We start from the raw sequence: 51,147 nt of genomic DNA on the forward strand, positions 1-51,147 counted from the left end.
CAGAAACGTCGATCCGGGACTCGGATAGCCCGGCGCGCAGACAGAGATGGCGGACCAGTGCGGCCAGCGACACCGCGCCGAGCCGCCCCGTCAGCCAATGGCCTAGCCGCCAGTTCTGCCCGTCCGTCCAGACGTCGGTCAGCGCCGGAAAGAACGGATAGGGCCGCGCGTCCCAGGTCCAGGCGGCGCATTCGGGGACCTGCACCATCCGGCCGCCGTAGACTGAGGAAACAGGGTTGTTCGCCGCGGTGCCCCACCAGAGATACGTCGCCTCGAGATAGGCGCGCTGGATGGCGTCGTCGCGCCAGCCCCGCGAGAAATGCGGCGTGAAGCTCTCGGACGACTTCGGGTCGAAGAAGACGTTCGGCTGGTTCGTGCCCCGGTCGATGGCGGGACAGCCGAGCTCGGTGAACCAGACGGGTTTCGACTGCGGCGCCCATGCCGTCGGCGTCCCGCTCTCCACGCCGCCGGGACGGTTGTAGTGCGCGTTCGACCACCAGGCGCGCAAATCCTTGTAGCGGAAGACCCACGGCTTGCTGGCGGCGCCGTCCGTGATCGGCGTGCGCACTTGCACCGACCGGTCCGCCGCACTGGCATAGAACCAGTCGAAACCTTCGCCGCCCGCGATGTTCCCCTGCAGGTAGGCGCGGTCGTAGATCGCGGGCCAGCCCTCGGCCGCGTCGAGATGCTCGAAGCCGTCCCGCCAGTCGGAGAGCGGCATGTAATTGTCGATCCCGACGAAATCGATCTCCGGATCGGCCCAGAGCGAGTCGAGATGGAAGAACACGTCGCCGCTGCCATCGCCCGGCTGGTGCCCGAAATACTCCGACCAGTCCGCCGCATAGCCGATCCTGGTGCTCGCTCCGAGGATCGAGCGGACATCCGCGAGCAGGTCCCGATAGGCCTGCACCGCCGGATAGGTGCTGGCGCCCGAGCGGATCGTCGTCAGCCCCGGCATCTCGGTCCCGATCAGGAAGGCATCGACCCCGCCCGCCGCCGCGCAGAGATGGGCGTAGTGCAGCACCATGCGGCGCAGGCCCCAGTCGCCGGGAGAGCCGGTCCACGAAACCGTTTGACCCGAGACGCTGAAGCTCGCGGGCGTGGCTGCGCCGAACAGCGCCGCGACCTGGCTTGCCGCCGTGGCGGTCTTGTCCACGGTCCCGGCGTAGCCCGCCGCGGGCGAACAGGTGATCCGGCCGCGCCAGGGGAAGGCAGGCTGGCCCGTCTCTGCGGCGTTGTCCGAATACGGGTTCGGCAGGCTGTTGCCGGGCGGCACGTCCATCAGGATGAACGGGTAGAAGGTCACGCGCAGCCCGCGCGCCTTCATCTCCTGGACCGCCTGCACCACCGCGAAGTCGGACGGCGTGCCGCCATAGACCGGGCGATCCTCTGCATCCCGGCTGACGAGGAAGGCGCTGGCGCGGCTGACGCCGTTGACCGACCAGCTGGCGGGCGTGGTCGACTTGGCCGACACCTCGACGCCCGGCCGGACCTTGCAGGAGCCCGCGCGCAGATCGTCGCCGAACCAGGCGACGACGAGGCTGACGCTCTCGACCGCAGGGGCCATGGCCTGCAGCCGGTCCAGCGCCTCCTGCATGTCGGTGGAGTCGGCCAGCGCGTTCAGGTTCTCCGGCACCGTCGCGCCGCCATCGGTCTTGCGGATGGCCTGCGTGGCGTAGGTGAACTCGCCCGAGGCGGGGATCATGGTGACGGCGCGGGTCAGCCCCTCGGCGGTGTCGGGATCGGCGAGTGGCCGGAACACCTCGAAGGAGAGCTGCGGCAGGCGGTTGCCGTAGGTGGAGAGCGCCAGCTCCTCGAAGACGACATAAGCGGTGCCGCGATAGGCGGGTGTGCTGGCCGCGCCCATCCTGGCCGCGATGAACGGATCCGCCGTCTGCGCCTCGTCGCCCGGATACCAGCGCCATGTGACGCCGGAGAGGTCCATCGGCTTGCCGTCGGCCCAGATGCGGCCGATGCCGGTGATCGGCCCCTCGCAGAGCGCCACGGCGAAGCTGGCATAGTAGAGGTACTCGGTCGTCTTGACCTTGCCGCCCCCGCCGCCCTTGCCGCCGCCCTGCGTGGTGGTCCTGGTCTCCTCGCGGAAATCCGTCGCCCAGATGATGTTGCCGCCCATCCGCATCCGGCCATGGAGCCGCGGGATCACCGCGCCTTCGGTGGCCGAGGTGATGCGCAAGGTGTCGAGCCGCGCGCCCTCGATGCGCTGCGTCGGCGCCAGCGACGAGATGATCCAGCTGTCGACGACAGAGCCGATGCTGGAGCCGATGAACCCGCCGATGGTCGCGGCGCTGACCCCGAGGATCGCGCCGCCGATCGAACCGCCAATGGCGGCGCCGGCCGCGCCGAGAACGAGGGTGGCCATGTCGGGGGTCTCAGCGTTGCGGAAACAGGAAGGCGAAGGCGATGCGCCGCCGCCAGGATGGGGTGAGCGGCTCCTCGATCACGCCGAGCCGCTCGTAGGCATGGAGGAAGATGTCGGGCCCGGTCACGATCCCGACATGCTTTGCGATGGCGCGCGGCTTCATGCGGAACAGCACCAGCGCACCGGGGCCTGCCTCGGCGGGCGACACCTCGATCATCATCCGCCGCGCGCCTTCGGCCAGCACCTCGCGCGGACCGGTCTCGCCCCAGTCGCGGCTGTAGGCAGGGATCGGGAACGGCTCGGGGCCGACAACCTCGCGCCAGACGCCCCGCGCCAGCCCGAGGCAGTCGCAGCCGACGCCCCGCAGGCTGGCCTGGTCGTGGTAGGGCGTGCCGAGCCAGGACCGTGCGATGGCGATGACGCGGGTGGGATCGGCGGTGGTCACAGCACGGACCCCTCGTGCCCGCCATCCTTGGTGGCGTAGCGAAGCACGGCATCCTGGCCGGGGACGTGCGGGAAGCCGCGGAAGTTGACGGTGTTGGCGAACTTGGCGCCGCAGGTCTCGATGCGCTTGTCGCAGCCCGCACGGATGGTGAAGGCGTCGCCCTCGGCGATCGCGCGCACCGGCGCCTCGAGCAGGGTCAGCACGGCGATGCCGTCCGTCACGTCATGGCCGAGCACCTCGGTGCGCCGCCCGGCATTCGCGCCGCTCGTCCAGTCCAGCGTGCCGAAGGTGAACCAGCCGGAGGCGAAGCCGCCGAGGCCCGAGGCGGTGAAGGCACGGTCGCGCAGGAGATCGATGACCGCGCCCGTGCCCTTGAACGCCGGATCCTCCAGATCGACGCCGCAGCGCGCATCGCCGAGCGCGGCGTCGCAGGTCGCCTGGAAGGTCCGCCCGACCGTCTGGCCCAGCACATGGGCCAGCGAGCGGACTTCGGCGACGAAGGCCAGCCGCCCACGCCGGATCTGGCCGATGGCCCCGCGCCGCATCAGGACGCGCTGGCTCGTGTCGGCCCAGTTCACCCGCCAGACCTCGACCTCAGCATTGTCCCAGCGGCCATCGAGAATGTCGGTCTCGGTGATCCGGTCGGATGTCAGCACGCCCTCGGCGTCCTGCGCATCGACGGACAGGTCCGAGCCCGACCGCACTTCGGAGGCCGTGAGCCCGCTATCGGACTCGAAGTCGGTGCCGTCGAAGCTGAGTGTCCGGTCGTGGTCGGTGAAACCGAAGGCAACACCATCCGCGCGAGCGATCCGCCAGCACCAGGCGAGCGTCGTCGTGCCCTCGTCGAGATGGGCCTGCAGGGCGGGATCAAGGGTCTTCATCGGCGTAGTTCCAGCAGCGGAATGGAAGTGATCGAGCCGAGACGGTCGAGATCGAGCGTGACGTCGAGCACGTCGGTGTCGAAACGGACGGGCACGTCGAATTCGAAGCCCGCGGTGATGGCGACGCCGGAACCTGGCGCAGTACCGAAGGTGACGACGCCAATGGCGGTGTCGACCGACCAGCCGGAGGGCTGCTCGACCCCGCCGAGCGCAACGCGCACGGTGCCCGCCACCGGCTTGGCGATGGCGCGCGACCAGGATTGCGCCCCCGAGGCGTAGCGCTTGACCAGCTGGAAGGCGCTCGTCGTGCCGTCGCCGGTGCCGATCGCCTGGTCGGTCGGCGCTGGTGTGCCCGAAGGCAGACAGGACTTGTGATCGCCCCAGTCCTTGAAGCGGAAGCCGTGGAGGCGACCGTTCCGCGCCTCGAAGAAGGCGACGACGGCGGCGAGATCGTCCGCGCGGCGGATGCCGTAGGCCACGTCGTAGCGGCGGCGCGAGTTCGCCCAGCTGGCGTTGCGCTCTTCGTCGCCCGAGGCGAGCTCGACGATCTGGGTGCGCCGCTCCGGCCCGCCCCGCGCGCCGCGGCTGATGTTGTCCGGAAACCGGACCTCGTGGAACGCCATGGTTCAAAGCCCCCTGCGCCCGAGCGAAACGGCGCGAGCGATGTCGGCGGCAACCTGCGTGCGGGATTGCCGGAAGCTCTCGGCGTCGCGCGCCATGATGGTGACGTTGACGCCGCCGCCGGCGCCGTAGGCCTGCGCCTCGCGCCGCGACAGCACCCGTTCGCCGCGTTGCAGGATCGCGGGCACCTCGTCATGGCGAAGTCCGGCCATCCCGCCAGAATGCATCCGGGGCGCGGCGGCGAAGGCCATGGCCGGGACCATGCGGGACGGCCCGGCCGATCCGACCATCCCGCCCGCATGCAGGACGTTGGCGAAGATGCCGCCCGCACCGGAGAACACGCCGGAGAGTGCATTGGCGATCGGCCCGAGGATGAACCGCCGCGCCGCGAGCTGGGCGAGATCGGCCAGCAGCGAGGTGACCAGATCGCGGAAGTTCAGCTTGCCGGTCTTCACGAACTCCCCGACCGCGTTCTCGGCCGACTGGAAAGCGCCGACGAGGCTCTGGCCAATGTCGCCACCGATGTCGCGGGCCTTGCTGGCGTAATCCGACAGCGCGGCGGTGACGGCCTGCCAGCCGGTGACGGCAGCCTCTGTCGCGGGCTCCGCCGCAGCGGCGGCAGCCCCGGCCGCCGCACCGGCACCCGTCGCGGCGCGCCCGGCTTCACCAAGCGCCGTCTCCAGCCGTTCGGCCGCGCCGGTGGCCTCGGTCAGCGCATCGGCACTGGCCTCGTCGGTGCCGCGCACCGCATCGCGCAGGGCCTGCCAGCTTTCCAGTGGCGCGCGGGCTCCTTCGGCGAGATCGCGCGCCGCGCCAATGTAGAGGTTCGCAGACTCGAGCGCCCTGTTCGCCGCATCGGTCAGACCGAGATCGGGCGCGGTCAGCGGGTTGTCCTCGAAGGCCCTGTCGAACGCCGCCTGCGCCGCCGTCGTGGCAGCACTGGCCGCCCCTTCGAAGCGGTTCTCGATCTCGCCGAGATCGAGGTCGGGCACCAGCGTGATGCGGCGCTCCGACCCCAGCGCTTCCAGCCCCTGGTTGATGCCGCCAATGAAGCCGTTGATGCGCGAGACCACGCCGTTCAGCATCGCCTCGACGCCGTCGACCAGGCTGTTGGCCGCCTGGAACGCCAGATCGCCGATGGCAGCAGGCAGCAGGCCCCAGATCGCCTTGATCGCCTCGTAGGCGCCCTCGAACGTGTTCGCGGCGGTGTTGCCGAAGCCCACGACGCTTTCGATGGCGCTCTGCATGCCGGAGGCGGCGTCCGCCTTCAGGTCGAAGAACATCGCCGTGGCGGCTGCACCCGCCGCAGCGGCGCCCATGCGGATCCGCCCCCAGACCTCGACCGCGAGGTCCTTCAGTAGCGACATCGCCTCGCCAAAGCCGCCCGCGCCGGACACGAGGCGGGTGAACTGATAGACGAGCTCGCCCGCGCCGACGATCAGCGCGCCTATGCCGGTGCGGATCAGCGCCCCGCGCAGGACGACCAACGCCGTGGCGAGGCCCCGCACGGAGAGCGCCGCCGCAGCCATGCCGGCGACCCAGCGACCGGCGAGGAAAGCTGCGAAGGTGGCGGCATAGGTGGTCAGGCGGCCGATGTTGTCGAAGAGCCCGCGGATCGCGATGCCCAGCGGCCCGGTGCGGCTGGCGACCGCCGCCATCGCGTTGGCGACGGCTTCCAACGCCGGAGCCGCGGCAACGGCCAGCTGGTTCGACAGCCCGCGCCAGATCAGCCCGAGCCGGGAGATGGCATCGTTCGTCCGCTCGATCTGGTCGGCGTCCTGTTCGGAGACGACCACTCCGAACGCGAGGACGTCCTCGGTCGCCTGGCGCAGCGTCGCGGTGTCGATCCGCGACATGGCGATTGAGCCTTCTTCGCCGAAAAGCTGGCCCGCGACAGCCGCGCGTTCGGCGGCGGGCACGAAGCTCTCGATGGCGGCGTTGATCGCACCCACGCGCTGGTCCAGCGGCAGGGCGATCAGCTCGTTGGCGGAAAGGCCCAGCCGGTCGAGCGCGTCGGCGGCTGGACCGGTCCCGGCGGCCGCCTGGCTGAGACGGCGCGTCAGATCCTTGGTGGCCTGCTCGATGCCGGACATCGACACACCGGCCAGCTCGCCCGCGCGCTCCAGCGTCTGGATCGAGGCGACGGTGGTGCCGAGCGACTGGGCGAGCTTGGCCTGTGCATCGACCGTCTGCAGGCCGGACCGGATCATCGCCACGCCCGCGGCTGCAGCGGCTGCCACGGCGGCAGCGGCCGCGACCCGCACCCGCCGCGAGAAGGCCGCGAGCCGGGCGTTGGCCGCCTCCATCTCCCGGCTCAGCCGTCCGAAGCCGCGCGACCCGGCTTCGCCGACACCTTCCAGCTCGGCGCGCACCTGCCGTCCACCCACGGCCGCGAGGCGGACGCTGACTCTCTTCTCAGCCATGGGACTGTTCCATCTGTTCGTTGAGTTTGGCGACCATCACCGCCTCGATGACGGGCAGCAGTTCGGCCATGGCGAGCGGCGGCACGCCGAGCGCGTCACCGAGCGCCAGCGCGGCCGACATGTCCCAGCCGATCACCGCGCCCGGCAGCACGCGCAGCTGGCCACCGAGACGGCCGACCAGGTCCCAGACCTGCCAACCCTCCGGCGTTTCCGGACGGTTCAGCCGCGCCGGGCAGTCCGGGCAGGCTTGCGCGCTGGCTCCGCAGGGTTCGCAACCCTCGCAGTATCGCTCGCCCCCGCCGAAGGACCATTTGGCGAGAGCGCGGAGGCGTTTTTTTCCTGCTCCAGCAGCAGGCCCTTCGAGACGTAGGTCAACTGGAAGGCCTCGAAGATCGGCCAGACATCGAGAGCCGCGTCTATGGCCTCGGGACTGGGATCGATCGGCTTGCCGTCAGCATCGCCCACGCCCTCCCAGGCAATCACCGCGCGCCGCGCCAGCGCTTTGGCGAAGGCGACGGCGCGCTCCTCGTCGGAAGCCTCCTCGGGCACCGCCTCGACGGCGGGGTCGCTGCGCGTCGCGACCATCAGGGCGGTCGTCAGCGGGCGCAGTTGCACCCGGACGCCGGGGGCGAGGTCATGCCAGCGCGGCGCGTTGGTCAGGTCGAGCGTCAGCATCAATACGTCTCCACGTCATTCACGAGGGTGGCGGTGCACATCCGGCCGACCACGCTGTCGCGGGCGGCCTGCCAGTCGAAGGTCGCCTGCACGCCCTGCGGCCCGGAAATCTCGATCCGAGGGCGCGGCAGGTAGACGGCGTGCACGGTGAAGGTGAAGCTCTCGCCCGAGGGCAGGACGTAGGCGAATTCCATCTCGCAGGCCTCGCCGTTGATGGCCTGCGTCACCAGCGTCTGGTCGGCGAAGCGGACCTCGATCCGTCCGGTGAGCGCCGCGATGGACGGGTCGGCACCGTCGATGCGGCCGTCCGAGCGGATCGTCTCGATCCGGTCGAGGTTGTTGGCATAGGTGATCTCGGCCGAGACCACGTTGCCGAGGGCGGTGCCGTTCCGAGTGATCGCCCCGTTGAAATGGCCGAAACGCTTCAACTCCAGCGCGGCTGGCGTTCCGGCGCTAGTGGTCGTGCCAATCGTCTCGCCCTGCGCCACCAGCCGAGCCGTCGCCGTCAGCAGACCCGAGCGCTGCATCTGCCAGGTGATCTGGTCGAGCACGCAGCCCGAGTACATGGCATAGCGCGGCACCTCGGGCATGCCGGTCTCGATCGACATGCTGGGCAGCGTCCACGACCCCGACTGGAACTCGTGGCTGTACGGGGCCTCGACGCCCGTGGTCGTCGGCGCGCCGAACGCCGCCTTCAGCCAGAAGCCGAAGGCCTCCGCGTCGAGCGGCACCACGACGTCGCCGTCAGCCGTCACCGCGTCCTTGATCGGCGCCAGCGGATCGCGGCCGTACCCCAGCAGCTCCGAGTTCAGCAGCGGCTGCTCGGCGCCGAGCGAGGTGCTGGCGAAAGGCATGCGGGTGAAGCCGCTGGCAGGCGGCGTTCCATAGGTCGTCTCGAACGCAAGCGCCATCAGCGCCCGCGCCCCCTGGGCTCGTGCCATGGTGTTCTCCTCGGGTTGTCGGGGTCAGGCCAGCTGGTCGGCCGTGGAATAGTGCAGCACCACCGGGATCACGGCGGCCTTCAGGCTGGCCGCGCCCTCGACCGGCAGATCGACCGGGCGCGGGGCTTCGGCCTCGACCCAGTCGCAGAGGCCGCCCAGAGTGCGGTCGGCGGCGAGCGCAGCCCCGATACTGGCGCAGAGGGTGTCGAACGCAGCGTCACGGGTGGCGCCCTGCACAACCGCCTCGATCTCGGCCCGGTGCTGGTAGTGATAACGCAGCGGCGAGAGCGTCACCTCGGGCTCTCCCGGCTCGCCATCCCGCAGGATCAGCAGGCCATCGGCCGGCACGCGCTCGGGCAGCACCTCGCCGCGCAGGGCGGTCGCGGGCAGCGCCGAGAGCCGCGCGTGCAGCGCGGCGAGGATGGTTTCGCGGGGGGTCACGTGACAACTCGCGTCGTAGATCGAATTGACTGGGTCTTGTTCATTGCCAACCTCCAGAGACTGGGCACAGCTCTCTGAACGCCGGAGTCGTCAAAGCTTGCCGGGCTCTGTCGTCCGGTGTCTGATTGCACTGCGCCGGGAAGGCCCAAGGGGCCGTCGGGATACAGGAGAAGCTGAAAACCAGGATTCAAACGCCGCGGTTGCGTTGCGTTAGATTAGAAAAAATGTTCTTTTCCTCTGCAACCACGCTTCAGCAACATGCAGAAGTTTTATCCCGCCCCGGCGCCGCAACAGAAAGGACAGTATTGGATGATCGAGATTGCGTTACCCCTGATCGGAGGCCTTGTTCTCCTCGTTCTCGGTGGCGAGCTTCTCGTGCGCGGCGCCGTGCAGGTCGCGACCCGGTGCGGTGTCTCGCCGCTGGTCATAGGTCTGACTCTGGTTGGCTTCGGAACCTCCACCCCGGAGCTCGTGACGTCGGTGCAGGCCGCGTTGAGCGGGTCACCCGGCATTGCCTACGGCAACATTGTCGGGTCGAATATCGCCAACATTCTGCTCATCCTTGGCGCATCGGCCGTGCTGGCCCCCATCATTGTCTCGTCCGTCGCGCTGAAGCGCGACAGCGCCGTCATGGTCGCCGTTGCCGTCGTTTTCGCGGCGACGGCCGCTCTCATGCCTTTGGGTGTCCTCATCGGTGCAATTTTCGTCGCGGCGCTCGCAGTCTACGTGTTCATGGCCTTTCGGCAGGAGCGGCAATCTGCGTCTGGTGACCACGGAGCCGTCTACGACAAGACGATCGCTGCCCAGGAAGTGGACGCCGCCCTCGTTCCCGTGGAGAAGCCGGAGCGATCGGTCATTGTCTCGTTGCTTGTCGCGCTCGGTGGATTGGGCCTCGTGGTGCTCGGGGGCTATTTTCTGGTCGACGGCGCAGTCACGCTTGCGAGGTCTCTAGGCATCTCCGAAACAGTGATCGGCCTGACGATCGTGGCGGTCGGTACGTCCATGCCGGAATTGGTCACGTCGATCATGGCATCGATCCGCAAACAGGCCGATGTCGCTTTCGGCAATATCGTCGGCTCGAACATCTATAACATCCTTGGGATCGGCGGCATTACGGCCATGATCGCACCGACCGAGGTTCCCTTCCAGATTGTCCGCTTCGACAATCTGGTGATGATCGCGGCTTCCATACTGCTTGTCGTCTTTGCCTATACCGGCAGGCGTATCAGCCGAATGGAAGGTGGACTGATGATGCTGCTCTATGTCGGCTACGTCGCGTGGCTTTGGCCGTAGGCCACGGAACGGGGAGCGCGGTTTGACCATCGCATTCGCCAACCTTGGTTGTCCAACACGATCCGGAAACCTATCTCGATTGCAACAAACCTGAGGAGATATGCCCATGCAATGCCCAATCGATGGCTCTGAACTGGTGATGACGGATCGGCAGGGCGTCGAGATCGATTATTGCCCGAAATGCCGCGGCGTCTGGCTGGATCGCGGCGAGTTGGACAAGATCATTGAAAAGACAGCGCCGGCTGCACCGCAGCGTCCTCCTCAATCGGATCGCGGTGGTGAGTCAAGTTCCCGGTACGAGCCACGGCGCGACGACCGGAGTGATCACTACGACGAGCGCCCGAGAAAGAAGAAATCGCTGCTCGGCGAACTGTTCGATTTCTGATCAATCCAGCGGCGGCGTCGCTTTTTCCACTCACGGCGCTGGGTTTGCAGCATGGCGTCCGGGCTCGCCTCAACTTGTTATGTGCGCGCCTCCACCCAGTTCGCCACGATCAGCCCCGGCACGCCATCCAATACCCGGTCCGCGTCCCGCGCCAGATCCAGCCGCTTCGGCAGCTTCACCTGAGGCACCAGCAGGAAGATCGGCGCGGTGACCTTGCCGCGCCCGGTCTTGGAGCGCGACACAACGGCCTGGCCCTTCGTGTTCAGCCGTCCCTCCGCCACCAGCAGGCTCGGACCGGTGCGGCGATAGACGAAGCGCACGCGCAGGCCACGGCGGCGCTCCCATTCGCCGGGCGTGATCCTGCCGCCTCGGAGGGACTTGCCTGCGGCGGGCAGCGGGATGGCCAGCCAGAACCCGTTCTTCGAGCGGATCAACGGGCCGGTGTCGTGCGCGCCGACGATGACCGGGGCTTGGGACCAGACGAGCGCGGCGGCGTCGAGGCTCTCGCCCGACCTCGGGAAGTTCTGGCTCCGGATCGAGTTGGCCAGCCGTGTGCCGAGCCCCGCGCCAGTGATCTGCAACCGCCATGCGCTCTTCAGCCCGGACCCGGCCTCGCGCATGGCGGCGGTGACGGCGCGCTCCCCGGCCGCCACCTCCGCCGCCATCATCGCGACGATGTCGGGATCGATGTCGAGCTTCAGTTTCACGCGGGCCTCAGATCGACGGTCCAGACCAGCCGCTCGCGGTCGCGGGAGGGCTCGCCCTGGATGAGGAAGGCGTCCCCGTCGATCTCGATGCGGTCGCCGGGGCGCGGGGCTGGAACCTCGGTGACACGCAGGTCGATCCGCGTGGTCTCGGACCAGAGCCGCGCATCGCCGAAGTCCGATATGGCATCCGCGCGCCGGGCGACGACGCGCACCAGCACGGGCGCGCCGCCGTCGGCGATGTAGACCGCGTCCCGGCCGATGTTGGGATCGGCGAAGAGCGCGCCAACAGCGGCGGCGAAGGCGCTCATCAGAAGGCCGCGTTCAGGCGCACCCGGCCGATGGTGTCGCCCGCGCCGCTGGCCACCGCCTCGACGGCCACGCCGATGAGGGTGTTGTCGGTCGCGACCGTGGTGCAGCGCTTGTTGGTGTCGTCCCAATAGACCTTGGCGCCGACGGTCCAGGCCTGGGAGCCGACCTTGGTGATGTCGAAGATGCCGACGAGCGCGGTCTCGACGGGCTCGCCGAGGGCCGCCGCTCCGGAGGCGATGCCGAAGATGGAGCCGACGAGCAGGCCATCGCCGGAGGCGACGGCATAGGGCGCGGTCAGGGTGATGGTGTTGCCGGGCTGGACGTAGGTTTTCATGGGGGTGATCCTCGTGGAAAGACGAAGGGCGGCCCGTCAGGACCGCCCGCATGTCAGGGTTCGGGGATGGGTGCGTTACGCGCCCGGGTTCTTGTAGAGGCCGCGCCAGTCGATGGCCTTGGCGCCGAAATCGAGGCGGCACTTGATCTCGACGCCGTCGACGTCGAAGCCGTTGCGCGTCTCGATGTAGGCGCCCTGCTGACCCTCGAGATAGGCGTACTCGATGGTGTCGATCTGGTTCGGGCTGGCCGCCAGATACCAGGCGGTCTCGCTGGCGGCGTCGAGGCGCGGCTCGCTGATCGGCGCCAGTGTGCGGATCGACTGCGGCACCACGCTGGACGTCGCGGCGGGCACGAGGTTCTGGGCGACAAGCTGCTCGGCCTTCAGTTCCAGCGAGGCGGGCACGATCAGGAAGGCGGGGCGGACGTTCAGCACCGTCTTCTTGTCGAGGCCGGTCTGCTTCGCCATCGCCGCGCGCGCCGCACCGACGCTGCTCACATCGAGCGCCGCGCCGGTGCCCGCGAGGTTCTTGTGGGTGGTGTGGAACAGCGCGTTGCCGTCCGCCATCGCCGGGTTGGCGGTGATGATCCCCCAGACCACGTCCGACTCGAGCTGCGCGATGGAGTTGCCGTACATCGCCGGGATCCGGGTGAAGGCGTCGAGATCGTCGTTGATCAGCGTCTGGCGGGTGATCGCGACCACCCGGCCATAGGTCTTGACCTTGTAGCTCTCCTTGCTCTCGCCCAGCGTCCCGCGCTTGAACTCGCCGCTTTCGCCGACCTCGAGCAGCTGCGGCGCCTCGCCGAGCTGCACGCGGTGCATCGCCTTGAAGTCGGTCGCCAGCACCTGGCGGCAGAACAGCATGAAGGTGCGGGGATAGGCCTCGTAGGCCTGCCGCAGCGTCTTGTTGGTGACGGCCGACAGGATCTCGGGGAAGTCGGAGGTCGAGTGCAGGGCGCGCGTCGCAACCTCGTCGCGCGACAGGCCGCGCGTGTTGACCCCGGCATTGCCGAGGCTTTCGCGGGCCAGTTCCAGCAGCGTCATGCCGCGGTACTGGCGCGCAGCGTCCTCCAGCTGGAACAGCGTCGGGCTGTAGCGGTGCAGGAGCGCGTTCGCCACCGCGTCGCGGCGGGTGATGCGCTCGTCACGGCCGCCGAGCGGCACCGAAACGTGCGGGAAGGTTCGGGTCTCGTCCGACTTGGCGGCGACCTGGTCGAGGATCAGGCGGCGGGACTCGTCGACGCTGACGCCGCGTTTCACCAGATCCTCGGCGAAGCCGCGCTCGAGGTTCAGGCGGCCCGCCAGATCGTAGATGGTGGAGACGCGGTCGCGCTCGGCCTCGCGGGCGCGGGTGGCAACCGCTTCGGTGTCGGGCGCGGGCGTTGCCTGCGTCTTCGGCTGGCTGCGGGTCTCACTTGCGTGGACCTTCGGTTCGCTGGCGGCGACCTTCGGGTCGGGCGCAGCCGCTTTCGGCTCGGTCATGGCGGTGTCCTCGGTTTCGACCGGCTCGGTCGGCTGGGTGGTGGCGGGGGTTGCGGCGTCGCTCGCCGGGGTCTGGGTCTTGTCCGTCATCGGGATCGGTCCTTTCGTTGTGGAAGGGGCGTCCCGGCGGTGGAGGACGCAGTCGTGAAGGGGGTGCTGGGCGCGGAAACCGGCGGCGGGGTCGGCGCCGACCGCGACGGCGGAGACCTCGAAGGGCGTCCAGTCCACCGCGCGCCAGAGTTCGCGGGAGGCCTCGGGTTTCGAGACCTCGAAGCGGTGGACCTGGTAGCCGATCGATACGGCGCGGATGTGCCCGGCCTGGATGTCGCGCCAGATCGGCTCGACATCCGCACGCTCGCTGATCCGCACCAGCGCGATGCCGCGCCCGTTCTCGATCCGGGCGGAACCCGGCACGACCGAGCCGATCACCGCGTCGAGCGTGTCGAGCTCGTGCACCTTCAGGAACGGCGCGCCCGCGTTCAGCCGGTCGAGGCGGACATGGGCGGGATCGAGGCTCAGTTCCTCGTCATAGGGCTCGCCGAAGAAGGTGGCGCGGCGGACGCGGGCCCCGGCCGACCAGACCACCTCGACGGTGCGGCTGTCGGCATCGGCCGTGTTCGGCGCAAGCTCCGCCGACCGGCGCATGGCCGGCAGTTCGATCATCGTGTCCATGAGGTCAGTCCTGTTGGTCGGCCTGCGCCGGGTCATTGTTCGCGTCTGCGGCCGGTTCGTCGTCGGCAGGATCGTTGCTCTGCGCGCTGCCGGTTTTGGTGACGCGCCGCGGGTCGCTGTCGAGCACCAGCCCGAGCGCGTCGAGCTTGGCGTTGGTCGCGGCGATCTCGGCCAGCACCGCGTCGGGGTTCCGGCCCTGTTTCGCGATCACCTCGGCCAAGGTCATGGTGCCCGAGCGGATCGACAGGAGGTTCGCCATCGCGTCCTTCTGCGGGTCGACCGCCTCGAACTTCGGCGGCGACCATTCGACCGGCACGATGGGCGACGGGATCTGCCCCGCCGCCCATGCGGCCTCGGTGAACCAGCGCCAGACCGGGGCGCAGAACATCGGGATGAACAGCTGCCACTGCACGGCGTCGATCTGGCGGCGGAACTCCACGAGCCCCGCCCGGATCGAGGAATAGTTCACCTGGCTGAGGTCCCCGGTCAGCAGCTCGTAGGGCACCCGGAACCCGGCCGAGATCGTGTGCAGGCTCGCCCGCTTGTATTCGCCGTAGCCGCCGGTGGCCGAGGGCTGGTTGAAGCGGATGTCCTTGCCGCCCCGCGCATAGGCGATCAGCCCCGGCTCGAACTGTTCCACCCGATTGCCGTCGGCATCGACCACGGAGGGCGCGATGCCCTGCTGCGCCTCGTCGTCGCCAAAGACGATGGCGGTGACGCAGGCCTCGGTCTTCTTGCGGACCAGTTCGGCCACCTCGTAATCGTCGAGATCGCGCAAGGACCGGATCACCGGCGCGCCCCAGGGAACGCCGCGCGCCTGCGTCCTTTGCTTCTCGTAGACATGGGCGATCTCGCTCGCCGGGATCGGGCGGCTCTGCAGGCCGTTCTGCAAGGCGCCATAGGCGTCGCCCGGGTGCTCCGCGTGGAGCCAGTAGGCCCGGCGTTTGCCGACCGGGTCGAACTCGATCCCCTGCACCAGCCGCCCTGCGCCGAGGACGCCGGACTTGGTCGCGTCGAGGAAGTCGGCCTCGAGCACCTGCAATTGCAGCGGCACCGGCAGACCGTCGCTCGCACGCCGCAGGCGGCGGCGCACCAGCACCTCGCCCGCCTCGACCATCTCGCGGCAGATCAGCGTCTGCAGGCCGTAGAAGTCGAGCTGGCCATCGGCGTCGCAGTCCGCCGTCCAGCGTTCGAAGAGCGCGTCGACCTTGCGGTCGAGCGTGTCGTCTCCGCTCGCGGCGCGGGGCATGATGCCCGCGCCGATGATGTTGTTGACCAGCACCGCCACGGCCTTGGCCGCATGCGGGTTGTTGCGCACCAGGTCTCGCATCCGGTCGCGCAGCAGCGCCCCGGCGACGCCGATCTCGGTGTCGGCCGAGGATCCGGGCGCGCGCCAGCCCTCGGTGCGCCGCCCGCGTGCGGCGCCATCGTAACCGCGCGTCAGGGTCTCGAACGCCTGGCGCGCCATCACGCGGCGCGCGGCCATGCGCGGCGCCACCGTGGCGATGGCGTGATCGAACCAGGTCGCCGACATCAGCGATCCCCGCGCGAGAAGCCCGCCAGCCCGGCCACCGGCAATGGCCGCGTGCTGCCCGCGATGGCGCGCTCGATGGTGCGGATGCGCGCCAACAGATCCTCGGCCGAGCCGTAATCCACCGACTTGCCGTCATAGCTGACCCGGGTCGTGCCGCTGGCATAGGCGCGGCGCAGCGCAGAAAGTTCGGTTTCCGTCCAATCCGTCATGTTCAAAACCACCCTCCGCGCCGTCCGAGCCAGTCGGATCGGCGTTTGCCCTGCGACGTCTGCGTTTGCCTGTTGATCTGCCCCGCGGGATCCGCAGAGGCGTCGACGACCCCGAGCTGATCCTCGAGGTCGCGCCATTTCTCGTCGGGCCAGCGGTCCGCGCCCGCGATCCAGGCGGCGGCGCGGGCATAGACCCGGCAGTCCAGCGCCTCGTTGCGCTCGCGCAGCTTCTGCCATTCCAGCCGGGCGAAGCCGCGCTTGGTGCGCACCGTCACCAGCTGCTCTGCCACGAACTGCTTCAGCCATTCGTTCTCGACCCAGTGTGGCAGGTGCACCGAACCGGGCGGGAATGCCGCCCCGTCGGCCATCTCCTCGTCGGTCGGGCGCGCCAGCCGCAGGAAGCGGTAGGTCTCGGCCTTGAAGGTCGAGACCGCCACGGTCCAGAGCCGGGCCCCGCGCCGCAGGCGTTTGCCGCCCTCGGTCGCGTCGACGAAGGTTGGGCCCGACACCGGGCTCGAGCGGTTGAACCCCTCGACGCCCTTCACCGGCGACACCTGCCCAAACCCCTGCGCCCGCGACCAGGAATAGACCGCCGGGGCCTCGTAGCCGGTGTCGATGGCGAGCCGCGCGATCCGCAGATGCGCCCCCCGCTCGTGCGGCCAGGACCGATCGAGCAGCGCGGTCAGCTCCGACCAGGCGTCATGCCGGTCGGGCCCGCCCTCTATGACAACGTGATCGACGAGCCACGACTCAAGTCCGCGACCCCAGGCCCAGACATCGACCTCAATCCGGTCCTTCTGCACGTCGGCACCGGCGGTCAGGAACAGCCCGCCCGCAGGCACGGTCCCGGATGTCCAGCGCTCGCGCCGGTCGTAGAGCCGCTGCCAGTCGGGCGCTTCCCCGGTCTCGACCCATGTCTCGCCGAGGATGGTGTTCCGAAACGCCTTGATCGCTTCGTCCGACCCTTGGGCCGCGTCCCATGCTCGCACGATCCGCTCCCAGCTCAACCAACCGATCGGCGAGTAGAGCGCCGAGAGGTGATACCCGACCGTGCTCGGATCCGCGGCCGTCGCGGTCGCCCGCCATGCGCCGCCCTCCAGCATCGCCGTCTTGTGGTGCTCCGCGATTGCCTGTTCGCAGCCCTCGCAGTGATACTCGGCCGTCTCCGGGCGGCCCTTCTGCCAGCGCAGCCGGTCGAACTTCAGCCACTGCATCACTCCGCAATGCGGGCACGGCACGAAGAACCGGCGCTGGTCACTCGCCTCGTATTCGCGCTCGATCCGGCTCAGCCCACGGATGGTCGGGGTCGAGACCAGCAGCACCTTGCGCCGATGGGCGAAGGTCAGCGACCGGGCTTCGGCCAGCGTGACCGGGTCGCCTTCCTCGTCGGCGGACGCCGGATAGGCGTCGACCTCGTCGAGGAAGATGTACCGCGCGGGCGTGGAGCGCAGCCCGACCGCCGAGTTCGCCCCGGTCATGATCAGGATGCCGCCCGCGAACTCCTTCGATAGCATGGTGTTGCCCGCGTCGCGCGAGCGCGCGGGCTTCACCCGCTCCCGCAGCTCGGGGCTCTCGTCGATCAGCGGGTCGATGCGCTGGCGCGAGTTGCGTTTCGCCAGTTCCACCGTGGGCTGGACGGCCAGCATCGGACCCGGCGCCTGGTGGATGGCGAACCCGATCCAGTTGTTGCCCGCCTCGGTCGCGCCGACCTGCGCCGCCTTCATGAACACGATCCGCTGCGTGGGATCGCCGGGCGACAGACGGTCCATGATCTCGCGCATATAGGGCGTGCGCACCGTGCGATACCGCCCGGGTTCGGCCGAGGCGCGGCCCGAGAGCATCCGGTGCCGGTCCGCCCATTCCGAGACGGTCAGGTCCGGGTCGGGCCGCAGCCCGTTGCCCCAGGCGCGCAGGATCTCGCCCGCGCCGTCGAAGTCCGTCAGGCCATCGCCGCTCTCACCGGAAGTCGGGCCGGACCTCGGCGAGTTCGTCGAGGTGGGCGCGTACATGTTTTTCCAGGACCTTCTGCATCGCGGCTGGTTCCACGGTGATCTGCTGGCCCGTCGCTTCGCTGCTTGAGGCCGAGAGCTCGGCCGCCATCAGCGCCGCCGCACGCGCGGGCCAGTTCACCCACGCGTCCCGTTCCTCCCGCGCCAGGCGGAACACCAGCGCCAGCGCGCGGGCCCGCTCGATCAACTCCCCCTTCAGCTTCTGGAGCCGGATGCGCCGCTCCTGCGCCTTCAGCACCTCGTTCGCCGTCTTGGCCTGCAGGAAGGTCGGGCCGCCGCCCACCGCCGGAACAGCCAGCCCCTGTTCGCGCAGCGTGTCGCCGACGGCGGCCACGGCAGCCTCGGGGACGGGTTTCAGCTTCGGCGCGGGCGGCTTGCGGGTCTTCGACGGGTCCGTCGTCTCGGCCCGTCTGGCGTCGCTGGCCGCCGCGTTGATGCTGCCGTCGGCATAGAGGACCAGCCGCTCGGCCGTCTTCGCCTTCTGGATCGCACCGCGCGACAGCCCGACATGCGCGGCGTACTGGCGCTCGCTCATGCCCTGCATCGACGGCTCCGATTAACATTCAAGATCATGTGCTTATCGAGTTGATAAGCCTCGCCAGCGGAGCGAACGTCACTTCAAAGAAGCGATGCAACTCACCAAGGAGCCACCAAGATGACCCGCCGCGCGACTGACATTGAGACCGCTCCCGCCACCGGTTCGAGGGAGCGGTCGAACAAAGCCCTCGACGCCTTCATCGCCGCCAAGACCGAGATCGACGCGATGCTGGAGCGGCTCGCCGCCCTCAGCGCAGACCATTTCGAGACCCACCCCGACGAGATCAACTGGGGCCATGTCGGCACCCTGAACCACTATCGCGCCAAGCTGCGCGAGATCACCGACATGGCCTTCAGCGAAGGCGAACACGCCGAGTGAGACGACCCACTCCCGGTCCCGCCCGCCGACTGGCGGGCTCGGCCTCGTAGAAGGGCCCGCATTCCGCGCGCCCCGATACTGGAGACGACGATGACCAAACTTTCCGACACCCAAGCCCTGATCCTGAGCGCCGCCGCCCAGCGGCCCGAGCACATCGCCCTGCCGCTGCCCGAGAGCCTGCGCGGTGGCGCCGCGGCCAAGGTGGTCGGCGCTATGCTCGCCAAGGGCTTCCTCGAAGAGGTCGACGCCAACCTGCGCAAGGGCGACCCCGTCTGGCGCGAGACTGGCGACGGCCACGGCGTCACGCTGGTCGCCACCGACGCAGGCCTCGCCGCCATCGGCATCGAGCCCGAGGACGCGAACACCGCGCCCGTGTGCACGACGGACGCGCCGACCGAGGAGCCCGCGCCGGACACCCCCACCGAACCGAAGGCTGCGCCCAAGACGCGCACACCGCGCGAGGGCACCAAGCAGGCCACGCTGATCGCCATGCTGCGCGCGCCGGACGGCGCGAATATCGAGGAGATCATGGCCGCGACGGGCTGGCAGTCGCACACGGTGCGCGGCGCGATGGCCGGGGCGTTGAAGAAGAAACTCGGGCTCGAGGTGACCTCGGAGAAGGTCGAAGGACGCGGGCGCGTGTACAGACTCCCCGCCGCCTGACGCACCGGACCCCGAAAAGTTGATGGCCGCCGTCCCTCCGGGGCGGCGGTCGATCATTTGGCGCTCCGCATCCGGATCGCCTCGAACACCCGCCGCAGGGCGAAGGACCGTGCAATGCTCACCACGGTGAACACCGCGCCCATCTTCAGGTTCTGCGCCAGCGTCGTGTGCAGCCCGAAGATCGGAAAGATCAGGATCTGCGTCACGACCGCGACGCCGTAGCCGACGATCACGTTGGCGACGGACTCGACCAGCGACATGAGGCGCGACTGCTTCATGCTACGGCCTCATCCATCGGCCCACAGTTGAGCCGCCAGAGTTCGCAGCGCATGCGCCGCAACCAGCGGGACCACGCCGTTGCCACAGAGCCGAAGCCGGTCCACCCGGTGGGCCAGCCCATCAGCGCCTCGACGAACAGCGGGTTCAAGGTCCGGCGCGGCTCGGAGGTATCGCTCCCAGCCATCGGCGTCACCAGGACCTGGCGGCCAAGCAGGCCGTTCACCGGCGTGTTCGCCAATGTCGTCGCTCCATCCTTGTGATCCCGCGCCGTCGGCGTCATCCACATCCCCGCCGCATGGGTCAGATCGGCCGACCGCCGGTTGCCCGCGCTCGGCTTGCAGCCGTCGTTCGCCATCGGCGTCGGCCAGTCCCGCGCCATGCGGTCCAGACCCTTCTCGTCGCGCCGCTCGCCGCCCCGACTGCGGAAACTGTCGATCTGCGGTGTCGGCCAGAGCGCTGCCGTTGTCGCGAGGTTCATCCCATGCTGCCCCGCTTCCTGCGAAGGTGTCGGCTTCGTCTGCCGGTTCTCGTTGGCGCTGGCGCGAGGCGTCGGCCAGAGCCGCAGCAGTTCCGTCCGGTTGCCGCCACTCGACCGGGTGCCAGAGCAGGCGCGCGGGGTCGGCCAGCTCGTCCCCCTCGCGGATCGCGAGGATGAAGAGACGTTCGCGCTTGTGGGGCGCGCCGACTTCCGCCGCCGTGAAGAGGCCTGCCGCAAGGCGGTAGCCCATGCCGACCAGTCCTGCGGCGACTTCGGGGAAGCCGAGGCGGAGATGATGGGCGACATTCTCGAGGAAGACGAAGGGCGGCTCGACCTCGTCGACGATGCGGGCGACATGCGGCCAGAGGTGGCGCGGGTCGTCCGCGCCCCGGCGCTTGCCCGCGACAGAGAACGGCTGGCACGGATAGCCCGCAGTGACGATGTCCACCGCGCCGCGCCACGGGCGGCCGTCGAAGGTGGCAACGTCGTCCCAGACAGGCGCGCGATCCAGGGACGCGTCTTCCATCCGCGCCACGAGAGTGGCTGCGGCGTAGGTTTCCCGTTCGACATGGCCCACAGCACGATATCCGGGGATGGCGATGGTGAGCCCGAGATCGAGCCCGCCCGCTCCGGAACAGAGGGAGAGGCCGAAGAGGCATGCGTCTCCGGCTCCGGAAGCGCATCCGGAGGAAGGTAAAGCCAGGTCATGCATGTCACGCGGCGGTCTTGCGCTTTCGCGCGGGTTCGGGGGCGTCCGTGTTCGGCGCATCTGCCGTGGGGGCGGCATCGTCGCCCAGCCGCTCGGCCCTCACCTGCGCGAAGGTCCGACCGTCACCGTCGAGGATGGCATCGCGGCCGGTATCGCCCTGCCAGCGTTCGACGGCGACATCGACATAGGCCGGGCTGATTTCCATCGCGAAGACGCGCCGCCCGTTGGCCTCGCCCGCCATGATCTGTGACCCGGAGCCCGAGAACGGCTCGTAGCAGAGGCCGCCCCGCGCCACATGCTGGCGCATCGGGATCCCGAACGCGTCCAGCGGTTTCGGGGTCGGGTGATCGGGGCGCTCGTCCTTAGCGAAGGACGGCATCTCCCAGGTCGATGGCAACGTCTGCTCGGCCACCTTCGGCGGGCGGTTCGGGCGGCGCCAGCCCATGAAGCAGGGCTCGTGTTTCCAGAGGTAATGGGAGCGGGTCAGAACCCCGCGGTCCTTCACCCAGATGATCTGCTGATGAACGAAGGCCCCGGCTTTCTCCCAGCAGGCCTCGAGCATCGCCTGACGGCGCGAGGCATGCCAGCAGTACCAGGCGGCGTCCTCGGTGATCGCCTCGGCGACAGCGGCGGCGATGAACCCGTCATAGAGTTCCGCGCCCTGGCTGCTATCGTCCCAAGTCACGCCATAGGACTGCGACCAGTCTTTGTTCCGGGTCGGGTGGTTCGAGCCATCATAGTCGACCAGATATGGCGGGTCGGTGGCGAACAAGATGGCGCGCTCGCCATTCATCAGGCGGCGGACATCGTCATGGGAAGTGCTGTCGCCGCAGAGCAGCCGATGGTCGCCGAGGATCCAGAGATCGTCGGTGCGCGAGATCGGATTGCGTGGCGGTTCGGGGATCGTCACCGGCGGCACCGAGCCACCGTTGCCGCCCTGATCGTCATCCTCGCCCTCGGGCACGAAGGCCAGCAGCTTGTCCAATTCGCCGTCGGAAAAACCGACCAGCGACAGGTCATAGTCCTCGGCCAACAGGTCTTGAAGCTCTGCGGCAAGAAGGGCCTCGTCCCACGGCGATTCCGCAAGCCGGTTATCCGCCAGACGATAGGCCCGACGCTGTGCCTCGGTCAGATGCCCGAGCACGATCACCGGGGCCTCGCTCAGCCCAAGCTGCGTCGCGGCCAGCACCCGGCCATGGCCCGCGATCAGTTCTCCGTCCTCGCCGACGAGGCACGGCACGGTCCAGCCGAACTCGGCCATGCTGGCAGCGAGCTTTGCGACCTGATCGGCGCCGTGCAGCTTCGCGTTCTTCGCATAGGGCTGCAGGCGCGACAGCGGCCAGGTCTCGATCCGCTCTGGGGCAAAGCTCAGCGTCATGGGGGTGGGTTCGCCTCGAATGGGGGTGGATACCCTGGACTCCGGAAGCCAGCGGCCTGCCTGGACGCCATGAAGGGTCCAGTGGCCACGGTGGAATCCGGGTCCATGGGTTTGATTTCTTGTGGTTTTCAGCGTTGCGCGGGTGGACGCCTGACGGGGCGGCTTCCCAAAAAAACGGCCCTGTCACTGGCGATGCGCCGCGCTTCGCCCGCCAGCATACGAATATCGCCAGGAAGGAACCAAGATATCAAAGGCTTGGCAGTTCGGACCCCGACTGGTTCCCTCGCTGGACCCCGGAAGCCAGTGACGCGGCCTCTGCCTGCGCGCTCCTCTCCCGAGTATATTGAATCTGTAGCGCCCTGGACGCGATCTGTCTTGGCGTCTGGTGTCTCGCTTGAAAGTGTCTCGCCCACGCGACGGCTATTGACAGGTTCAGTGCGTCACCTTCGCCACCACGAAATCCATAGACCGCTTCGACGGCACTCGCTTGCCGTTCAGACGCCAGACGATGACGGCGATGCCATACTGCCAGCGCCTGTTGGCGGTGGCGCGGCTGATGCCCAGTTCCCAGCAGATCGGCTTCCATGGCTTGCGGTTCGCCCGGAGCCACACAAGGCGCGCGTCGGCCGGGTCCAGCCAGCGCAGCCACAGCAGCGCGTCGTCGGCTTGGGTGATGTCGCGCGGGCCTGGCTTCGGCCGTCGCATCCGGGCTTCCTGACCGACCTGATCGGCGAAGCTGTGGAAATACTCGGGCCAAGCGTTGAAGTAGCCCTGCGGCTTGACCTCGGGCAGCGACCGGAAAACATCGGCTGCGCTCTCAAGGCGCGCTTCGACCATAGCCGGGGTCCAATCACCCATTGGCCACCTCCCTTGGCTCGATACGCGGGCCGTAGAGTTTTTCGCCCAGCTGGCGGACCAGTTCCTGCTCCGGCCAGGTGAGACGCGGGTCGTCGATGGACACGGCCAGTAGCCCATGGTCATGCCAGCCGTCCTGCTTGACGCGATCTGGATCACGGCGCGTGCCACCATAGCCTCGGGGATACCACCTCACGCAACACCCCCGTTCGTTTCGATCGCCCAATGCAGGATGGCGATGGCATCCGCCTCGTTGTCATCGGCGGGGCTGAACCCGCGCGCCCGCGTGGCCGCAATCATCGCCTCCTTGTCGGCGTTGCCCTTGCCGGTGGCGTGGCGCTTGATCGTCCCAACCGGAACGCCCTCATAGGGGATGCCGCGGAGTTCAGCCCATGCCGTGAGCGTAGCCATCAGCCCGCCATAGACATGGGCAGCGTCCGTGCCGACATGGCGGCGGACTTCCTCGAACCAGATCGCGGCGATTGGGCCTGATAGCCGGTCGATCTCGGTCAGCCAGTTGGTGAAGCGCAGGTAGCGCATGCCACCGCCGTCGAAACGTCCGGGGCGAAATGACGTCGTGCCGGAGGTGATCAGGCCGTCATGGCTGCGCAAAGCCCAACCTGTCGTCGTCCCGAGGTCGAGGGCAAGGATGCAGGAGATGAAAATGCGCCCCTGCTCGGGGCGGACTTCCTGCGCGGAGATCTGTGTGTTCATCGTGAAGGCTCACAAACTGTGGGCCTTCGGCTTCGGTCGCGGTCAGATTTAGCATGCACCGAGTCTGCCCCAAAGCGAAAACGACGGCGCGCCGTTTAAGGGAAACAACCGGCGCTGTTTGGTCCCCGTCCCAACCTCTGGACCCTCAAACCCAAGGATCAATAGGGTTGGGTCACACCTTTATCATTCCAATTCAATGAGTTGATGGAGTGGCGCCCCAACCGCTGTGTCCCCAACGGGTGGTCAACTCCTTTTACATGGAATCGTATGGCCCCGACGATTTTCATCGTTCCACATGAATAGTCATCAATAGGTTGGGGAAACAGCATAAGGTTGGGGACACCGTTGTTTCTGCAGGCTTTCTTGTGTCCCCAACGCGAGATGGAAGTTGGGGCAGCGTTGGGTCTACTGCGAAGGTTGGGACGATTGGGGACAAGGGATGTCTTGACCATGCCCGTTTTTTTGACCTACAAGTAGGGAGAAAAAACGGGCATGAGGAATCGAGCATGGCAGGATGGGTTGAAACGAAGATACTGGGTGAGCCTTGGGATGTGGACCGTCGCATCGCCGAGATGGGATTGTCGATGGAGGGTTTGATCAACTCGGTCCGCGCGGCTCGCACTGCGAGTGGAAACGCGACGGCGCTGCATCCTTCGAACGCGGCAGGCACCTTTGGCTATCACGAGGGTGTCGCATCTCTCCGCCAGGAGTTCATTGGCGACGAATGGGTCATCGACCGGAAAGACGGGGTCGAGACCATCCGCAACGACCAGAAAGGGCTGAAGATCGGGTTCTGCAACGTCGATCGCGCCTGTGGCGACAAGGCGCCGAAGCCGCGCTCGGACAAGGGTGCGGCGTCCGAACGTGCCTGCGGCCCGATGCTTTTCGATCCGGAAGAACTTCGTTTCTTCGTCCGTGACGATGCCGTGGGGCTCGCGTTTTATTACCTCATGGTCGACGATATGGGACGGGCCGAACTCACTCGGCCCAAGATTTCGGGCAAGACCTTCGAAGGCGCAGTGGAGCGCATCTTCCTGCTTCCCGAAGGCGACGAAGAAGACATGCTCCTGAATCTCGACGACGACGGCATCGCGGAGGAATTCGAGCCCAAGATCGTGCGCAAGTAGGCGTCACATGTTTGAAGAATCACGATTGAAATTGGCTCGTGCGCGGCGCGGGCTAACGGCGAAAGCGCTTGCCGAACAGGCTGGCGTTAGCGTCGACACCATCAAACGTCTCGAGCAGGGCCGGAACGAGCCTGAGCCGCATACGGTGGGGAAGCTGGCAGAGGCGCTTGGATACCCGGAAGAATTCTTCTTCGGACCCAAGGTGGATGCCGTCGATCCCGGTGCTGTCAGTTTCCGCTCATTCTCGAAGATGACGGCCAAGGAGCGCGATGCCTCTCTTGGCGCCGGATCGGTGGGACTCATGCTGAGCGGATGGGTCGAGGAGCGATTTGGCTTGCCGGAGCCCGATCTGATCGATCTGTCGTACGAAAGCGACCCTGAGGTGGCAGCGTCGCACATGCGGCAGCAGTGGGCGCTTGGGCAGCAACCCATCTCTGACCTGATGGCGCTTTTGGAAGTCAAAGGAATTCGGCTGTTTTCGCTTACCGAGAACACCGCGTCGGTCAACGCCTTCTCTTTCTGGCGCGGCGGCAAGCCGTACATGTTCCTGAACAACTTCAAGACCGCCGAAAGCAGTCGTTTCGATGCCGCACATGAACTGGCTCACCTCGTCATGCACAAGCATGGCGACCCAAAGAAGGGACGAAATGTCGAGCGTGAGGCAAACGCCTTTGCTTCGGCGTTCCTGATGCCCGCCGAAGATGTCATAGCCCGCATTCCGAGGCGGGTCACAACGGATACCGTCATTCGCGCCAAAGCCCGATGGCGTGTTTCGGCAATGGCGATGGCCTATCGTCTTCATCAGCTGAAGCGACTTTCGGAGTGGCAATACAAGTCGATCTGCATCGACCTGACGAAGCGCGGCTACCGCACCGGTGAACCGAACGGCATCGGTCGCGAGAAATCAAAGGTCTGGCGCCAGGTGCTTACGATGCTTTGGCAGGAGCGCGTAACCAAGGCTGACATTGCGCGAGAACTCGGCCTCCCGCTCGGAGAAGTAGAGGGGCTTATCTGGAGCTTGACCGCCGATGATGGCGGGGGTGAGCGGCAGGAAAGAGCGCCGCTGCGAGCCGTGTAGAAAGAGGGTATCGGGATGCCCAGACGTGCGATGACTACGTCTGGGCTTTCCGATACCGCCACTCCCGACCTGCCGCGCGCCCTCCCTCGTCGCGCCGCCTATATCGCTCCCAGCCGTTGGCTTTGAGATAGGCCGAAACACGCATCTGGTCGCCACGTGTCCAACGTCCGGGTTCGAGCCCGATCGCTTCATCGAGGATCTCGCCGACCGATACGTCGCTCAGTGGTTCCGGCCGCGGGACGCTTTCGGTGCGGGAATTGCCGTAGTCCGGGTAGCCGTCGGACACTGTGCGGACCTCGTGCGTCAGCCAATTCTCGATCAGATTGTCCCAAGCGTCGGATTGGTAGCGGCGCTCTTGTTCTCCATGAGCTTCGGCAAGCAGCGCCGGATCGTCGATCCACCAAATCGCGCCTTCGCGGAAACGGTGGACGGCTTCGGCCCAGAGTTGATCCCGATCGCGAGCGATTGCGGCGATGTCGATGCTTCCACAGCGTAGCGGCCAGAAGCGGCGGTTGCCGGTTTCATCGCGCAGATAGGTGTCGGGGTTCACGGTGCCCGCGAAGACGCACTGGCGCGGCACCTCGACGGTGTAACGGCCGTAGGGCGGACGGAAGCGGTCGGTGGTGCGGGTCAGGAACGCCTTGATACGCGAGACTTCGGCGCGACCGATCGCATCGAGTTCAGCGATCTCCACGATCCAGACGCCCTGCATGTGAATGGCGGCGTCCTTGGACCCAAGCTCTGGCAGCTCGTCGGTGAACCATTCCTCGCCCGCCAGCACCTTGATTGCCGTCGATTTGCGCGCGCCCTGCGGCCCTTCGAGGATCAGCATATGATCGGCCTTCACGCCGGGCCGATAGATCCGGGCCACGGCCGAGATCAGCCAGAGTGCACCGATGGTGTGATGGAAGGCTGTCGGCGCGGCGCCGAGATAGGTGCTGGTCCAGGTCTCGATCCGGGGCGTGCTGTCCCATTTCAGGGTGTCGAGCCAGTCGCGAACCGGATGGATGCGCATGTCGCGGGCCACCGCGCCGACACCACGGCCGACAACCATCGGGGCGACGTTCAGCCCGCGCAATTGCAACCACTCGGCGGTGCGCACATCGTCGGCATCGTCCCAGGGGCGCGGAAATCGGATGGCCGGATCATCCCATGGCAACGGCTGACGAACCACGATACCTTGCGCGAACTCGTCGAAGGCCAGGAGCCCGGCAAAGACCGGATCCGAGGACAGGGCGATGATCACATTGGCCTCGTTGCGCTCGGGCGTGCCGGACAGATCCTGGCACAGCCGCCCAAACCAGGCGGGACGCGCAATCCTGCCCTGCGGATCGCCCGTCACATGCACGCGGCGGCGCAGTTCCGTCAATTGCTTGTCGAGGATCGACATGGAGATGCCGGTCGCAGTCTTGATCCGGGCGAGGATCTGGCGTTCGGGCAGCGGATCGAGCCGGGCAAGCGCAAGGCGGCCGAGAAGGCTGGAGAGCGCGGCGAGTTCGGGCGGGTTGGTCAGCGCCTCGGCGGCGGCAATCAGAGCGTCCGGATCGCCAGGTGCCGGAGCCGCCACTGTCGTCATGGCCTCAATACCGACCGGCTCGTCTGCCGAAATATCCCGGCGATAGTCGGCCGCACGCGCCCCGCGCATCAGATCGTCGTTGAAATCATCACCATGCAGCGGGACCACGATTTCGTTCGGAATGTCGGCCCGGTTCAGCCGATCCGACAGGGTCGCAGCGGCCTGACGACCTGCGTCGCCTGCATCGGCGTAGATCGTGACCCGTGTCGTGCCCGCCGGCCACTGAAACCGCGCGAAACCATCGGCAGAGAGCGCCGCCCAGACGGCGGTGCCGAACAGGGCATGCGCCGCTAGGGCGGTCTCGATGCCTTCGGCAATGCCGAGATGGCCGTCCGCAGGCATGGCGAACAGGCGCACGGCCGCATCCGCTACCGATCCCAGCATCTTCTTCCCGGCAGACGCCTTGGCGCTGCCGTCGTCGAGCAGGAAGGTCCGGTGAATACCCTGAGCGCGGGTGCCGTCTGCCAGGCGTGGCAATGCGATCAGGCCCGGCCAACCGCGTCGCGTGTCGAAATCCGGCAGATCGGGGTGGAACAACAGATCCGGGCATCCCGGATCGGCAACGCCGCGGATGCGGAGGTAGGTTTCGCCGGGCGTGCCAGCGAGCGGCTGTGCGCCGTCGATCAGTCGCGCAATCTCGCCGGTATGATCGGGCTTCGCGCGTGGCGCATTTCGGGGCGCGGGATGATCCATCCCGGCAATCCGCGCCGCCTCGTCGAAGAGCGCGCCATCGCAGAGCCCGGTTGCCTGCGCGATCAGATCGATCGGCCCTGCGCTTTCGCCGGTGGCATAGTCGAAACCCCAGCCGGCATAGGGCCCGTCAAGGTGGATGGTACAAGACCCCTCCTTGCGCGGCGGGCGGCCGGACAGGTCGGCACAGCGCAAGGAACGACGGTCGCGCGCAAGCCGCGCCTCCGGAAAGATGCCGGGGAGCCAGTCGCCAGCGGTCGCCGCCAGCCGGTCCTTTACGGCCGCCAGATCGTGGCGTGCTTTCGGCGTGCCGACATCGTTGAGATCGATCATCGCGCCCCCTCAGGCCAGAAGGACGAGCCCGCGCTCGGCGCGGGTAATGGCGGTGTAGAGCCAGCGGCGTCGGTCGATCTCGCTGCGTCCCAGCCCGTCGTCCCAGACGATCACGTTCTCCCACTGCGACCCTTGCGCCTTGTGGGCGGTGATCGCCCAGCCGAAAGTCGCCTCGGTCAGCTTGCGTTTTTCCCGCCAGTCGCGGTCATGGCGCTTGGCGTCGTAGGCGATGTGGTCCTCGAAATGCCCCTTGTAGATGCGCAGCCGCCCGGGGCGGCCGTCGCTGTCGAAGGGGGAGACCCGGCGCCCGTCCTCGTCATGCACCACGGCCGAGAAATAGAGGCTGCCCTCGTCGACAATATCCTCGAGGGTCAGGAACATGCCGTTGATCAGACCGAGCGAGTTGTCGTTCTTCAGGCAGATGATCTTTTCCGCCGCGCCAGTGGGCAAATATGTCCCGCCCAGCCCGGCCGCCGCGCGCATCGCATTGTTGATCTGCAACCGTGTCGCGTTAAGCCCGCAGATCAGCTGCCCGCCGCGCAGCGCCTGTTCCGGCGAAATGTCGCCCTTGCGCATCTTGGCGACATGGGTGTCGTAGGTGCCAAAACCGATGGGCTCGCCCATCCGCGCCATGGTGGCGAGACGGATGATCGCGCTCTCAGTCGCCTGACGGTGAATCTCGGTCAGCATCACGTCGGGCGTATCGCGGGTGAAGGCGCCTTCGCCCTTGATCGGCGGCAACTGTCCGGGATCGCCCAGAACGAGGATCGGCTTGCCAAAACTCATCAGATCGCGCGCCATCTCCTCGCCCACCATCGACACCTCGTCGAGGACGATCAGCCTTGCATCCGCGGCATCGCTCTGCGGGTTCAGGGCGAAACGGGGATGCTTCATCGCCGAGAGCGCCTGCCGCATGGCCTCGATCGCGGCCTCGGCCGTGGTGCGATCAAAGCCGGTGAGGCGCCGTGCGGCGGTCTCGGCCTCGCGGACCTTCTGCGCTGCGGCCTCGATTTCCGCTTCCGTGGCCTCGATCACGGAATAGATCAGGCTGTGGATGGTGCGCGCAGGCGTGCCCTTGCGGGTCAGCACCAGCGCCGCCTTGCCGGTGAAGGTGGCGGTAACCACACCCGGCACGCAGGTGCCGTCCTTCGCGCCGCGATGGGGCGACAGGCCAAGCTCATCGAGCGCGAACTTCAGCACCGTGCTCTTGCCCGATCCGGCATAGCCAAAGAGCCGGAACACCTGTTGCTGCTCGGTGCGATTCTCGAACCAGTCGCGGACCTCGGCTATGGCGGCGGCCTGCGCGGCCGATGGGGTAAATTCCGTCATGTCTGCCGCGCCTCCACCGCATAATCCTTCACCACCCCGCCGCGCGCGGGATCGCCCACTTCACATTGGCGCACGAAGATGCGCCGACCGTCCGGCAACTGCCGCCAATGCCCTCGACGCAGGTGCCAGCGCGGGCTGGCATGACTGCCACCGAGCCGCTCGGATGCTTTGCGAACCCGGGCCGGATCGATGGCGACCTGATGCCAGGTCCAGCCGCGCACGCCATCCCGCGCGAAGGGTTTGCGCTTGACCGGGGCGATCTGGCGTTCGCTGATGCTCGCTGCCGATGCGAGGATCGCGACCCCGCGCCAGACGATGGCTGCGGCCGCCTGACCGCTTTGTTCCGCCAGCCCTGCATCGCGGAGCGCCGGATTGATGGCGAATTCCGCGATGCCGCCATCCGCGATCCGGACATGGGCATGGATATCGGTCCAGCGTCTGGGGTTGCGCCACAGGGCGAGCCAGACCGCCTCGATGCCATCGTCGCGCTGCCGGGCATAGACGATCTGGCTGCGGATGGTCCGGCTGCGGTCGGCCAACTCAAAAATCGTCTCGGGGTGCGGCAACCGTTGCGGACCGGCCGCCAGGCGGCGGGCCAGCGCATCGACGTCGTCGGAATCGAACTGCGCCTGATCGGCGAAGCGCCAGACCGGTGCGAACTCGAACCCTTCGAGCAGGTCCGGCAGCCAGAAGCGCGCGCGATGGGCGCGGACAATCCGTTTGAGATCATAGGCGTCAGGGATCATCGCCGCTCACCCCAGCACTTGGCGGCCCATGCGCAGGGCGCGTGCCACTTGCCACCAGCCATGCCACCCCGGCAGACGACGGCCGTGGGTTCGGTCGCCGCCCGGGGCAACCATTCGCCCGCCGCCGAGGCCTGCACAACCGTGACCGCGCGATCCGACATCTCTTGCGCCAGTCGCGCTTCGAACGGCACCAGTTCCGTGTGCAATTCCATCGTGTCGCGGTTCAGCGCGGTGAAGAGCGCCGGATTGGGCAGGTCCATATAGGCCTGATAGAGCGCAATCTGGGCGGCGTAGACGGGGCGTGCGATGCTGACGCCGCGCTTGACCACATCCTTCCAGCTCGACGCGCCGAGCGCCTTGTTCTCCCAGAGCGCGGGATAATCCATCGCGACGGGGCCGGAGACGAAGCAGCCGTCGATATGCCCCTTGAACCGGCCCGCCATGGCCGCGAAGCCGAACTGGCGGCCATCGGGGCGTTCGGTGCGCAGGTCGAACCCGGCGATCCGGAACCAGCCCGCGACGATGTCCTCGGCCCGATGCCCCGCCTCGAAGATCCGCAGGATGCGCGGTTCGAATTCCTGGCCTTCGTCCTTGGGAACGGCGAGGTAGTCATACTGGATCTGGCGCAGGCAGTCGCGCCCCAGCCCCGAGGAACTGACATAGGTGCGGGGGCGCTCGGCGCGATTGCGCGCCGTCAGGGCCGCATCGATGGCGGACGTAACGGCAGTGGCGATCGGCGGACGCGGCGCATCCTGGCCATAGAGGCAACCAGAGCCATGGTTCAGGTCAATCATTGGTCGCGCTCCCAGAACCCGCCAGCCTGCGCGATGCAGGTTAGCTTGTGATGCTGGGCCTCGGTCAGCCGGGCGCGCGCGCCGAATGTCTCCAGCTTCTGACGCAGGCTCTCGCAGAACTCGACCTCGAAATCGGTGATGGCGTTCGCCGTCGCGGCAGCAAGAAGGTCAGTCCAGGGGGCGGTCTCATTGTTCAGATCGATCATGACGGCCCCCTCAGAACGGAATCGGATCGTCATGGGCCGTGCCGGTCCGCTCCTTGCGCGCGCCCTGCGCCAGCATGCTGTCGACATAGCCGGTGACGGCCGCCTCGATCAGCCGGTCGATATCGGCGGCGGTGCGGTGGAAGAAGGGCTCCATGAGCCCTAGGTCGGTCAACGCTTCGGCAAAGAGCGCCCGCGCGTCGCGGATCGCCTGTGCCTCGCGGGCAGTCTTGTCGATCATGCCATTCATCCTTTGGGCGATTGCGCTGCCCACGTCCTGACAGCGGAGCGAGCAGAAGCGGTGATAGGGATAGCGGTCGTGCTGGAGCCGGTGGACGTAGCCGAAGCCGCGGGCCTCCCGCGCACAGACGGCGCAGAGCGCTAACCCAGCAGGAAATTCGCGATCGGGTCCTCCGGCGGCCATCCCGCCCGCTGGAGCTTCTCGGTCTGCATCACGATCCAGCGCGAGATCGCGTTGCTCGCCATGGCCTCGAGGTCGCCGAGGGTGAGGCTTGCGATGGGATGGTGCAGTCTTCCTCGGGCCTCGAGCCATGTTCCGATCTCCAGCGCGGCGGCGCGCGTCACATGCGCCTGCCATTCGTCGGGGGTCATGGGCCGGTCTGCCGGCCCATCCCCTTCGGGCTCGGCGGCAGGCGTCCCAACGGAACCACCCGGCCGCCGCTTCCGCCGCACCTCAGCCATTGAGCCACGCGGGCATCGCCGGGGTGCCCGGTGCTGCGGGTCCCGGTGTTTGGGGCGCGGCAGCCGCTGCGGGTGCGTTCTGCGCCCCCCAGGCCGGAGCGGCCGTCGCATTGGGCTGCGCTGCCGCGCCCCATGCCGGCGTCGGCGCCTGCCAACCCGGCGCGGCGCTCGCGGCCTTGCGCGGCGGGGCGTTGACGGGTTCCGGCGGGACGGTTTCACCGCGCATGATGGCGGTATGCTGCGGCTCGTCCGGCAGAACGACGTTGGCGATGCGGTTCTGGTCGCGGTATTGCGGGTTCGAGGCGGGCTCCACCATGATCCGGGCGGCAAAGACGATGCCGTCGAGGTGCTTGAGGCCCGGCAGCACCCGCTTGGCCTTGGTCGCCGGGGTTTCGTCGCGAGGATCGAGCCCGAGGGCACTGTCGACCATGGCGCGAAACGTGGATTTCGAGATCTTCCAGCCGATTGACTGGCCTTTCTCGTCAAGTTTTCCGCCTGCCACGGTGAAGCTCTGCCAGAACTTGCGGCGGGCATGCGGGCCCTCGACCACGGTGAATTCGCAATCGAGCATCCGCGCATCGCTGGACTGCGAGGCCTTCAGCAGACCCGCATCCATCGGGGTCGCGCCGTTCACCCCGCCGGGGCGGATGGTCAGGCGGACCTTGGCGAAGGTGCCGTCCGGGATCAGTTCGCCAATGGGGGCCATCTGCGGCTGGGCGTCGTTCAGGTCGTAGCTCATGTCAGTTCCTTTCAAGGATCAGGAGGCGAAAGTGGGTTGATGGGGGGCGCGGCCGTCGATCCGTGCGAGCAGCGCGCCGAGGTCGGGCGGCTCGGTCAGGTCGAGACGGCCCGAACGGTCCTTGGCGGGAAGGCCCCAGGGATTGCCAGACTTGCAGACAAGGCGGCGATCGGATGCGGTCTCGTCCAGCACCCAGCCGCCTTCGGCATCGCGGGCGAAGAGCTGCATAGAAACCACCTGGTCCACGATGCCGGGCAATTCCCGCCCCGCCTTGCTGCCTTCCATCTGCGGCTGCCAGGTGACGGCGCCGAAATCGTCGGTCACCTTTTCCAGCACGCCGACGAAGATCACGGTCTTGCCGCGTGCATGCTGGAGGTGCTTCAGCGCCTGGATCACCTCTCGCCCCAGAAGCCCGTAGGCGCCCCGGACATCGGGCTTCCCGGTCCGGTCCGAGAAGGCCTCGGGCTGCTGGCGGGCATAGGCCATCGCCTGCCGCGTCAGATCGGTGATCGAGTCGACGAAGACGATGCGGCGCGCGGCGAGGAAGGCCTCGATGCCACTGTCGCGGTGCTGGGCCTGCAGCCACGCATGCCGTTCGGTCCCGTACCAGGACTGCGGATGCTGCGCGGGGTCCGGCCCGCCGATCAGCACCGCAAGATCGCGGAAATCGGTGAAGCTGCGCACCGGGATCGACGCGCCGCGCCAGTCCTGCACCGATTTCATCCCGGCCTCGAGGTCGAGGCAGACGGTTTCCTCGGCAGGTAGGGATTTCAGAAGCGTGGTCTTGCCCACGCCCGGTGGGCCGAAGATGGCGAGAGAGGTCTTGTTCTCGGCGGCCGAGAGGCGTTCGTCAGCGGTGATGATGCGGAAGGCCATGGTATTCTCCGAAGGATTGAAAGGGCGCGGCGGCGGGGGTGACCGGGTGCCGAAGGGGAACCTGCCCGGCGTTACCGCTCGGGCATCCCGCCGCCGCGCGTCACCGGTCTCGAGTCTCGAGCCGGAACACGGGTTTGCCGGTGGTCTCGGACCGGGCGGCTGCGAAGCCTTCGCGCATGGCGTCGGGCCACGCGCCGTAGCGCCGCTCGGGCACGCGGTAGGCGATCTCGAGATACTCGGTCGGATCGTCGCCGGCGGCGCGGATGCGCTCGGCCATCGCGGCGAGGCGGTCCTGATCCCACGAGACCTTCTTCGGCAGGTCGGCGATCACGACGATCCCGTCGTCCTCGACCCGCACGGTGCCGCTGGTCTTGCCCTGCGCAGACCGCTCGACTTCGGTCGCGGCGCCATAACGCTGCGCCAGTGCCGCTTCGAAACGGTCCTTCAGACGCTTGACCCGCGCGGTCTCAGACGCTGCCGCCTCCTGCAATGCCAACAGCAGGTCTGGCGGCATGTCGGCGATTTCGCCGATGGACAGCCGGTCGAGATCCTCGAACTTCGGCACGTTGTCGAAGCGTGCCTCTGTCGGCGCGTCGGTGCTGGGGAACGGCATGGCCATCAGCGCCCCTCCCGTTTCAGGGCCGCATCCACGGCGCGGTCCGTGCCGACGGCTCCGGCTTCGCGCGCCAGACGGTGGAGTTTTTCCAGCGCCGAGGATCGCTGGATGGCCGCCGAGAGTTCGGCATTCGCGGCGACGATCGCGATGGCGATATCGTCGACACTCGCGGTCTCGACGGGCAGCGGATCGGTGGCATCGCCGGGACGCCCGGCGGAGGGGATCACCTCCGGCAGATCCTCAAGGCTGCGAAAAGCCTTGCGCAGGCGCGCAAGCGGGCTGTTGGGCTCGATCATGTCGTGGTCTCCGTTGAGGGATGCGGCCGAGCTTCCGGCCAGAAGGAAGTAAAGGGACGGCGGGAGCCGATCCCCGATCCAGGCAAGCGTGGCGCGCATCAGGCGGCCTCCTCTGTCGCGATGAGTTGGGAGAACGGGATCGGCGCATGGCGCGGCTTGGTTCGCGCGATGGCCAGATAGGCGAAGCGGTCGGGGCCGACGCGGACCTGCACCAGATGCACCAGCGCGGCCTCGAAGGCGCGGTGAGCGGCACTGGCCAGCGCCCCGAGCCTGCGGCGTTCCGGTTCCGGCAAGGTGGAAATCACCGCCGTGGTATCGATCCCGAGAAACCCACGATGATACTCGAGACGGTCGCCCGGCATGGCCTGGCCGATCCAGGCGCAGAACTCGATGTCGGTGAGCGGCCGGGCCTTTGCGGGCGTGAATTCTGTGAGGGGCATGACGATCATCTCCATGTCGGTCCTCTACTCACGCCGCTTTCGAACCGTCCCACTCGGTCCCGATCCCGCGCATGGCGAGGTCGAGCCGCAGGCGGGCGATGTGACGGTAGAGGGCGGAACGGGAGGTGCCGGTGCGCTCGACGATCTCTGCGACAGCGCAGGTGCCAAGCGCCGCGCAAAGCCCGCGGGCCTCCTCGGGCAGGCCGCCCAGCACCCTGGCGAGATCGTGGATTGTGTCGGCGTCGTCCGTGGCGGAGCGGTCCTGCCCATGCCAGGCGGCCAGACCGTCTGCTTCTGCCAGCAAGCAGCCCAGAGGTTGGGTCGCGCCGGAAACGGGGGCGTCGAGCGAAAGCACCGTGCGGCCCTGCATCCTGCGCTGGCGATGATGGCGGATGGCGATGCGCGAGGACTGGTTGCGCAGGACGATGTTGGCGAAGGCGCCGATGCTGCCACGGCGCGCGTCGAAGCCGGGCAGCCGGCAGATCAGGTCGACCAGCAGGTCCTGGCGGAGATCGTCGAGATCGGCGGCAGGCAGCACCAGCTTGCGATGCAGGCGGCGCGCGGCAATGGCCGCTTCGTCGATCAGTGTGGCAAGCTCGTCGGGGGAAATCGGCGGAAACATTCGGGAGCACCTCGGAACATGTTGCTGTTGTTCCGAATGTGCCGTTCAGCGCGCTGCTGCCGGTGTGATTGCCGTGTGTTTGTTATGTGCGGATTGTGTGGGACGGCCTCAGGGCTCGATGACCACTTCGGCAGGGTCGAGGCCGATCCGATAGCCGCGCGCGCGAACCGTCGCGACCAGCGATTTCGCCTGCGCCTCGGGCATGCCGGAGGAGATAAGCGCGTTGCGCAGGTCGCGGGCGATTTCATTGGCGGGACGGCCGGTCTGCCTCTCAATATCCTGCTTTTTCAGGACTGGATCACGCTTGACGGATTGCTCGATCAGCAGACGAAACAGCGCGAACATCTGAGTCGGCAGGTCTAGCCGACGGCCGTCGAGAGTGACCGATTGCGCCGAAAGCTTCATGACAAGGCGCGGAACTGAAGATGGCGGATCGAGGACGAGGCGTTCCGTGCCATCCGACCCTGCCTTGAAAACCGCTGCAATTTCGTGGGGCTCGACTCCAACCTCCCGCAGCCTGACGGCGATTGTTGCGGAAAGGTCGTGGACGATTGCCATGATCGGCTTTGGCCCCACGACCGCCCTGATCGCCATCACCGCGCCCGGCGTAACCAGGTTGTCGGCATCGAATGACAGGACCACGGCATGCCCAGACGGGGTCTCCCCCAATAGCCAGAGGCCGTCCGCAACGCGGGCGACAGCGCCGCCAAGATTCCCGCTGGCCGCAATCCGGGCCACGAGCCTGTCGACGTCGACCGAAAAGCGGCGCAGATCGTCCTTCTGGAGGATCACGTCTTCGGACTGATCGTGCGGGCAGCAGGCCCGAAATGCATCACCCAACTGTTCGACGGGGCGCGCGTCTAGCCCGCAGTCGCACTCGGCGCAGACCGACCAGGTATCGGCCCTCCGTTCTTCGATCAGCACCTGCGCTCGCAAGAAGCGCTCAAATTCGCTTGCGGGAAATCGGCCCAACGCCCGGCCCGAGATCGCGACCCGGGCGCCACCCTCACTCAGCCGCGTCCACAACCATGCCAGCATCGCGGTCCTTCTCGAGCCCATTGCGCTGAACCAGCGTGTGGATTGCCTTTTCGAACCGCGTCCGGCGGAAGGCGAGCGTCCCTGGCGGCTTCAGCCGCACCGTGACCTGTGCCGGCCGCTTGGCGCCGGTTTCGAAGGCGACCCGGAAGGTGATCTCGCCCAACCGCCAGCCCCGGCCAAACCGCACCTCGCTGCCCCGGAAATGCGTAAGCGCACCGCCGGATGCATCCTTCGATTCCCAGCTGCGCACATGCCGCCAGCGCTGATCCTCTTCATCCCGCTCGAAGAGGTCAGCGGCGGCGGCCACGATCCGAACCTCCTTGATGGTCTCGTCATAGCGATGACGGAACGCGAAATCGGGTCCGGCATCGCTGATCGGATCGAGCGTATAGAGATCACGCGCGTCCCGCCCCGAGAAGAAGCCTGGCCGCCGCAGGATATGCCGGGCGAAAAGCTCGGCGATCTCGCCTTGCTGCGCCTTGACCACGCCGCCGACGAACAGGCGCCCCTCCACCGGGGAGTACCGCAGCACCGCATATTTGACCGCGCGAAGGGTGATGATCTCTTCCCGGTCGCCGGTGACCACCGGCGTCGTGGTGACTTGCGCGCCGTGGCTGATCACCAGGTTGATTTCGCCATCTTCCTCATAGGGCCCAAGGCGGCAATATTGACCCTGCAGGTCCTGCGAAAACAGATTGATCACTGCGGCCTTGAAAGCTTCAGTCATTTCTTCGGTCAGGTCCGCACCCACGTCCCGCTCTGGTCCGCGAAACTCTGCAGGCGATGTCGGCGCGCGCAGCGCATGGAAGTCGGCTGCAGCCTCGAAAACGCGGTGGTGCAGCAGGTAGGTGTGCAGCGCGACGTGTTTGGGATCATGGCGAATGGGCGCTGCCTCGGCGTCGTCAGGGTCAGGCTCGGGATAGAGAACCACGCCACGACGACGGGCTTCGTTCAGAATAAGCTGCATGCCCTCGCTGGTTCCAAGCTCGGCAACGCGATGCAAATCGGCGACCATTCCGGCGTTCCAGCCAGCAACGGTACCTTCGAAATGCGCCGCCAGAGCTGCCCGAATGGTTGGGGCCTCTCCCTCGAATGACACAGGCAGCTCATCCTCGCCGAAGTGCCGAACGAACAAAGTCCGCATCAGGGTCGGATCAATGGTTTTGAGAAACTTCGGATTAACAAATTTCTTGAGATCGGAACCCACGGGAATACCTCGCAAACGGCCGGCCTGTTCTGATTATGTTCTACTAGATCGATCAACCATGAGTCGAGTCCGGCCTTTCGCGTAACCGCCATTTTTCCCTGTGGGACGTTTCTCGGATCGGCTGAGTAGAGGCAGGGCAAGCCAACACGGACTTGCTCGCATGAAACGCCCCAATCCCCTGCCGCCCGACCAGATGACCGCCGCAGAGCGCCGCACCGAGTTGTGCGGGCTGCTCGCCCTCGGGCTGGTGCGATTGATGCAGCGGGAGCGGGGCGAACCTTCTGACGATACTGGAGAAATTCGCCTACACTATCCGCCCGACCGATGCCGTCATGCAACCCCGAACCCAACGGAGAAAACATGACGACGCACGATCCCATCCCCGCGCGCGTGGCCGCGCTGAAGACCATCCCGACGCCCGACCTGAAAAAGCAGTGGCGTGAGTTGTTCGACAGCGAGCCGCCGCCGTTCAACCGGCGCTACCTTGAATCCCGCCTGGCCTACCGCATCCAGGAACTCGCCTATGGCGGGTTGAAGCCCGAGACGATCCGACGGCTGGAACGGCTGGGCGAGGAACTGGACGGCGGCGACAAGAAGAAGCGCGGCATCCGCCTCGACCGCGACCGCCCCATCACTGGCACGCGGCTGCTGCGGGAATGGCAGGGCGTTGAGTACATTGTGACGGTCACCGCCGATAGCTTCGAGTGGCAGGGGCGGCCCTACAAGTCGCTATCGGCCATCGCCCGCGCCATCACCGGCACGCGCTGGAATGGCTGGGTCTTCTTCGGTCTCAAGAACCACAGGGGGCGGACATGACGAAGCTGCCCGAAAAATCAAAGGTCGTCCGCAAGCTGCGCTGCGCGGTCTACACGCGGAAATCCTCAGAGGAAGGGCTGGAGCAGGAGTTCAACAGCCTCCACGCCCAGCGGGAGGCCTGCGAGGCGTACATCGCCAGCCAGCGCTCCGAGGGCTGGGTGCTGGTCCGCGATCAGTATGACGACGGCGGCATCTCCGGTGGCACGCTGGAGCGCCCCGGATTGAAGCGGCTGCTGGAGGACATCGAGGACGGGCTGGTCGACGTGGTCGTGGTCTACAAGATCGACCGTCTCAGCCGGTCGCTCGCCGACTTCGCCAAGCTGGTCGAGGTGTTCGACCGGAACGGCGTGACGTTCGTCTCGGTCACGCAGTCGTTCAACACCACCACTTCCATGGGGCGGCTAACGCTGAACATCCTGCTGTCCTTCGCCCAGTTCGAGCGCGAGGTCACGGCCGAGCGCATCCGCGACAAGGTCGCGGCAAGCCGCAGAAAGGGTATGTGGATGGGCGGGGTGCCGCCTTACGGCTACCGTGTCGAAAACCGCAAGCTGATCATCGACGAAGAAGCCGCCGCGCATGTGCGCTGGATCTTCACCCGCTTCATCGAAATCGGATCCTGCACGGTGCTGGCCAGCGAGGTCGGCGCGCGTGGCCTCGGCACGCCACGTGGCAACCGGATCGACAAGAAGTATCTGTACCGGATGCTGTCAAACCGCGCCTACCTTGGCGAGGCGGTCCACAAGGGCGACAGCTATCCTGGCGAACACGACGCGATCGTCGACCGCGAGACTTGGGACAAGGTTCACGCCATCCTGCAGGAGAGCCCCCGCAAGAGGGCTGCCCGGACTCGCTCCGACACGCCCGCGCTGCTGAAGGGGCTTCTCTTCGGTCCCGATGGCGCCGCGTTCTCGCCGACACACACCCGAAAGGGCGGCAAACTCTACCGCTACTACGTCAGCCAGACGGTGCTGAAGCACGGCGCCGGGGCGTGTCCCATCGGCCGCGTGCCTGCGGGCGAGATCGAGGCCGCCGTCATCGACCAACTGCGTGCCGTCTTCCGCCAACCCGAGATTGTCGCGGGCACGTGGAAGGCAGCGCGGACGCAGGACGACGGAATCACCGAGGCCGACGCTCGCGCGGCACTCCTGAAGCTCGATCCGTTGTGGGACGAACTTTTCCCCGCCGAGCAGGCACGCATCGTGATGCTGTTCGTCGAGCGGGTCGAGATCGGTAGCAGCGGTCTCAACGTCCGCCTGCGCATGGACGGACTGGCGGCACTGGCGCGCGAAATCACCGCCGATGTTGGTGCTGTAGCATGACCCGCGTCCCTCCCATCCCCGACACCATGACCATCCAAGTCCCGTTCCGCATCATTAAGCGAGGCGGACGGAAGGAGATGGTGCTGCCGGAGGGCGCCGCGCAAGCACGCAAGCCGGATAACACGCTGGTCAAGGCGCTGGCACGCGCGTTCCGCTGGAAGCGGATGCTGGAGTCGGGCGAGTTCGCGTCGATTTCCGAGCTGGCCGAGAAGGAAGGGATCGCCTTCACCTACATGGCGCGGCTGATGCGGTTGTCGCTCCTTTCCCCGGAACTGGTCGATGCCGTGATCGACGGCCATCAGCCCGCGAATATTACGCTCGCCAATTTGATGGACCCGTTCCCGGCCGACTGGAAAGAGCAGCACGCGCTCTGGTCCGACGTTAACTGATTCCCGCGTGCAAAATGGCAACCGGCGCGATAGGTAATTTAAAACAAGACCTTTTCGTGAGTTTCTGCGCCGCATGTCCGACATTTCCGACCTGATCCTGACCCTTTCACCCGAAGACGGTTCCACCATCGGTAACGGGGCCATGCTGGCGCTGCTGCGCGAGCACATGCCGGACCTTGCCGAAGACGACTACATCGCCGCGCGCGATTCTCTGATCGACGAGGGCGTGCTGGGGCGTGGCAAGGGACGTGGCGGGTCGATCTTCCGCGTTACCGACGATCTGGGCGATGAGGATGACGACCTGGACGAGGATGAGGGCGACGAGGACGACGGGTTTGAACTGACCCACACCGAAGAGGCCGCGCCGCGAAAGCCGCGGGCCAAGGCCGGAAAGAAGGCTGCGCGCAGGCCGGACGGGCCGGTGCAGGTGCTGTCCTACCGCCACGGAGAGACGCGGGTGAACAACCCCGAGGTCGGGATGGTGCATGCCGGCACCGATCCGGATGGGGACAAGACGGTCTGGGCCTACGACCCGCATCTCGACCCGGTGCTGAATTTCGACTCTGCGCGGGCGGGGATCGAACGGCTCATCGACGAGGCGCTGGCCAGCGGTGATCTCGAAAAGATGCGCGACGCGCTTCAGGAACTGAAGCGGCTGCAGGCGCCTTATCTCAACTGGACGGGAAAGGCGGAGCGGACCAACGTCGCGGTCGATACCGTCTCGCTGCATGTCCACGAACGGGTGGACCCGGCGACGATCCTTGCCAATGCGGCGAAGCGGCTGAAGGGGAAGGATTCGGCCACGCAGTGGCGGCAGCCGGACCTGTTCGCGGCGCCGTTCGAGAACCTGCCGCTGCGCCAGGCGCTGGATTTCTACCACCACGAAAAGGGCTGGTCGAACCGGCTGGTGGCGGGCGACAGCCTGCTGGTCATGAATTCGCTCCTGACCAAGGAGAGCATGGGCGGCAAGGTTCAGATGATCTACATCGACCCGCCCTATGGCATCAAATACGGTTCGAATTTTCAGCCCTTCACGAACAAAAGAAAGCTGGCTGACTCGGATAAGGATGAGGACCTCAACCAAGAACCCGAGATGATCAAAGCGTTTCGAGACACTTGGGAACTCGGCATCCATTCCTACCTCACCTATCTGCGTGACCGGTTAATATTGGCAAGAGAACTGCTGAACGACAGTGGATCGGTCTTCGTTCAGATATCTGATGAGAACGTGCATTTGGTCAGGGGAGTGCTGGACGAAGTATTCGGCGTAACGAATTTTGTCTCGCAGATATCATTCTCGAAAACAGGATCTGTGACTGGCAGCCACCTTGGAAAGGTGTGCGACATCCTGTTGTTTTACGCGAAGAACAAAGATCACCTAAAGTACCGGACCCTCTATGAAAAGAAGCCGGATACGGACAGCGACTATTCTGAAGACCCGCTGAAATCGGATGGCTTCAGAACTACGACGACCTGCCCATACAATTTCATGGGAAAGAGCTGGCCGTGCGGCGCGAATGAGCATTGGAAAGTGCCGATCGAAGGACTTGATCGTGCAGCGAAAGCTGGGCGGATCATTCCGAAAACTACATCGCTTCGCTTGAAGAAATTTGCGACCGACTTTGAATACAAGGTGTTTCATTCAGTTTGGCTCGGGTTTGGCGGTGCATCCAACATGCAATACGTCGTCGAAACCAACACTCGCATTGTAGAGCGATGCATATTGATGGCGACTGATCCGAGTGATCTGGTTTTAGATATTACCTGTGGTTCCGGAACTACAGCGTTTACAGCTGAAAAATGGGGACGTCGCTGGATCACTTGCGACACCTCACGTATCGCCGTCACGCTTGCAAAGCAGCGATTGATGACTGCAAGCTTTGACTATTACATTCTAAAATACCCACACGAAGGATTGAAGGGCGGCTTTGATTATGAGACTGCAAAGCGCATAAGCCTTGGGTCGATTGGCAGTAATACGGACATCGACAAGATATATGACGAGGACCATCCCAAGATTGCCGCGGCGCTGGCCGATCTGACCAGTGCGCTGGCCGCCACCCCACCAAAGCCGCTCAAGCCGGGCCAAGGCGTGCGCAAGGGTAAGCCGGTGGACTTCGCCAAAGGCGACACCCTGCACGAATGGGAGGTGCCCTTCGACTGGCCCGACGACTGGCCCGAGGTCGCCCGCGCGTCCTTCGACGGCTTCCACGCTGTCCGGCAGGCGATGCTGCGTCGCATGGACCAGTCCATCGTCGACCATGCCGAACAGGAGACGCTTTACGACAGGCCGCGCATCGACAAATCCAAGCTGCGCATCTGCGGGCCCTTCTCGGTCGAGGCGGTGCCGGCGCCGACCGTCCTTTCGCTGGACGACAGCATCCCGCCACAGGAGGCCGACGAGACCGTCGCCCGGTCCGGCGAGACCTCGCGCCAGGCGTTGTGGCGCGACGAACTTTTGAAGACCGGCGTGCGCGGCAAGGGCGGCGCCATGCTGCGCTTCGCCGAGTTCGAGACGCTGCCGGGGTTGAAACACATCCACGCCAGCGGATCGCTGGCCGAGACGGGCGAACGCGTCGTCGTCAGCTTCGGCCCCGAGCACGCGGCGCTGGAGCAGCGGCAGGTGGAACTGGCGCTGACCGAGGCCGAGACCCTGCGCCCGTCGCCCAAATTCATCCTGTTCTGCGCCTTCACGTTCGACCCGGAGGCCGCGAAGGACATCGACGAGGTGAACTGGCCCGGCGTGACGCTTCTCAAGGCACAGATGAACACCGACCTCTTGACCGAGGATCTGAAGAAGGGCCGCAGTTCCAACCAGTCGTTCTGGCTGATGGGCCAGCCCGATGTAGACCTGCGCAGGCGCAAGGACGGGCTGTGGGAGGTTCAGGTCAACGGCTTCGACTATTTCGATCCGCGCAAGGGCGATCTGGTCTCGGGCGGCACCAAGCAGATCGCGATGTGGTCGCTTGACGTGGATTACGACAACCGCTCGCTGATGCCGCATCAGGTGTTCTTCCCCATGGCGGATGCCAAGGGCGGCTGGAACCGCCTGCGCAAGACCGTGCGGGCCGAACTGGACGAGGACCTGCTGGAGCAGTTCCACGGCACTGTCTCGCTGCCCTTCGAGGCGGGCGAGAACCGGCGGATTGCGGTCAAGATCGTGGACGACCGCGGGATCGAGTCGCTCAAGATCATGTCGCTGGAGGGATAAGCCCATGTCCCTCATCATCAATTCGCCCTTCGTCTGCCCGGCGCAGCATTGGGTCGAGGCCAAGGGCGGCAAGCTGGAGATCAAGCCAGAGCGGCGGCCGGCGAGCTACGAGGTCTTTGACGCGCGTAACAATACCAAGCGCACCGAGGTGCTGGACCTGGTGAACACGATCCGCACCCGCGTGGATCAATGGCGCGAAGACGGTTGGCCGGGCGTGACCATCGTCACCCGCAAGCTGCTGGAGCACTGGCACGACCGCGAGGCGCGGCAGCATCCGTTCTACTTCTGCCAGCTCGAGGCCATCGAGACGCTGATCTGGTGGGTCGAGGGCGCCGAAGCCTACAAGCAGGGCATCGCGATCCCCGGCGATGGCGGCGTCTGGGAGCGGCTCTGCAACAAGATGGCGACGGGCGCAGGCAAGACCACGGTGATGGCGATGATCATCACCTGGCAGGTGCTCAACGCGCTGACCTATCCGAAGCGGAACAAGGACTTCAGCCGCGCCGTGTTCATCGTGGCGCCCGGCCTGACGGTGAAGGAGCGGCTGCAGGTGCTGCTGCCCAGCGAGGGCAGCTACTACGACGAGTTCAACCTGTGCCCGTCCGAGGCGCTCCGCCAGAAGCTGAACCAGGCCGAGGTGCTGATCGAGAACTGGCACACGCTGATGCCGCTGAAGGAAGCGGACCGCTCGGTGGTGAAGAAGGGGCGCGAGTCCGACGAGGCCTTCACGCGGCGGGTGCTGGGCAAGCTGGCGGCGCACAAGGACATCATCGTCATCAACGACGAGGCGCACCACGCCTACCGCAAGCCGCCCGAGGTGAAGATCAGCAAGAAGCATGCCGAAGAGCATGGCATCGACCTTGACGAGGCGACGCGCTGGATCGAGGGGCTCGACCGCATCCACAAGACCCGGCGCATCCAGCGCTGCTTCGACCTGTCGGCCACGCCTTTCGCGCCGACTGGCAAGAAGAGCACCGATACCGCGCTGTTCGACTGGATCATCTCGGATTTCGGCTTGAACGACGCGATCGAGGCCGGGCTGGTCAAGACGCCCCGTGTCGTTGTCCGCGACGATGCGATCCCGGATGCGAAGACGCTGCGTTCGAAGCTCTACCACATCTACCGCGACCCGACCGTTTCCGAAGACCTGAACCGCAAGGCCGAAGCGCATGAGGCGCTGCCAAAGCTGGTCCAGGACGCCTATACGCTGCTCGGTGCCGACTGGCGGGAAACCCGGGCGCAATGGCAGGAGGCCGGGCATCATTCCCCGCCGGTCATGCTGACAGTTTGCAACCGCACCGAAACCGCAGCCCGCATCGAGACCTATTTCAACAAAGGCGATGCGCATTGGCCCGAGTTGCACGCACCGACCCGAACGCTCCGGGTCGATTCCAAGGTGCTGGAGAAGGCCGAGATCGGCGAGACCGCGACGTCCGACAAGGATTACGAGGCGCGGCTGAAGGCAATCATCGACGCTGCGACCATCCCTGAGACCCGCCGCCAGCAGTTCCGCGCCCTGAAGAAAGAAGAACTGCTGCGCGAGATCGTGGACAACGTCGGGAAGCGAGGAGCGGCCGGACAGGATCTGCAGAACGTCATATCGGTTGCGATGCTGTCGGAGGGGTGGGACGCCAAGAACGTCACGCACATCATGGGGCTCCGGGCCTTCACATCCCAGCTGCTCTGCGAACAGGTTGTTGGGCGCGGATTACGTCGGGTGTCCTATGACACGGACGAGAATGGCCTGTTCCTGCCCGAATACGTCAACGTCTTCGGTGTGCCGCTTTCCATTTCGGAAACAGGCGAAGGCGGGGAAGCGCCGCCGCCTCCGAAGCCGACCACCCAGATCGAAGTCCTGCCCGAGCGGGCTCATCTGGAGCTTCGCTGGCCGAACGTGCTGCGGGTTGAAACGGTCGTGAGACCGCAGCTGACCATGGACTGGGGCAAAGTAACGCCGCTCGTGCTCGACCCTGCCAGCACGCCAATCAGCGCGGAATTGGCTCCTGCGCTCGGCGGCGCGACGGATATGGGCAAGGTGACAGCGATCGACCTCGAGAAGCTGCCAGACGGCTTCCGCCTGCAACGTCTCGTCTTTCAGGCAGCACGGAAGGCCTTCGCCGAACTCAGCCACGGTTTTTCGGGTAGCCACGAGTATCTCGCGGCGCAGCTGGTCAGGATCGTCGAGGCGTTCCTCAACTCCGACCGCCTCGACATCCCGTCGCTGTTTCACTCCGACCCGCTTCGGCGGCGGATTCTGATCGCACTCAACATCGACCTTGCAGTTCAGCATGTGCTGAGCAACGTGACCGAGCAGAACACGGAGCGCCTGACGCCGGTGTTCGACGAGGAAAACCCGATCGGCGCCACCGGCCAGATGCGGACCTGGTACACCACTAAGCCGTGCTTTCCGACCGCCAAGTCGCATATCAGCCACCTGGTCGGGGATTCGTCCTGGGAGGGACATGCAGCGAACATCTTCGAGAAGCGCGAAGACGTCATCGCCTATGCCAAGAACGATCACCTCGGGTTCCAGATCTACTACATGTGGGCCGGTTCACGGCGCCGATATGTTCCGGACTTCCTCGTGCGCCTTGCCAGCGGCACCATTCTGGCGCTTGAGATCAAGGGCACCGACAGCCCCCAGAACAAGGCCAAGCGGGACGCGTTGAACGAGTGGGTGAAGGCGGTCAACGCGGCGGGCGGCTTCGGCCATTGGGCATGGGATGTCGCGTTCAAGCCCGCGGAAATTCAGGACATTGTCACGAAGCACTCAGCCGTTGTGGAACCCGTTTCATAGTGGGATCCGGCGACCATCCGTCGAAGCCCGACCTGACCGCGAATGGCTATCTCGGCAGTTTGGCTTCCCCGCCGGTGATGGTCGCAAGGAAGGCCTCATCCAGCTTCGGTTCGTCCCATCGTTCGGCGACGGCAAGCCAACGGTCGAGGTGGTCTCGGAACCCCGCGTCGTCAGCCTTGAGGTGAAAGGTGTAGAGCCGGTTGACGGTTTGCCGCATCAAGCTTCGCATCTGGTCGTCGTCGATGTGTGAAGCGTCAGACCAAGGAATCCGGCGGCCGTCGGCATCGGTGATGAACACGTCCGAATAGTCGCCCGTGTGGGTGACCGGAATGGTCCCGGCGTGCAATTCCTCGATCCCCGTGTTGCGCACACAGATCATCGCCATCAGTTTCGCCAGCCGGGCGGCGATGCGCTCCTCGTCGGCCGGTTTCATCGTTCCGACCTCTTTGGATCGTCCGACCGCTTCACGAACAACTCGGCGAGAGCCGCCTCCGCTCGGGCCAGCCCGGCTTCCGTAAGGGCCAGCGATTTCGCCTTGCCGATGGGATCGTGGATCAGCCCCTTGGCGTGTAGCCGGTCGGTGATCGACCAGTCGATCCCTTTCCAGACGCGATTGCCGTCATGGAGCGTCAGGCTGAGGATCGCCAGCGCCGCGTCGTCGAGCTTGTCGGTGTCGAGCTTCGGTTCCGCCATGTATGGCCTCCTTCACCGAAAGGATGCCGTCGTTCCCGAAAATTCTCAATGGCGGTATGGATTTGCGTGGCTGGAGGGGGAAGGAACGGGTTGGACGTCTGTTCCTTTCCCCAAGTGCCACTGACATCGAAGTGTTTAGGTGGAGCAGGGAACTATCCCTATACTTTCAACTGGTTAGGGGCTCTACACTGAATGGGCGCAGTCGAGAGGTCCGGAGAATATGGGCTCTTAGAGAACGTGCCCGGCTGCTTTGGCGAGGACGCCAGTGCAAAGCCCTTCCGACATAACCCTCGAAAACAACGGAAAAATCCGGCCGCAGCCGGATCGGGGAGAACGCTTTCGCGGGGGCAAGTGGCGGACGGTGAGGGATTCGAACCCTCGAGACGGTTCCCCGCCTACACACTTTCCAGGCGTGCGCCTTCGACCACTCGGCCAACCGTCCGTGGCGGCTCATCTAGCGCGGCAGGGCGGCCGGCGCAAGCCGCAGTTCTCTCATAGCTTCGAAATCCGCTTCTGCAATTCAGCCAGCTGGCGACGGATCTCGGCCATGTCGTCGGGTTCGGCGGCCTTCTTGCCGGCGCGGCGGGAATCGGGCTCGACCTCGTCCAACTCGGGGCCGCTGCTGCCCGCCTTGCCCCAACCCGCCGCCATCGCCCTCAGGAACATCTGCTGCTGGCGCTGCAGCGCCTCGAAACCGGGCATCGAGGACATCGGGTTCGGGAAGGTCGACAGGTTCTCCATCATCTTGGACTGGCCCTCGCGCAGCATCTCGAAACTGGCGGCGAGGAATTGCGGCACCACGGATTGGGCCTGCGTGGTGTAGCTGCGCACCAGGTCGATCAGCACCTCGATGGGCAGCACGTTCTCGCCCCGGCCCTCATGCTCGGCGATGATCTGCAGAAGATATTGCCGCGTCAGGTCGTCGCCGGTCTTCAGGTCGACGATGCGGACCTGGCGGCCGGCGCGGATGAAACGGGCGATGTCGTCGAGCGTGACGTAGTCGCTCGTCTCGGTGTTGTAGAGGCGGCGACTCGCATAGCGCTTGATCAGCAGCGGGGTCGTGTTCTCGGCCTCGGCCATGGCTCCTCCGGCGATGCATTTGCAGCATGATGGGAAATGACCCGCGGAAATGCAAAGAAAATCGCCTGGCATCGCCGGAGCGACGCGGCGTGCCGAGATGAGAAAAGGGGGGCAGAACCCTGCCCCCCTTGTCCCGGATTGTCCGATACGGCCGAAGGCGCGGATCAGGCCTTGGTCACGGTGCTGGCCGAGGTGGTCGCGGCGGCAGCGGCTTTCTTGACCGCGGCCTGGGTCTCGCGGGTGGCCTTCTCGGCGGCCTTCTGGGCGTCGGCGGCCAGGTCCTTGCCGGCGGTCAGCATCAGATCGACGGTGTCCATCTGCACTTTCTTGGCGACTTCGGCGAAGGCGGCCATGTGCTCGGCAGCGGCTTCCGCGGCGGCAGTGGCGAAATCGCTCACGGCCTTGGCGTATTCGGCCGGCTCGTCCTTCGAGGCGGTCAGTTCGCCCAGGCGGGCGATGGTGTCCTTCGCCCATTGCGACGAGATCTCGGTCGAACGCTCGGCGGCGGCCAGCGCGACGCGGGCCATCTTCTCGCCCAGGGCGGTCTGCGACTTGAAGGCGTCCTGGACCGAAGTGGTGTCGATCGGCATTTTCGCCAGCATTTCCTGCAGGGTCTTGGTGAAGTCAGGGGTCTTGGCCATTTGCTCTCTCCTGGATCGGCGCGAAGCTTGAGCACCGGTTGAACTGTTCTGTCCCCCATATACTTTCTGCACTGCAGCATTGCAAGAGCTTCGTGCTGCAGTGCAGCAAATTTTCCTCTAGGCCCTTTCGTGGACATAGGTGCCCGGGGCGGGGCCGAACCCCTCGCCGGGGTCGCGCGCCTCGACCATGCGGCCGGAGCGGCGCGCCAGCCACTCGCCCCAGCGACCCCACCAGCTGCCCTCGTGGTGCTGCGCCCGGTCCAGCCAGTGCTGCTCGCCCAGGTCGAAGCCGACATCCGAGGTGTAATGGCCGTATTTCCTCTTGCTGGGCGGGTTGACGATGCCGGCGATATGGCCCGATTCGGACAGGATGAAGGTCTTGTCCGCCGAGCCCATCTGCGCCACGCCGCGCCAGCTGTCGCGCCAGGGGGCGATGTGGTCGGTCTCGCAGGCGATGGCGCAAAGCGGCACGGTCACGTCGCTGACATGCAGGCGCTGGCCCATCAGCTCGAACCCGTCCCGGACGAAGCGGTTCTGCTGGCACAGGCCGCGCAGATATTCCACCGCCATGCGCCCGGGCAGGTTGGTGCCGTCGCCATTCCAGTAGAGCAGGTCGAAGGCGGGCGGCGTCTCGCCCAGCATGTAGCTGCGGATCGCCGGGCCCCAGACCAGGTCGTTGGCGCGCAGGAAGCTGAAGGTGCGCGTCATGAGCTGGGCGCTGAGCACGCCGGTGCGCGCTGCCTCCTCCTCGATGCCCGAGACGAAATCCTCCTGCAGATAGGCGGTGAATTCGCCCTGGTCCTCGAAATCGGTCAGGGTGGTGAAGAAGGTGGCCGAGTTCACCCGGTCGTCGCCGCGCTGCTTCAGCAGCGCCAGGGTCAGTGCCAGGGTGGTGCCGGCGATGCAATAGCCGATCACGTTCAGCGTCTTCTGATCGGTCAGGTCCAGGATCCGGTCCATGACCTCGAGATAGGCGCGGACGTAATCGTCCATGCCGGTCTCGCCATAGCTCGGGTCGGGGTTCTTCCAGGCCACCACGAACAGCGTATGGCCCTGGTCGACGATCCACTTGATCAGGCTGTTCTGCGGCTTGAGGTCGAGGATGTAGAACTTGTTGATCCAGGGCGGGAAGATCACCAGCGGAATCTCGTGCACCTGCGGGGTGGTCGGCTTGTACTGGATCAGCTCGTAAAGCCGGGTGCGGGCGACGACGCTGCCTTCCGAGGTGCCGATGTTCTCGCCCACCCGGAAGGCGTCGCGGTCGGCCAGCGAGACGATCAGCTCGCCACTGTTCTGCTCGACGTCGCGGACCAGGTTCTCGAGGCCGCGGACCAGGCTCTCGCCCTCGGTCTCCAGGGCCTTTTCCAGCGCGTCGGGATTGGTGGCCAGGAAATTCGTCGGCGCCATCATGTCGATCATCTGCCGGGTGAACCATTCGATCCGGCGCCGGTCGGTCATCTCGGGCAGGTCAAGCGCGCTGGCCGCCTCCTCCAGCGCCTGGGCATTGATGTGATATTGGCGCTTGATGAAGTTGAAGAACGGATGCGCATCCCAAAGCGGGTTCGAGAAGCGGCGGTCCCGCGGCCCATCGGCCGCCGGCGGCGTCAGCGTGCCACGGGCGAAGGCGGCCTGGGCCTCGGCGAAATGGCGCAGGGTCTCGCCCCAATAGCTGACCTGCTGGCCGATCACCCGCTCGGGCTGCTCGGCCAGCAGCTTCAGCCAGGCCGAGGTGGCCGTGGCGAACAGATCGGGGCCGGGCATCTCGACGCCGGGGCTGTGGGCGCGGCGCTGCGCCAGCGCGCTGATCAGCCGCTGGGTCAGCGATTCGATACGCTCGATATTCATGGTCAGCTGCTCGGGCAGCCGGCTGTTCGGGCCGAAGGCCGCCTCGGCGAAAGCCGCCGTCTGGCTGCCGAGCGCCGGCGCGGCGGGGGCATCGAGCCCCGGCGTGGCCGTTTTCGTCGGCCCGGCGCCAGGCCCGGGCGCAGGAGTTGCGACCGGGGCAGCCGGAGGGGCCTTGGCAGACCTGCCCTGCCCCGGCGCGGCGGGGCCGGTG

Annotated in this window: 53 protein-coding genes, 1 tRNA gene and 1 pseudogene (1 of these 55 only partly in view); 11 read left to right on the forward strand and 44 right to left on the reverse strand. The window is 66.5% G+C overall.

Annotated features, from left to right (window positions below; all coding sequences use genetic code 11):
- The 9 genes from I9P22_RS01605 to I9P22_RS01645 form a co-directional block, all read right to left on the reverse strand.
- Window positions 1-2,380 carry the 5' portion of a baseplate multidomain protein megatron gene (locus I9P22_RS01605; protein WP_199257656.1) on the reverse strand. It extends 1,586 nt beyond the left edge of the window, so only the first 2,380 of its 3,966 coding nucleotides appear in the window; its start codon is at window positions 2,378-2,380; the stop codon falls past the left edge of the window.
- A gap of 10 nt (window positions 2,381-2,390) precedes the next feature.
- Entirely contained in the window at window positions 2,391-2,825 is a 435-nt protein-coding gene (locus tag I9P22_RS01610; protein WP_199257657.1) for an NlpC/P60 family protein, read from the reverse strand.
- Window positions 2,822-3,706 carry a DUF2163 domain-containing protein gene (locus I9P22_RS01615; RefSeq protein ID WP_199257658.1) on the reverse strand — a complete coding sequence of 295 codons (885 nt, stop codon included), beginning with the start codon at window positions 3,704-3,706 and terminating at the stop codon, window positions 2,822-2,824. The genes I9P22_RS01610 and I9P22_RS01615 overlap by 4 nt, the downstream gene beginning before the upstream one ends.
- Window positions 3,703-4,329, reverse strand: a complete 627-nt coding sequence (locus I9P22_RS01620) for a DUF2460 domain-containing protein (protein WP_199257659.1) — start codon at window positions 4,327-4,329, stop codon at window positions 3,703-3,705. The genes I9P22_RS01615 and I9P22_RS01620 overlap by 4 nt, the downstream gene beginning before the upstream one ends.
- Before the next feature lie 3 nt (window positions 4,330-4,332).
- Window positions 4,333-6,750, reverse strand: coding sequence for a phage tail tape measure C-terminal domain-containing protein (locus I9P22_RS01625; RefSeq protein ID WP_199257660.1), 2,418 nt, complete (start codon window positions 6,748-6,750; stop codon window positions 4,333-4,335).
- On the reverse strand, window positions 6,743-6,901 hold the full coding sequence (locus tag I9P22_RS01630; protein ID WP_233253142.1) for a DUF7697 family protein: 159 nt from the start codon (window positions 6,899-6,901) through the stop codon (window positions 6,743-6,745). The genes I9P22_RS01625 and I9P22_RS01630 overlap by 8 nt, the downstream gene beginning before the upstream one ends.
- A gap of 68 nt (window positions 6,902-6,969) precedes the next feature.
- Window positions 6,970-7,425 (reverse strand): hypothetical protein, encoded by a 456-nt coding sequence (locus I9P22_RS01635; protein WP_199257661.1) that lies wholly within the window; start codon window positions 7,423-7,425, stop codon window positions 6,970-6,972.
- The gene (locus tag I9P22_RS01640; protein WP_199257662.1) at window positions 7,425-8,366 is read right to left on the reverse strand and encodes a phage tail tube protein; all 942 of its coding nucleotides are present in this window, start codon (window positions 8,364-8,366) and stop codon (window positions 7,425-7,427) included. Before I9P22_RS01640 ends, I9P22_RS01635 begins: the two co-directional genes overlap by 1 nt.
- 24 nt (window positions 8,367-8,390) lie before the next feature.
- Window positions 8,391-8,807, reverse strand: a complete 417-nt coding sequence (locus I9P22_RS01645; RefSeq protein WP_199257663.1) for an acyl-CoA transferase — start codon at window positions 8,805-8,807, stop codon at window positions 8,391-8,393.
- Between the two features lie 309 nt (window positions 8,808-9,116).
- Here I9P22_RS01645 and I9P22_RS01650 point away from each other — a divergent pair, with 309 nt between their 5' ends.
- Both I9P22_RS01650 and I9P22_RS01655 read left to right on the forward strand, forming a co-directional pair.
- Window positions 9,117-10,100, forward strand: coding sequence for a calcium/sodium antiporter (locus tag I9P22_RS01650; RefSeq protein WP_199257664.1), 984 nt, complete (start codon window positions 9,117-9,119; stop codon window positions 10,098-10,100).
- A 106-nt stretch (window positions 10,101-10,206) separates the two neighbouring features.
- Window positions 10,207-10,485 carry a TFIIB-type zinc ribbon-containing protein gene (locus I9P22_RS01655; RefSeq protein WP_199257665.1) on the forward strand — a complete coding sequence of 93 codons (279 nt, stop codon included), beginning with the start codon at window positions 10,207-10,209 and terminating at the stop codon, window positions 10,483-10,485.
- A 77-nt stretch (window positions 10,486-10,562) separates the two neighbouring features.
- Here the strand turns inward: I9P22_RS01655 and I9P22_RS01660 are convergent, their stop codons facing one another.
- The 8 genes from I9P22_RS01660 to I9P22_RS01695 form a co-directional block, all read right to left on the reverse strand.
- Window positions 10,563-11,192: a DUF6441 family protein gene (locus I9P22_RS01660; protein WP_199257666.1), complete on the reverse strand. Its 630-nt coding sequence runs from the start codon at window positions 11,190-11,192 to the stop codon at window positions 10,563-10,565.
- Window positions 11,189-11,500 carry a head-tail joining protein gene (locus I9P22_RS01665; RefSeq protein WP_199257667.1) on the reverse strand — a complete coding sequence of 104 codons (312 nt, stop codon included), beginning with the start codon at window positions 11,498-11,500 and terminating at the stop codon, window positions 11,189-11,191. Before I9P22_RS01665 ends, I9P22_RS01660 begins: the two co-directional genes overlap by 4 nt.
- On the reverse strand, window positions 11,500-11,835 hold the full coding sequence (locus tag I9P22_RS01670; protein WP_199257668.1) for a DUF2190 family protein: 336 nt from the start codon (window positions 11,833-11,835) through the stop codon (window positions 11,500-11,502). Before I9P22_RS01670 ends, I9P22_RS01665 begins: the two co-directional genes overlap by 1 nt.
- 75 nt (window positions 11,836-11,910) lie before the next feature.
- Window positions 11,911-13,989, reverse strand: coding sequence for a prohead protease/major capsid protein fusion protein (locus tag I9P22_RS01675; RefSeq protein WP_199257669.1), 2,079 nt, complete (start codon window positions 13,987-13,989; stop codon window positions 11,911-11,913).
- A 4-nt stretch (window positions 13,990-13,993) separates the two neighbouring features.
- Entirely contained in the window at window positions 13,994-15,523 is a 1,530-nt protein-coding gene (locus I9P22_RS01680; RefSeq protein WP_199257670.1) for a phage portal protein, read from the reverse strand.
- Window positions 15,523-15,732 (reverse strand): phage head-tail joining protein, encoded by a 210-nt coding sequence (locus I9P22_RS01685; protein WP_135451139.1) that lies wholly within the window; start codon window positions 15,730-15,732, stop codon window positions 15,523-15,525. Before I9P22_RS01685 ends, I9P22_RS01680 begins: the two co-directional genes overlap by 1 nt.
- Window positions 15,733-15,734: 2 nt before the next feature.
- On the reverse strand, window positions 15,735-17,741 hold the full coding sequence (locus I9P22_RS01690) for a phage terminase large subunit family protein (RefSeq protein ID WP_199257671.1): 2,007 nt from the start codon (window positions 17,739-17,741) through the stop codon (window positions 15,735-15,737).
- Window positions 17,689-18,285, reverse strand: coding sequence for a hypothetical protein (locus tag I9P22_RS01695; protein ID WP_199257672.1), 597 nt, complete (start codon window positions 18,283-18,285; stop codon window positions 17,689-17,691). Before I9P22_RS01695 ends, I9P22_RS01690 begins: the two co-directional genes overlap by 53 nt.
- A gap of 111 nt (window positions 18,286-18,396) precedes the next feature.
- Between I9P22_RS01695 and I9P22_RS01700 the strand changes: the two genes are divergently transcribed.
- Window positions 18,397-18,657: a hypothetical protein gene (locus I9P22_RS01700; RefSeq protein WP_199257673.1), complete on the forward strand. Its 261-nt coding sequence runs from the start codon at window positions 18,397-18,399 to the stop codon at window positions 18,655-18,657.
- A 90-nt stretch (window positions 18,658-18,747) separates the two neighbouring features.
- The gene (locus tag I9P22_RS01705; RefSeq protein WP_199257674.1) at window positions 18,748-19,320 is read left to right on the forward strand and encodes a DUF3489 domain-containing protein; all 573 of its coding nucleotides are present in this window, start codon (window positions 18,748-18,750) and stop codon (window positions 19,318-19,320) included.
- Between the two features lie 53 nt (window positions 19,321-19,373).
- Here I9P22_RS01705 and I9P22_RS01710 read toward each other — a convergent pair whose 3' ends face one another.
- From I9P22_RS01710 to I9P22_RS01735, 6 genes and pseudogenes are all read right to left on the reverse strand, one after another.
- Window positions 19,374-19,598 (reverse strand): DUF7220 family protein, encoded by a 225-nt coding sequence (locus I9P22_RS01710; RefSeq protein ID WP_199257675.1) that lies wholly within the window; start codon window positions 19,596-19,598, stop codon window positions 19,374-19,376.
- Window positions 19,595-20,077 carry a hypothetical protein gene (locus tag I9P22_RS24450; RefSeq protein ID WP_233253143.1) on the reverse strand — a complete coding sequence of 161 codons (483 nt, stop codon included), beginning with the start codon at window positions 20,075-20,077 and terminating at the stop codon, window positions 19,595-19,597. Before I9P22_RS24450 ends, I9P22_RS01710 begins: the two co-directional genes overlap by 4 nt.
- Window positions 20,078-20,279: 202 nt before the next feature.
- A pseudogene (locus tag I9P22_RS24455) lies at window positions 20,280-20,864 on the reverse strand (DNA cytosine methyltransferase); the annotation flags it as partial.
- Window positions 20,791-22,164 (reverse strand): site-specific DNA-methyltransferase, encoded by a 1,374-nt coding sequence (locus I9P22_RS01720; protein WP_199257676.1) that lies wholly within the window; start codon window positions 22,162-22,164, stop codon window positions 20,791-20,793. The pseudogene I9P22_RS24455 and the gene I9P22_RS01720, both read right to left, overlap by 74 nt.
- A 432-nt stretch (window positions 22,165-22,596) precedes the next feature.
- A complete protein-coding gene (locus I9P22_RS01725) occupies window positions 22,597-23,022 on the reverse strand; it encodes a DUF6362 family protein (protein ID WP_199257677.1) in 426 nt (141 codons plus the stop codon).
- A 189-nt stretch (window positions 23,023-23,211) separates the two neighbouring features.
- Window positions 23,212-23,733 (reverse strand): crossover junction endodeoxyribonuclease RuvC, encoded by a 522-nt coding sequence (locus I9P22_RS01735; protein ID WP_199257678.1) that lies wholly within the window; start codon window positions 23,731-23,733, stop codon window positions 23,212-23,214.
- 506 nt (window positions 23,734-24,239) lie between these two features.
- Here I9P22_RS01735 and I9P22_RS01740 point away from each other — a divergent pair.
- Both I9P22_RS01740 and I9P22_RS01745 read left to right on the forward strand, forming a co-directional pair.
- Window positions 24,240-24,860, forward strand: a complete 621-nt coding sequence (locus tag I9P22_RS01740; RefSeq protein ID WP_199257679.1) for a hypothetical protein — start codon at window positions 24,240-24,242, stop codon at window positions 24,858-24,860.
- A 7-nt stretch (window positions 24,861-24,867) separates the two neighbouring features.
- On the forward strand, window positions 24,868-25,938 hold the full coding sequence (locus I9P22_RS01745; RefSeq protein ID WP_199257680.1) for a helix-turn-helix domain-containing protein: 1,071 nt from the start codon (window positions 24,868-24,870) through the stop codon (window positions 25,936-25,938).
- A gap of 34 nt (window positions 25,939-25,972) precedes the next feature.
- Here the strand turns inward: I9P22_RS01745 and I9P22_RS01750 are convergent, their stop codons facing one another.
- From I9P22_RS01750 to I9P22_RS01820, 15 genes are all read right to left on the reverse strand, one after another.
- Window positions 25,973-28,537: a VapE domain-containing protein gene (locus I9P22_RS01750; RefSeq protein ID WP_199257681.1), complete on the reverse strand. Its 2,565-nt coding sequence runs from the start codon at window positions 28,535-28,537 to the stop codon at window positions 25,973-25,975.
- Window positions 28,538-28,546: 9 nt separating this feature from the next.
- Entirely contained in the window at window positions 28,547-29,866 is a 1,320-nt protein-coding gene (locus I9P22_RS01755) for an ATP-dependent DNA helicase (protein ID WP_199257682.1), read from the reverse strand.
- Window positions 29,863-30,612 (reverse strand): hypothetical protein, encoded by a 750-nt coding sequence (locus tag I9P22_RS01760; protein ID WP_199257683.1) that lies wholly within the window; start codon window positions 30,610-30,612, stop codon window positions 29,863-29,865. Before I9P22_RS01760 ends, I9P22_RS01755 begins: the two co-directional genes overlap by 4 nt.
- Window positions 30,609-31,406 (reverse strand): hypothetical protein, encoded by a 798-nt coding sequence (locus I9P22_RS01765; protein ID WP_199257684.1) that lies wholly within the window; start codon window positions 31,404-31,406, stop codon window positions 30,609-30,611. The genes I9P22_RS01760 and I9P22_RS01765 overlap by 4 nt, the downstream gene beginning before the upstream one ends.
- Window positions 31,403-31,612 (reverse strand): hypothetical protein, encoded by a 210-nt coding sequence (locus I9P22_RS01770; protein WP_199257685.1) that lies wholly within the window; start codon window positions 31,610-31,612, stop codon window positions 31,403-31,405. The genes I9P22_RS01765 and I9P22_RS01770 overlap by 4 nt, the downstream gene beginning before the upstream one ends.
- 10 nt (window positions 31,613-31,622) lie before the next feature.
- Window positions 31,623-31,850 carry a DUF6511 domain-containing protein gene (locus tag I9P22_RS01775; RefSeq protein WP_097031834.1) on the reverse strand — a complete coding sequence of 76 codons (228 nt, stop codon included), beginning with the start codon at window positions 31,848-31,850 and terminating at the stop codon, window positions 31,623-31,625.
- A 140-nt stretch (window positions 31,851-31,990) separates the two neighbouring features.
- Window positions 31,991-32,221: a hypothetical protein gene (locus I9P22_RS01780; RefSeq protein WP_199257686.1), complete on the reverse strand. Its 231-nt coding sequence runs from the start codon at window positions 32,219-32,221 to the stop codon at window positions 31,991-31,993.
- A gap of 82 nt (window positions 32,222-32,303) precedes the next feature.
- Window positions 32,304-33,050: a hypothetical protein gene (locus I9P22_RS01785; protein ID WP_199257687.1), complete on the reverse strand. Its 747-nt coding sequence runs from the start codon at window positions 33,048-33,050 to the stop codon at window positions 32,304-32,306.
- Window positions 33,051-33,068: 18 nt separating this feature from the next.
- Window positions 33,069-33,926, reverse strand: coding sequence for an ATP-binding protein (locus I9P22_RS01790; protein WP_199257688.1), 858 nt, complete (start codon window positions 33,924-33,926; stop codon window positions 33,069-33,071).
- A 100-nt stretch (window positions 33,927-34,026) separates the two neighbouring features.
- Window positions 34,027-34,545 carry a hypothetical protein gene (locus I9P22_RS01795; protein ID WP_199257689.1) on the reverse strand — a complete coding sequence of 173 codons (519 nt, stop codon included), beginning with the start codon at window positions 34,543-34,545 and terminating at the stop codon, window positions 34,027-34,029.
- On the reverse strand, window positions 34,545-34,937 hold the full coding sequence (locus I9P22_RS01800; protein WP_199257690.1) for a hypothetical protein: 393 nt from the start codon (window positions 34,935-34,937) through the stop codon (window positions 34,545-34,547). Before I9P22_RS01800 ends, I9P22_RS01795 begins: the two co-directional genes overlap by 1 nt.
- A complete protein-coding gene (locus I9P22_RS01805) occupies window positions 34,937-35,293 on the reverse strand; it encodes a hypothetical protein (protein WP_083947703.1) in 357 nt (118 codons plus the stop codon). Before I9P22_RS01805 ends, I9P22_RS01800 begins: the two co-directional genes overlap by 1 nt.
- Before the next feature lie 13 nt (window positions 35,294-35,306).
- Window positions 35,307-35,900, reverse strand: a complete 594-nt coding sequence (locus tag I9P22_RS01810) for a sigma factor (protein WP_199257691.1) — start codon at window positions 35,898-35,900, stop codon at window positions 35,307-35,309.
- A gap of 108 nt (window positions 35,901-36,008) precedes the next feature.
- Complete coding sequence (locus I9P22_RS01815) at window positions 36,009-36,938, reverse strand: helix-turn-helix domain-containing protein (RefSeq protein ID WP_199257692.1); 930 nt, start codon at window positions 36,936-36,938, stop codon at window positions 36,009-36,011.
- Window positions 36,907-38,145: a hypothetical protein gene (locus I9P22_RS01820; protein WP_199257693.1), complete on the reverse strand. Its 1,239-nt coding sequence runs from the start codon at window positions 38,143-38,145 to the stop codon at window positions 36,907-36,909. The genes I9P22_RS01815 and I9P22_RS01820 overlap by 32 nt, the downstream gene beginning before the upstream one ends.
- 360 nt (window positions 38,146-38,505) lie before the next feature.
- Here I9P22_RS01820 and I9P22_RS01825 point away from each other — a divergent pair, with 360 nt between their 5' ends.
- The 5 genes from I9P22_RS01825 (at window position 38,506) to I9P22_RS01845 (ending at window position 46,677) form a co-directional block, all read left to right on the forward strand.
- Window positions 38,506-38,961 (forward strand): DUF2924 domain-containing protein, encoded by a 456-nt coding sequence (locus tag I9P22_RS01825; protein WP_199257694.1) that lies wholly within the window; start codon window positions 38,506-38,508, stop codon window positions 38,959-38,961.
- Window positions 38,958-40,280 carry a recombinase family protein gene (locus I9P22_RS01830; RefSeq protein ID WP_199257695.1) on the forward strand — a complete coding sequence of 441 codons (1,323 nt, stop codon included), beginning with the start codon at window positions 38,958-38,960 and terminating at the stop codon, window positions 40,278-40,280. The genes I9P22_RS01825 and I9P22_RS01830 overlap by 4 nt, the downstream gene beginning before the upstream one ends.
- Window positions 40,277-40,669 carry a hypothetical protein gene (locus tag I9P22_RS01835; protein ID WP_199257696.1) on the forward strand — a complete coding sequence of 131 codons (393 nt, stop codon included), beginning with the start codon at window positions 40,277-40,279 and terminating at the stop codon, window positions 40,667-40,669. The genes I9P22_RS01830 and I9P22_RS01835 overlap by 4 nt, the downstream gene beginning before the upstream one ends.
- Window positions 40,670-40,742: 73 nt before the next feature.
- Complete coding sequence (locus tag I9P22_RS01840; protein WP_199257697.1) at window positions 40,743-43,880, forward strand: site-specific DNA-methyltransferase; 3,138 nt, start codon at window positions 40,743-40,745, stop codon at window positions 43,878-43,880.
- Between the two features lie 4 nt (window positions 43,881-43,884).
- Window positions 43,885-46,677 (forward strand): BPTD_3080 family restriction endonuclease, encoded by a 2,793-nt coding sequence (locus I9P22_RS01845; RefSeq protein WP_199257698.1) that lies wholly within the window; start codon window positions 43,885-43,887, stop codon window positions 46,675-46,677.
- 46 nt (window positions 46,678-46,723) lie between these two features.
- Here the strand turns inward: I9P22_RS01845 and I9P22_RS01850 are convergent, their stop codons facing one another.
- From I9P22_RS01850 to phaC, 6 genes are all read right to left on the reverse strand, one after another.
- Complete coding sequence (locus tag I9P22_RS01850) at window positions 46,724-47,110, reverse strand: hypothetical protein (RefSeq protein ID WP_199257699.1); 387 nt, start codon at window positions 47,108-47,110, stop codon at window positions 46,724-46,726.
- The gene (locus I9P22_RS01855; RefSeq protein ID WP_199257700.1) at window positions 47,107-47,370 is read right to left on the reverse strand and encodes a DUF6429 family protein; all 264 of its coding nucleotides are present in this window, start codon (window positions 47,368-47,370) and stop codon (window positions 47,107-47,109) included. The genes I9P22_RS01850 and I9P22_RS01855 overlap by 4 nt, the downstream gene beginning before the upstream one ends.
- 352 nt (window positions 47,371-47,722) lie before the next feature.
- A tRNA-Ser gene (locus tag I9P22_RS01860) sits at window positions 47,723-47,812 on the reverse strand.
- A gap of 50 nt (window positions 47,813-47,862) precedes the next feature.
- Window positions 47,863-48,450 (reverse strand): polyhydroxyalkanoate synthesis repressor PhaR, encoded by a 588-nt coding sequence (phaR, locus tag I9P22_RS01865; RefSeq protein ID WP_199257701.1) that lies wholly within the window; start codon window positions 48,448-48,450, stop codon window positions 47,863-47,865.
- Between the two features lie 164 nt (window positions 48,451-48,614).
- A complete protein-coding gene (locus I9P22_RS01870) occupies window positions 48,615-49,091 on the reverse strand; it encodes a phasin family protein (RefSeq protein WP_199257702.1) in 477 nt (158 codons plus the stop codon).
- 117 nt (window positions 49,092-49,208) lie between these two features.
- Window positions 49,209-51,147 (reverse strand): class I poly(R)-hydroxyalkanoic acid synthase (phaC, locus tag I9P22_RS01875; RefSeq protein ID WP_332908986.1); only part of this gene is annotated, 1,939 nt, incomplete at its 5' end.

Origin of the sequence: Paracoccus binzhouensis (assembly GCF_016446475.1) — a bacterium.
Lineage (GTDB): Bacteria > Pseudomonadota > Alphaproteobacteria > Rhodobacterales > Rhodobacteraceae > Paracoccus > Paracoccus binzhouensis.

Coding starts and splice junctions, on each gene's coding strand:
- I9P22_RS01815 (WP_199257692.1), bottom strand. CDS start 36,938: ATGCTGGCATGGTTGTGGACGCGGCTGAGTGAGGGTGGCGCCCGGGTC.
- I9P22_RS01810 (WP_199257691.1), bottom strand. CDS start 35,900: ATGTTTCCGCCGATTTCCCCCGACGAGCTTGCCACACTGATCGACGAA.
- I9P22_RS01690 (WP_199257671.1), bottom strand. CDS start 17,741: ATGTACGCGCCCACCTCGACGAACTCGCCGAGGTCCGGCCCGACTTCC.
- I9P22_RS01670 (WP_199257668.1), bottom strand. CDS start 11,835: ATGAAAACCTACGTCCAGCCCGGCAACACCATCACCCTGACCGCGCCC.
- I9P22_RS01720 (WP_199257676.1), bottom strand. CDS start 22,164: ATGACGCTGAGCTTTGCCCCAGAGCGGATCGAGACCTGGCCGCTGTCG.
- I9P22_RS01745 (WP_199257680.1), top strand. CDS start 24,868: ATGTTTGAAGAATCACGATTGAAATTGGCTCGTGCGCGGCGCGGGCTA.
- I9P22_RS01695 (WP_199257672.1), bottom strand. CDS start 18,285: ATGCAGGGCATGAGCGAGCGCCAGTACGCCGCGCATGTCGGGCTGTCG.
- I9P22_RS01735 (WP_199257678.1), bottom strand. CDS start 23,733: ATGAACACACAGATCTCCGCGCAGGAAGTCCGCCCCGAGCAGGGGCGC.
- I9P22_RS01850 (WP_199257699.1), bottom strand. CDS start 47,110: ATGAAACCGGCCGACGAGGAGCGCATCGCCGCCCGGCTGGCGAAACTG.
- I9P22_RS01795 (WP_199257689.1), bottom strand. CDS start 34,545: ATGGCCATGCCGTTCCCCAGCACCGACGCGCCGACAGAGGCACGCTTC.
- I9P22_RS01825 (WP_199257694.1), top strand. CDS start 38,506: ATGACGACGCACGATCCCATCCCCGCGCGCGTGGCCGCGCTGAAGACC.
- I9P22_RS01770 (WP_199257685.1), bottom strand. CDS start 31,612: ATGATCGATCTGAACAATGAGACCGCCCCCTGGACTGACCTTCTTGCT.
- I9P22_RS01725 (WP_199257677.1), bottom strand. CDS start 23,022: ATGGGTGATTGGACCCCGGCTATGGTCGAAGCGCGCCTTGAGAGCGCA.
- I9P22_RS01830 (WP_199257695.1), top strand. CDS start 38,958: ATGACGAAGCTGCCCGAAAAATCAAAGGTCGTCCGCAAGCTGCGCTGC.
- I9P22_RS01855 (WP_199257700.1), bottom strand. CDS start 47,370: ATGGCGGAACCGAAGCTCGACACCGACAAGCTCGACGACGCGGCGCTG.
- I9P22_RS01710 (WP_199257675.1), bottom strand. CDS start 19,598: ATGAAGCAGTCGCGCCTCATGTCGCTGGTCGAGTCCGTCGCCAACGTG.
- phaR (WP_199257701.1), bottom strand. CDS start 48,450: ATGGCCGAGGCCGAGAACACGACCCCGCTGCTGATCAAGCGCTATGCG.
- I9P22_RS01775 (WP_097031834.1), bottom strand. CDS start 31,850: ATGATCGACAAGACTGCCCGCGAGGCACAGGCGATCCGCGACGCGCGG.
- I9P22_RS01870 (WP_199257702.1), bottom strand. CDS start 49,091: ATGGCCAAGACCCCTGACTTCACCAAGACCCTGCAGGAAATGCTGGCG.
- I9P22_RS01755 (WP_199257682.1), bottom strand. CDS start 29,866: ATGACGGAATTTACCCCATCGGCCGCGCAGGCCGCCGCCATAGCCGAG.
- I9P22_RS01760 (WP_199257683.1), bottom strand. CDS start 30,612: ATGATCCCTGACGCCTATGATCTCAAACGGATTGTCCGCGCCCATCGC.
- I9P22_RS01680 (WP_199257670.1), bottom strand. CDS start 15,523: ATGTCGGCGACCTGGTTCGATCACGCCATCGCCACGGTGGCGCCGCGC.
- I9P22_RS01740 (WP_199257679.1), top strand. CDS start 24,240: ATGGCAGGATGGGTTGAAACGAAGATACTGGGTGAGCCTTGGGATGTG.
- I9P22_RS01835 (WP_199257696.1), top strand. CDS start 40,277: ATGACCCGCGTCCCTCCCATCCCCGACACCATGACCATCCAAGTCCCG.
- I9P22_RS01635 (WP_199257661.1), bottom strand. CDS start 7,425: ATGCTGACGCTCGACCTGACCAACGCGCCGCGCTGGCATGACCTCGCC.
- I9P22_RS01675 (WP_199257669.1), bottom strand. CDS start 13,989: ATGGACACGATGATCGAACTGCCGGCCATGCGCCGGTCGGCGGAGCTT.
- I9P22_RS01785 (WP_199257687.1), bottom strand. CDS start 33,050: ATGAGCTACGACCTGAACGACGCCCAGCCGCAGATGGCCCCCATTGGC.
- I9P22_RS01805 (WP_083947703.1), bottom strand. CDS start 35,293: ATGGAGATGATCGTCATGCCCCTCACAGAATTCACGCCCGCAAAGGCC.
- I9P22_RS01685 (WP_135451139.1), bottom strand. CDS start 15,732: ATGACGGATTGGACGGAAACCGAACTTTCTGCGCTGCGCCGCGCCTAT.
- I9P22_RS24450 (WP_233253143.1), bottom strand. CDS start 20,077: ATGAACCTCGCGACAACGGCAGCGCTCTGGCCGACACCGCAGATCGAC.
- I9P22_RS01625 (WP_199257660.1), bottom strand. CDS start 6,750: ATGGCTGAGAAGAGAGTCAGCGTCCGCCTCGCGGCCGTGGGTGGACGG.
- I9P22_RS01765 (WP_199257684.1), bottom strand. CDS start 31,406: ATGATTGACCTGAACCATGGCTCTGGTTGCCTCTATGGCCAGGATGCG.
- I9P22_RS01700 (WP_199257673.1), top strand. CDS start 18,397: ATGACCCGCCGCGCGACTGACATTGAGACCGCTCCCGCCACCGGTTCG.
- I9P22_RS01640 (WP_199257662.1), bottom strand. CDS start 8,366: ATGGCACGAGCCCAGGGGGCGCGGGCGCTGATGGCGCTTGCGTTCGAG.
- I9P22_RS01790 (WP_199257688.1), bottom strand. CDS start 33,926: ATGGCCTTCCGCATCATCACCGCTGACGAACGCCTCTCGGCCGCCGAG.
- I9P22_RS01665 (WP_199257667.1), bottom strand. CDS start 11,500: ATGAGCGCCTTCGCCGCCGCTGTTGGCGCGCTCTTCGCCGATCCCAAC.
- I9P22_RS01620 (WP_199257659.1), bottom strand. CDS start 4,329: ATGGCGTTCCACGAGGTCCGGTTTCCGGACAACATCAGCCGCGGCGCG.
- I9P22_RS01650 (WP_199257664.1), top strand. CDS start 9,117: ATGATCGAGATTGCGTTACCCCTGATCGGAGGCCTTGTTCTCCTCGTT.
- I9P22_RS01750 (WP_199257681.1), bottom strand. CDS start 28,537: ATGATCGATCTCAACGATGTCGGCACGCCGAAAGCACGCCACGATCTG.
- I9P22_RS01615 (WP_199257658.1), bottom strand. CDS start 3,706: ATGAAGACCCTTGATCCCGCCCTGCAGGCCCATCTCGACGAGGGCACG.
- I9P22_RS01840 (WP_199257697.1), top strand. CDS start 40,743: ATGTCCGACATTTCCGACCTGATCCTGACCCTTTCACCCGAAGACGGT.
- I9P22_RS01780 (WP_199257686.1), bottom strand. CDS start 32,221: ATGACCCCCGACGAATGGCAGGCGCATGTGACGCGCGCCGCCGCGCTG.
- I9P22_RS01800 (WP_199257690.1), bottom strand. CDS start 34,937: ATGCGCGCCACGCTTGCCTGGATCGGGGATCGGCTCCCGCCGTCCCTT.
- I9P22_RS01845 (WP_199257698.1), top strand. CDS start 43,885: ATGTCCCTCATCATCAATTCGCCCTTCGTCTGCCCGGCGCAGCATTGG.
- I9P22_RS01655 (WP_199257665.1), top strand. CDS start 10,207: ATGCAATGCCCAATCGATGGCTCTGAACTGGTGATGACGGATCGGCAG.
- I9P22_RS01705 (WP_199257674.1), top strand. CDS start 18,748: ATGACCAAACTTTCCGACACCCAAGCCCTGATCCTGAGCGCCGCCGCC.